The following is a 57,671-nucleotide window of genomic DNA, read 5'->3' on the forward strand; positions in this document are numbered from 1 at the left end:
AGCTGTCGGCTCGCGACAGGCTGATGTAATCCTCACCGGCAAAATCCTCCGGCATTAAGCAGGCTTTCGCCGCCAGCGGATGACCGTCCGGCAGCACGCACACCTCATTACCGGTAAACAGCTCGGTGCGCTCGGTTCCGGCCGGCGTCAGGCGGGTTTCCGTCAGCCCCAAATCGTAGCGCTGCGCGGAGAGCCACTCTTCAAGCAGCGGGGATTCCTGCGGAATAATGTTCAGGCTGACGTCCGGGTAGCGTTGCAAAAAGGGCCGACAAAACAGCGGCAGCAGCGACTGCGAAAACACCGGCAGGCAGGCAATTGACAGTTCACCCTGACGAAACTGGCGCAGGCCTTCGGCGGCGCTGACGATCCGGTCCAGGCCATACCAGGAACGCTGAACCTCTTCAAACAGCCGCAGGCCCTGCACCGTGGGCTGCAAACGGCCGCGCACGCGGTCGAACAGCTTCAGGCCGACCAGCTTTTCGAAACGCGCCAGTTCGCGGCTGACGGTGGGCTGCGAGGTATGCAGCAACGCAGCGGCTTCCGTCAGGTTGCCCGCGGTGACCACGGCGTGAAAAATTTCGATATGTCGCAGCGTAATGCCAGCCATACTTTTTTCCTGGAGACGATTGAAGCCATATCATGGATGAATAGACTTCGTTAAAACAGATATTTTTCATCCTGTTCAGGCTGTGGCGTAATAGCCTTATTATCTTCAGGAGAGTCCCGATGCCACGCTTACTTACCAACACCCAAACCGCTTTAACCCGTGACAACCTGCTGCCGCTGGTGCGCCAGTACGGTGGACCGGTTTGGGCCTATGACGCCAGCGTCATTGCCGAACGTATCTCGCAGCTGCAGCAGTTTGATGTGGTGCGCTTTGCGCAAAAAGCCTGTTCCAACATCCATATTCTGCGCCTGATGCGCGCCGCAGGCGTGAAGGTGGATTCGGTGTCGCTGGGCGAAATTGAGCGTGCGCTGGTGGCCGGCTTCACACCGGGCGGCGACGAGATTGTCTTCACCGCCGACGTGCTGGATGAGCCGACGCTGGCACGTCTGGCCGAGCTGAAAATCCCGGTCAACGCCGGTTCCGTCGATATGCTGCACCAGCTGGGCGAGGTGTCTGAAGGCCATCCGGTGTGGCTGCGCGTCAATCCCGGTTTTGGTCACGGCCACAGCCAGAAAACCAATACCGGCGGCGAAAACAGCAAGCACGGCATCTGGTATACCGATTTGGTGCTGGCGCTGGAAGCCATTCAGCAACACAAGCTGAAGCTGGTCGGCATCCATATGCATATCGGCTCCGGCGTGGATTATGCCCACCTGGAGCAGGTGTGTGATGCGATGGTTAATCAGGTGATTGGCTTAGGTCACGATCTGGAAGCCATCTCGGCGGGCGGCGGCTTGTCGATCCCCTATCGCTTCGGTGAAGAGGCGATCAATACCGAACACTATTTCGGTCTGTGGGATGCGGCCCGTCAGCGCGTGGCAAAACATCTCGGCCACCCGGTGAAGCTGGAAATTGAACCGGGTCGCTTCCTGGTGGCGGAATCTGGCGTGCTGGTGTCCAAAGTGCGTGCGGTGAAGGCGATGGGCAGCCGTCACTTTGTGCTGGTGGATGCCGGCTTTAACGATCTGATGCGTCCTGCGATGTACGGCAGCTATCACCATATTTCGGCCATCGCCGGCGATGACCGCCCGCTGGATGAGCAGAACACCGTCGACAGCGTGGTCGCCGGGCCGTTGTGCGAATCAGGCGATGTGTTTACTCAGCTGGAAGGCGGTAAGGTGGAAACCCGCGCGCTGCCGCAGGTTAAACCGGGTGATTACCTGGTCTTCCATGACACCGGCGCTTACGGCGCGTCGATGTCCTCTAACTACAACAGCCGCCCGCTGCTGCCGGAAGTGCTGTTTGAAGCGGGCCAGCCGCGTGAGATCCGCCGCCCGCAAACCATACAGGAACTGCTGGCGCTGGAGCTGTAAGCGGCATCCCTTGCGTTGTGAACCGGCCGCCTGGGTTTCAGGCGGCTAACCGCAGGCCGGGTTCAGGCCTCGGTCAGACGCTCTCCACCCAGTAACTCCTTCCGCAGCAACACAATTTCCTCCGCCAGATCGCGGCACAGCATCGCATTCATCAGATGGTCCTGCGCATGGACCAGAATCAGCGTCACCGGCACTTTGCCGCAGCCTTCATCAGCGCCAATCAGCTGGGTCTGGATATGGTGCGCGCCTTTCGATGCTTCCAGCGACGCGGCTAGCGCCTCATCCGCCTGCTGCCACTGCTTCTTGCGGGCGAACTGAATCGCGCTCATCGCGTGAGACCGCGCCTCGCCTGCACTGATCAACAGCTCCATCATGGTTTGCTCAAAATCCATTCCTGCCTCCGGTATTGGTATGCCAAATAATGAAAATACATCCTATCGGAATGCCAATATGCACTTCTGCGGGTTTTGTCACAGAAAATAAGTTCGGTTTCGCTATTTTTGGTATGCCACAAGAACGGACTTCCGCAGGGCGAAAAAATATCGGGACGCTTCACCACTTACTTCTGAGGGTATTACGCATGTCTCTACAGGATCGACTCATCGACTCTTTAGGCAGCTTCGCCACCAAATTCAACAGCTATCGCTACATCATGGCGATCAAGTCTTCGTTCATTACCCTGATGCCGGTCATCATCGTCGGCGCGTTCTCGGTGCTGATCTCCAATATGGTACTGGACGGGAAAAACGGCCTCGCCAGCATTCAGGCACTGGGCTTTCTCGCCGAGCTGAAACCGATTACCACCAGCATCAACTACGCCACCCTGAGCTTTCTCAATATCGGCGCGGTGTTCCTGATCGGTATTGAGCTGGGCAAAATCAACGGCATAAAAACGCTGTTTCCCGGCCTGCTGGCGATCATCTGTTTTATCGCCGTGACGCCAACCACGCTCACCATGCTGGTCGATGGGCAGATGCATCTGGTCACCGATGTGCTGGCGAAACAGTTCTCCGACACCAAAAGCCTGTTCCTCGGCATGTTTATCGCCATCCTCTCGGTGGAAATTTACTGCCGCCTGGAGAACGTCGAACGGCTGAAAATCAAAATGCCGGACACCGTGCCGCCTAACGTCGCCGCCTCGTTTTCGGCGCTGATCCCGGCCATCATCACCGTCTCGGCGATCGCCACCTTCGGCTTTATCTTCCATCGCTTCACCGGCATGTATCTCTACGATGCGGTGTACAAAGTGGTGCAGGAGCCGCTGGAGTCGGTGGTGCAGAGCCTGTGGGGCATTCTGCTGCTGATGTTTGTTGCTCAGCTGTTCTGGGTGATCGGCATTCACGGCAACCAGATGGTGAAACCGATCCGTGAGCCGCTGCTGCTGGGGGCGATTCTGGTCAACATGAACGCCTTTGAGCAGGGCAAAGAGGCGCCAAACATCATCACCATGCCGTTTTGGGATGTGTATATGAGCATCGGCGGTTCCGGGCTGACCATTGGCCTGCTCAGCGCGGTGATGCTGGCGACCAAACGCAAAGAGATGCGCGAAATTGCCAAGCTCTCCTTCGGTCCTGGCCTGTTCAATATCAATGAACCGGTGATTTTCGGCATGCCGATCATGCTGAATCCGATCCTCGCTATCCCGTTCATCATCACGCCGCTGATCACCGGTTCGATCGGCTACTTCGCCACGGTGATGGGCTTTGCCGGCAAAGCGGTGGTGATGGTGCCCTGGACCACGCCGCCCATCATCAATGCCTGGCTTTCCACCGCCGGATCGATGGGTGCGGTGGTGACACAAATCATCTGCATTCTGGTGTCCATTGTGATCTATGTGCCGTTTGTGAAAATTGCCGCGCGCCGTGCTGAAGCCGCTGAAGCGAAAGCCTTGCAACCTGAATTCGCGCAAAACTAAGGAGACGTAATGAGTAAGGTCACCATCAACATTCCTGACGATTTTATGCTGGGTGCGGCCGCATCAGCGTGGCAGACCGAAGGCTGGAGCGGGAAAAAAGACGGGCAGGACTCCTGGCTGGATGCCTGGTACAAGAACGACCGGCACGTCTGGCATAACGGCTATGGTCCGGCGGTCGCCACCGACTTTATCAACCGCTACAAGGAAGACGTGGCGCTGATGAAGGCGGCGGGACTGACCCACTACCGCACGTCGATTAACTGGTCGCGCTTCCTGACCGACTATGAAAACGGCGTGGTGGATGAGGAGTACGCCGGCTATTACGACGCGCTGATTGCCGAGATGCAGGCGCAGGGCATTGAGCTGATGCTGTGCCTGGAACATTACGAACTGCCGGCGGTATTACTGGAGCAGTACGGCGGCTGGGGCTCAAAAAGGGTCGTTGAGCTCTATCTGCTGTATGCGGAAAAAGTCTTTGAACGCTATGCCGGCAAGGTCACCCGCTGGTTTACCTTTAACGAGCCGATTGTGGTGCAAACCCGCGTCTATCTCGATGCGCTACGCTGGCCGTATGAGCAAAACACCTCGAAGTGGATGCAGTGGAATCACCACAAAAACCTGGCCACCGCCAAAGTGGTCAAGCTGTACCGCGAGAAGGGCTATCCCGGCACGGTGGGCACCATCCTTAATCCGGAAGTGACCTATCCGCGGTCGTCTGCGCCGCACGATGTGAAGGCCGCAGCCATGTACGATCTGTTCTACAACCGCGTTTTCCTCGACCCGGCGATCAAAGGCGAGTACCCGGCGGAGCTGGTGGCGCTGCTGGCGAAACATCAGGTCAGCTGGGATGTCAGCGCGGAAGAGCTGCAGCTGATTGCCGAGTATCGGGTGGATGAGGTGGGCATCAACCTCTATTACCCGCATCGGGTCAAAGCACCATCCCGTGCCTGGCATCCCGAGACGCCGTTCCATCCCGCTTACTATTACGAGCATTTTGAACTGCCGGGCCGGCGGATGAACAAATCCCGCGGCTGGGAAATTCAGCCGACCATCATCTACGACATGGCGATGCGCATCAAAAACGACTACGGCAACATTCCGTGGTTTGTCGCCGAAAGCGGAATGGGCATCGAAGATGAAGCGCAATTCAAAAACGCGGAAGGGCAGATCCAGGATGACTATCGCATCGCCTTTATCGCCGAGCATCTCTACCAGACGCTGCGGGCGCGTGAAGATGGCGCTAACTGCCAGGGCTATATGCTGTGGGCCTTTACCGACAACGTCTCGCCAATGAACGCCTTTAAGAACCGCTACGGGCTGGTGGAAATCGAGCTGGAGAACGACCGCCAGCGCCGCCTGAAAAAATCAGCGCACTGGTATCGCCAGCGCCGTGACAGCCGACAGCTCACCCTTTCCCTTGATGATGAAATGAAATAAGGAATGACCATGAAACGTATCGTATTAGCCTGCGCCGCAGGCATGTCCACCTCGATGGTGGTGACGCGGATGGAAAAAGAAGCGGTCGCGCGCGGTCTGGAATACCAGATTTATGCCATTCCTGAGCAGAATCTGCGCGACGAGCTGCAAAATTATGGCCCGGACGTGGTGGCCGTGCTGCTGGGGCCGCAGGTTCGCTTCAAGCTGGAAGAGAACCGCAAGCTGACCGACAGCTATCACATTCCTATCGCGGTGATTGATACCCTGGCTTATGGCACGCTTAATGGAGCAAAAGTACTCGATCAGGCGCTGGCTTTGGTAAACTAGGCAGATTACCTTGCCGACCGCAGCAGGAGAGTGCGCAATTATGGAAAGCACGGTCGGCAGGATGTTTAACGAGCTAAGGGTGAATACGTGGAAAAGGGCGCGGCGGGTCAAGAGAAGAAGCAGTATCAGGAAATCGGACAGCATCTGCGCCAGCAAATTCTCGACGGTCATTATCCCGTTGGTTCACGACTTCCGCCGGAACGAAACATTGCCGAAACCTGGGGCGTCAGCCGCACCATCGTGCGCGAGGCGTTGTTGATGCTTGAGCTGGAAGGGACGGTGGATATCCGTCAAAGCTCCGGCGTGTACGTGATGCGCATTCCTTCTGAGATCAGCAACGAAGAGGAAGCGTTCTTCCGCAGCGACGTCGGCCCGTTTGAAATGCTGCAGGCGCGGCAACTTCTGGAAAGCAATATCGCCGCCTTTGCCGCCAAAATGGCCACCAAAGCGGACATTGAGAACCTGAAGCGCATCCTTGAGCAGGAGCAGAAGGCGATTGCGGTCAACGATGCCAGCCAGGACAACGACAAGATGTTTCACCTGCTGTTGGCGGGCGCGACGCAAAATCAGATGCTGCTGGATACCGTTACCAGCATCTGGCGACATCATGAGAACAACCCGCTTTGGCAGCAGTTGCGCAGCCATATCGAAACCCGGAGCTACCGCCTGAAGTGGCTGGGCGATCACCAGACCATCCTTGCCGCGCTGCGCCGTCGCGATGTGATGGGCTCGTGGCAGGCGATGTGGCAGCACCTGGAAAACGTGAAGAAATCCCTGCTGGAACTGTCCGACGCGGATGCCCCTGATTTTGATGGCTATCTGTTTGAGTCGGTGCCGATTTTCCAGGGCAAGCTGGTATGAGCACGCTAAAAATTGTGCCGCTGGCGGAGGCGAAACAGCATATCGACACGGTCACCGACTGGTTATGGCAGGCCTTTGGCAGCGAAAACAGCCGGCCCTTCTTTGCCAGCATTCTGGCCAGCAGCCTGAGCGGCGCGGACCTGCCGATCACCTGGGTAGCGACAGACGGCGACCGGGTAGTGGGAACCGTAGGATTGTGGCGCTGTGACCTGATCAGCCGTCAGGATCTGTCTCCGTGGCTGGCCGCGTTATACGTGGACGAAAGCTATCGCGGGCGCGGATTGAGCGAGCAGTTGCAGCTTAAGGTAATGGCGGAAAGCCGCCTGCGCGGCGACGACCAGCTGTATCTGTATGCGGCTTTTGCGGATTATTACGAGCGCTTTGGCTGGCAGTATATCGGCGATGCGCTGGATTATCCGGACCGGTCTGTCCGGCTTTACCAGCGATCGCTTGCCGGTTAATCAGTCCGGCGTGCCTACCGAATGACGGCGAACCAGCGTCGGGCTGAACAAATTGGTCACTTCTGGCAGCGGCTGATTATTGGCTAACGCCAGCGCCAGCGCGGCGGCCTGTTGCGCCATGGTGACAATCGGATAACGCACCGTGGTCAGGCGCGGACGAACGTAGCGCGACACCAGCACGTCATCAAAACCAATCAACGACATCTCTTCCGGCACCCGCACGCCATTATCACTTAACACCGCCAGCGCGCCGGCGGCCATCGAATCGTTATAGCAGGCGACGGCGGTAAACTGCTTGCCGCGGCCCAGCAGCTCAGTCATCGCCTGTTCACCGCCGACTTCATCCGGCTCGCCCAGCGCCACCAGACGGTCGTTGCACGGCAGATTATGTTCCTTCAGCGCATCGTAATACCCCTGCAGGCGATCTTCGGTATCGGAAATCGGGTGCGTCGAACAGATGTAGGCAATGTTCTGATGGCCTTGCTGGATCAGATGGCGGGTGGCCAGCCAGGATCCGTAGCGATCGTCCAGGGCAATACAGCGCTGCTCGTAGCCGGGCAGGGCGCGGTTAATCAGCACCATGCCAGGGATCTGTTTCATCAGCGGGATCAGGTCGGCGTCGGGAATTTTTTTCGCGTGGACCACCAGCGCGCCGCAGCGGTGGCGGATCAATTGCTCGATGGCCTGACGCTCTTTTTGCTCATTATGGTAACCGTTACCAATCAGTAAAAAGTTGCCGGTCTCGTAAGCCACCTGCTCAACGGCTTTCACCAGCGCACCAAAAAACGGGTCGGAAACATCGCCCACCACCAGCCCCATGGTTTCGGTAGACTGCTGCGCCAGGGCGCGTGCGTTGGCGTTCGGGTGGTATTGCAGCTCATCCATTGCGCTGGTAACGGCCAGGCGTGACGCCTCACTCGCCTTCGGTGAGTTGTTAATAACGCGGGAAACCGTTTAACGGAAACGCCCGCGAGCCTGGCAACATCCTTTATCGTAGCCATCGGTAAGAGCCTTCCAGGGTAAGCGTTTACATAGCTGTTCAGTGTTGCGGAAAATCCCTGTTACTTCAAGCACACAGAATGCCAGCGGTGTCGCAAAGCTGGATATTTCAGTCCATTCTGGCGATGAGATTGGCGTGTTTATATTCAGCTTTCCAAAAAAAGGCTATTCTGGCCTTCCAAAAAGAATTGTTTGCCTGCCGGATCGCCATATGACCATTAAAAGAGTGCCGCACCTCGCCCACTGGGGCGCCTTCACCGCCGTTGTCGAAGACGGGAAACTGCTGCGTTGTGAGCCGTTTTTCGCCGATCAAGATCCGTCGCCGATGCTCAACAGCATCCCGGAACTGGTCTATTCGGATAAGCGGATCAGGAAGCCGATGGTGCGCCGCTCGTGGTTAGCCCTGCGCGAAAAAAGTGACCGCACGCTGCGCGGTCGTGAGGACTTTGTTGAGGTGGACTGGGAGACCGCGCTGGATCTGGTGGCGGAAGAGAACCGCCGGGTGCGCGATCGCTACGGCCCCTCGGCGATCTTCAACGGCTCCTACGGCTGGTCGTCGGCGGGCCGCGTAAACCATGCCCGCACGCTGATCCGCCGCTTCTACTTTACCGGTGGCGGCGGCATCGATCAGCTGGGTAACTACAGCTGGGGCGCGGCACAGTTCTTCCTGCCGTATGTGATTGGCACCTATATGCCGCTGACCGGCCGGGTCACCGACTGGCCAAACGTGGTGGAACACTGCGAAATCTTCGTTGCCTTTGGCGGGCTGGCACTGAAAAACAGCCAGGTTGCCTCGGGCGGTGCCGGCCAGCACAGCCTGAAGCCGGCGCTGCTGGAGCTGGCGGCCAAAGGCACCACGGTAATCAATATCAGCCCGATGCGTGATGACTGCCCGGAGTTTGTCAACGCCGAGTGGATCCCGATCCGGCCGAACACCGACGTCGCGCTGATGCTGGCGTTAGGCTTTGAAGTGGAACGGCTGAACGCGGTGGATACCGCCTTCCTCAGCTCCCATTGCGTGGGCTATCCGCAGCTGCGCAGCTATCTGCTGGGCGAAACCGACGGCACGCCAAAAACGCCGCAGTGGGCCAGCGACATCACCGGCATTCCGGCGCAGCGCATTGAGCAACTGGCGAAGCAGCTGATCGGCAAACGCAGCTTTATCACCTGTTCCTATTCCGTTCAGCGCGCGCACCGTGGCGAACAGCCTTACTGGATGATGATTGCGCTGTCGTCGATGCTCGGCCAACCGGGACTGCCGGGCGCGGGCTTCTCCTTCGGCCATGGCTCGATGAACAGCGTGGGTAACCCGCGCGTGGAGGGGCCGGCACCGATGATGTCGACCGGCGTCAATCCGATTGCCGATCTGGCGATCCCGGTGGCGCGCATCAGCGATATGCTGCTGAATCCCGGCGAGCCGTACCACTTCCAGGGACAGATGCACACCTATCCGGACATTCGTCTGATCCACTGGGCAGGCGGCAATCCGTTCCACCATCATCAGCAGATTAACCGGCTGGTGGAAGGCTGGCAGCGGCCGGATACGGTGATCGTGCAGGACATTGTCTGGACGCCTGCAGCGAAGATGGCCGACATCGTCTTGCCGGTGACCACCACCCTGGAACGTAACGATATTGGCGGCTCGTCCCGTGACCGCTTCGTGCTGGCAATGCATCAGGCGATTAAGCCACAGCATCAGGCGCGTAACGACTTCGATATTTTCGCTGACCTGGCGGATCGCCTCGGCTACCGTGAAACCTTCACCGAAAACCGCAATGAAGCGCAGTGGATCGAACATCTGTATCAGCAGTGCGCAGGGGCTCACCAGCGTAAGGGCATTGACTGGCCGGATTTCGACACCTTCTGGAAAGAAGGGCATGTGGAAGTGCCGCAGGGCGGCAAGCCGTTCGTGTTTATGGAGGATTTTCGCCAGGATCCGCTTGCCCATCCGATCAAAACCGCCAGTGGCAAAATTGAGCTGTTCAGCGAAACCATCGCCGGCTATCAGCTGCCCGACTTTGCGCCGCATCCGGAATGGCAGCCGCCACGAGAGTGGTTGGGGGCCGAGGTCAGCCAGCGCTTCCCGCTGCATATGATCTCGATTCAGCCGAGCGACCGTCTGCACAGCCAGATGGACGCCACGCCGTCGGTGCAGGCCAATAAAACCGCCGGGCATGAAACGCTGTGGATGCACCCGGACGATGCTGCCGCGCGCGGCATTGCCGATGGCGATGTGATTGACGTCAGTAACGATCGCGGGCGGATGCTGGCGGGCGTCAGGCTGTCGGATGGCATCAGCCCAAGCGTGGTACTGATTGCCACCGGTGCCTGGTTCGACCCTGGGTTTGGTAAAGCCTGGCAACCGTACGATCGCGCCGGCAACCCGAACGTGCTGACGCTGGATATCGGCACCTCGTCATTAACCCAGGGGCCGAACGCCATGAGCTGCCTGGTGGAGATCAAAAAGGCGAAAGATTGCAAAACTGCCTAAGAATCACATAGCTGGTTACAGTTTGCGGAGAACTGTTGCGAATGCTGGCTGGCGAGTGACGCGGCCAGATTGCTACAGTCTAGGTCCCAGAGGTATTGATGGGTGAACATCAAAAAGTTTTTATGCTTTGTTTCACCGACCTGCGCAGATGCGCAGGTTTTTTTTGCCTGTAAAACAGGGTTGGCTGGATAACCTGTTGAAAATGCGCATAATGCTCTGAAGCCCGCAACAGTTCACTCACGATCTGAAACACAGTTTCCCTGTCATCTCCCCGGCATTTTTTGTATAACTCCCAGTCAGTTATCCTGTCCTCATCAGTAGAAGATCCATGTCGCGCTTAAAGAAGATACTGGCAAAAGACCAGGCAAAATCACCGTTTCATCCTGTCCGTTTCCGTCTGATCTGCCTCGGGGTGTTCGGCTGTCTGGTTTTGCTGCTGATATGGGTCGGCAATTTACAGCTGTTAAACCATCCGATGCTGGAAAAGCAGGCGGATGAGCGTTCGCTGCGTACCGTCACGCTGCCCACCAACCGGGGAACGCTGCTGGACCGCAATGGCGAGGCGCTGGCGCTGAGCGTGCCGTCGCGCGATATCATTGCCGATCCGCAACGCGTGCTGGAAGCCCATCCGGATTTCACCAGCGACAAGTGGGAGTATCTGGCCCACGCGCTGGATCAACGCCCTGAGCAGATTGCCGCGCAAATCAACGCCAACCCGAAACGCCGCTTCCTGTATCTGGGACGCAAAATCGAGCTGGGCATCGCCAAAGATATTGCCACGCTGCACCTCGCCGGGATCAGTACCGTTTATGACGACAGCCGCTTCTATCCGATGAGCGATGCCACCGGGCCGCTGCTCGGCATTGTCGGCGCGGATAACACCGGGCTGACCGGGTTAGAAAAGGGCTTTGATAAGGTGTTGCAGGGCACTGCCGGGGTGGAAAAATACCGCCAGGATGCGCACGGTAATATCGTGGCGATGATCAATTATGAACCGCCGCGTCAGCCGCCAACCGTGCAGCTCAGCATCGATAAATTCGATCAGTACACCATGTACACCAAACTGCGTGACGGCGTGTTGCTGAACAAGGCCGATTCCGGTGCCGCGGTGCTGATCAAAATCGATACCGGCGAAATCCTCGGCATGGCGTCTTACCCGTCATTTAACCCGAATAACTTCGTCAACGTTTCCGCCAACCAGATGCGCAATACCGCCATTAACGACAGCTACGAGCCGGGTTCCACGGTGAAGCCGCTGGTGGTGATGGAAGGGCTGATCCGCAAACTGGTTCGCCCGGATTCGGTGCTGGATACCACGCCATACCGGGTTAACGGTCATCTGATCCGCGACGTTGGCCACTGGCCGCGCCTGACCATGACCGGCATCCTGCAGAAATCGAGCGATATCGGCGTGTCGCATATTGCGCTGGCGATGCCTGCCGAAGTGCTGGTCAACACCTTCAGCTCGTTCGGGCTGGGGAAACCGACCGGCCTCGGGCTGACCGGTGAGAGCGTCGGCTACTTCCCGCTGCACCGTGAGCGCTGGGCGGATATCGAACGTGCCACCTTCTCGTTTGGCTATGGCCTGCGCGTCACGCCGCTGCAGATTGCCCGTGAATACGCCACGCTCGGTTCCTTCGGCATTTATCGCCCGCTGTCGATCACCAAGGTGACGCCGCCGGTGATCGGCAACCGCGTGGCGGATGAAGAGACCGTGCGTTCGGTGGTGCATATGATGGAGAGCGATGCGCTGCCGGGCGGAAGCGGGGTGCGTGCGGCGGTGCCGGGCTATCGTCTGGCGATTAAAACCGGTACGGCAGAGAAGATGGGCGACAGCGGAAAATATGACGGCGGCTATATCAACTACACCGCCGGCGTCGCGCCCGCCAGTAATCCGCAGGTGGCGCTGGTGATTATGATTAACCACCCAACCGCAGGCGATCACTTCGGTGGCTCGGTTGCCGCGCCGGTGTTCGGTAACATCATTGGCCCGGTCCTGAAGCATATGAACGTGGCGCCGGACGCGTTGTACTCCGCCCACAGCGATTAATCCTCTCAGGCGATGCAGGGCAGCACTCTGCTCTGCATCGCACACTCACCGGTTAACAGCCTTCACATCCTCATCACTCTCAACACCTTCATCCCCCTCAACACCCTCAACACCTTCATAACCCTCAACAGTTGTAGCAGCCTCAATACCCTGAAATTCTCTCTCATGTCCCCCAGGCTTAACCTCACAGCGCGTAAAAATCGGGCGATTTGCCGAACTTGCTCACATCTCTTAACTGACTCTTTGCACTCCCTAAACAGCCATCTCAATGCTCGCACGGTAAGGTAAGCCATCACGATCCGACACCGCATTCCGTCGGCGCGTGCCAGCCCCTCTCACTGTTGGTAGCGCTGAAAGGGGCGCATTCAGCAGCAAAAAAAGCACAAAAGGAATCGTTTGCGCGCCCGTCAGCACGGGATTAAGCACGGAAAGCTTATTGGAAGCGTTTTGATAAATAACTTAGCGGAAACTTAACACTTCTCACCGGGTGACCTCCCTATAATTGCCCTCTTTTGTGAGAATAATCACTCTCATTATTATTTCCATTTCCTTTCACCTTGAGAATTCACCATGCGCTTAAAGATCCTCTCAGCCAGCCTGATTTTCGTGCTGGCGGCCTGCGACCAGAATGCCTCGCCCGGTGCTGCCAGCAATACGCCGACGCCGGTTGGCGTCACCACGCTGAAAAGCGAGCCGGTGACGCTGTTCACCCAGCTGCCGGGACGGACCACTGCCGTGCGGACGGCCGAAGTGCGTCCGCAAGTCAGCGGTATCATCCTTAAACGTCTGTATACCGAAGGCGCGGAAGTGAAAGCCGGGCAGCCGCTGTATCAGATCGATCCGGCCACTTATCAGGCGGCGTATGACAAAGCGCAGGCGACCTTAACCAATGCCAGCAAGCTGGCGCAGCGCTATAAACCGCTGGCGGCGGCGCATGCCATCAGCGGCCAGAGCTATGACGATGCGGTCGCTGCCGCGCGTGAAGCGCAGGCAGATCTGGAAACGGCGCGGGTGAATCTCAATTACACCGAGGTACGCGCGCCGATTAGCGGGCATATCGGCCGCTCGCTGTCGACGGAAGGCGCACTGGTGACCAACGGCCAAACCAGTTACCTGACCACCATTCAGCAACTGGACCCGATCTATGTCGATGTCAGCGAATCCTCGCAGGATCTGCTGCGTCAGCGCCGGGCGCTGGCCGACGGCAAGCTAAAGCAGGTTGGCGAGAATGCGGCAGCGGTGAAGCTGACTCTGGAAGACGGCTCGACCTATGCCGGGCAGGGCAAGCTGGAGTTCTCGGAAGTGACGGTGGATGAGGGAACCGGCAGCGTGACCATGCGCGCGTCATTCCCGAACCCGAAAAGGGTGCTGCTGCCGGGCATGTATGTCCACGCCAGCTTCCCGCAGGGCGTGGCCGATAGCGGCATCCTGGCACCGCAGCCGGCGATCATGCATGACACCAAGGGCAATCCTTACGTCTTTGTGGTCAACGCGGATAACACCGTGGCGCAGCAAACCATTACCACCGGCGAGATGATCAACGGCAAATGGCTGGTGACGTCCGGGCTGAAAGCGGGCGACCGGGTGATCGTCGATGGCTTACAGAACGTCCGCTCCGGCGCGAAGGTCAATGCCAGCGAAAGTCAGGACAAAGCCGCGCCTCAGGCCAATCTGTCCATCACCGATCCTTCAGCGCAGTAAGGAAATCTGATGTCTAAATTCTTCATTGAACGCCCCATCTTTGCCTGGGTGGTGGCGATCATTGTGATGCTGGTCGGTGGATTATCCATCCTCAAGCTGCCGATTAACCAGTATCCCAATATTGCGCCACCGGCGATCTCGGTGCAGGTCACCTATCCTGGCGCCAGCGCCGAAACCGCGCAGAACACCGTGGTGCAGGTTATCGAACAGCAGCTGAGCGGCATCGATAACATGCGCTATATCGAGTCGCAGAGTAACAGCGACGGCAGCGCCACCATCATCGTCACCTTCGATCAGGGCACCGATCCGGATATCGCCCAGGTACAGGTGCAGAACAAGGTGTCGCTGGCGGAATCTCAGTTGCCGACCGAAGTGACCCAGCAAGGGATCAACGTACGTAAGTACCAGGCCAACTTTATGTTGGTGGTCAGCCTGATCTCGACCAACGGCAAGATGAGCAACGGTGACCTGGCCGACCTGCTGGTGTCAAAGCTGGAAGATCCGATCTCCCGTACCAAAGGCGTGGGTGACTTTATGGTGATGGGCTCGGAATACGGCATGCGTATCTGGGTCGACCCGGCCAAACTGTATAAATATCAGCTGATCCCCAGCGATGTTTCTACCGCCATCACCCAGCAGAACGTGCAGATCTCCAGCGGTAAGCTGGCGGGCCTGCCGACCATTCCGGGGGCGAAATTCAGCGCCACCATCATCGGTAAAACCCGTCTGCAGTCGGTGAAAGAGTTCGAAAACATCCTGCTGAAGGTCAATCCGGACGGCTCTCAGGTGCGCCTGCGTGACGTGGCGAAAGTCGATTTGGGGCCACAGGATTACAGCATTTCCGCGACCTATAACGGCAAACCGTCTGCGGGTATGGCGCTGCGTCTGGCCAGTGGTGCCAACGTGCTGGATGCGATTAACGCGGTGCGCGCCACCGTTGACGGCATCAAAGGTTCGCTGCCGGACGGCGTGCAGGTGACCTTCCCGTACGACACCTCGCCGGTGGTCAGCTCGTCGATTGAAGAAGTGGTAAAAACGCTGTTCGAAGCCATCGCGCTGGTGTTTGTGGTGATGCTGGTGTTCCTGCAAAACCTGCGCGCCACGCTGATCACCACCATGGTGGTGCCGGTGGTGCTGCTCGGGACCTTCGGCATCCTGTCGGCCTGTGGCTACACCATCAACACCCTGACGATGTTCGGCATGGTGCTGGCCATCGGGCTACTGGTGGACGATGCGATCGTGGTGGTGGAAAACGTCGAGCGCGTGATGCACGACGAAGGGCTGGATCCCAAAGCCGCCACGCTGAAATCAATGGAGCAGATCCAGGGCGCGCTGTTTGGTATCGCGCTGGTGCTGTCGGCCGTGCTGCTGCCGATGGCCTTCTTTAGCGGATCGACCGGGGTTATTTACCGCCAGTTCTCGATCACCATCGTCTCGGCGATGGCCCTGTCGGTGCTGATGGCGCTGATCTTCACCCCGGCCTTGTGCGCCACCATCCTGAAACCAGGATCGGCAGATCACAAAACCACAGGGCTGGCGGGCTGGTTTAACCGCAAGTTTGACAGCGGCACGCTGCATTACAGCAACAGCGTCGGCCATGTGATCGCCAAGCGTAACCTGTTCCTGGTGATCTATCTGCTGCTGGTGGTGGCCACCGGCTATCTGTTCACCCGCGTGCCGACCTCCTTCCTGCCGGATGAAGATCAGGGCGTGATGATGATGCAGACCACGCTGCCCGCCAACGCCTCCAGCGAACGGACGCAGCAGGTGCTGGATGATATTCAGTCCTGGCTGCTGAAGAACGAGCCGGAAGTCAGCTCGGTGTTCTCGCCGAACGGCTTCAGCTTCTCCGGGCGCGGGGAAAACACCGCGATGTCCTTTGTGCTGCTGAAGCCCTGGGCGCAGCGTAACAGCGAACAGACCGTGCAGAAGCTGGCGCAGCGCACCATGGCGCACTTCGGCTCGCTGCAGGATGCCAAAGTTTTTGCCCTGGTGCCGCCTGCGGTCATGGAACTGGGCAACGCCACCGGCTTTGACTTCTTCCTGCAGGATACCGACAACAAAGGCCACGAAGCGCTGATGGCCGCCCGTAATCAGTTCCTCGGCATGGCCGCGCAGGACAAGCGCCTGATGGCGACCCGTCCGAACGGCATGGAAGATGAGCCGCAATACCATCTGATCATTGATGACGAGCGGGCGAGGGCGCTGGGCCTGAGTCTGGAAGACATCAACGACACGCTCTCCACCGCGTGGGGTTCAACCTACGTGAACCAGTTTATCTACCACGGCCGCGTGAAGAAGGTCTATCTGCAGGGCAACGCCGGTTCACGCGTGACGCCTGAAGATTTGAACAAGTGGTACTTCCGCAATACCAGCGGCGAAATGGTGCCGTTCTCGGCCTTTGGCAGCGGCAAGTGGGAATACGGTTCGCCACGTTACGAGCGCTTTAACGGCATCTCGGCGGTCGAAATCATGGGCTCACCGGCTGCGGGCTACAGCTCGGGCGATGCCACCAAAGCCGTGGAAGAGATTGCCGCCAAACTGCCGGCGGGCTTCAAGGTGCAGTGGCATGGCCTGTCGTATGAAGAGCAGAGTTCCGGCTCGCAGACGCCCGCGCTGTATACCCTCTCAATCCTGGTGGTGTTCCTCTGCCTGGCGGCGCTGTACGAGAGCTGGTCGATTCCATTCTCGGTGATCCTGGTGGTGCCACTGGGCGTGCTCGGCACCATTCTGGCGGTGCTGATGCGCGGGCTGGAAAACGACGTGTTCTTCCAGGTGGGGCTGTTGACCACCGTTGGGCTGGCGGCGAAAAACGCCATTCTGATTGTCGAGTTTGCCAAAGAGCTGCACGAGAAAGAGGGCAAAGGGCTGGTGGAAGCGGCGATGGAAGCGGCCAAACTGCGTATCCGTCCAATCATCATGACCTCGATGGCCTTTGTGCTTGGCGTACTGCCCCTGACTATCTCCAGCGGCGCGGGCGCAGGGAGCCAGCACTCGATCGGTACCGCTGTGGTCGGCGGGATGATCACTGCCACCTTCCTCGCCATCTTCTTCGTGCCGATGTTTTACGTCGTGGTGGCGCAACGCTTCTCAGGTAAGAAAAAAACGCATATTGAGGTGAAGAAATAATGCTACGCAAGACGTTAACCCTGGCCGCGCTGCCGATGGCGATGATGCTGGTGCTCAGCGGCTGTACTATGGAGCCGACGTACCAGCGCCCGGCGCTGCCGGTGGCGGCAGATTATGGCCAGCAGGGCAAGGATCGGGCCGGAAACGGCGCGGATATCAGCTGGCAGAACTTCTTCACCGATCCGGTGATGAACAAGCTGATTGCGCTGTCGCTGGAAAATAACCGCGACCTGCGCGTTGCCGCGCTGAATGTCGACGTGGCCCGTTCGCAGGTGCAGATTGACCGGGCCGCATTGCTGCCCTCGGTGGATCTGAGCGCGTCGCAGACCGCCGCGCATCTTCCGGGTAATCTGTATAACACCGCCTCAACCGGCCCGGTGACCTACCATGAGTTGAATACCAGCCTGGGAGTTACCGCCTGGGAGCTGGATTTCTTTGGCCGCCTGCGCAGCCTGCGTGACCAGGCGCTGGAAAGCTACCTGGCCACCGCTGCCACCCAGCGCGCCACGCAGATCAGCCTGATCTCCGAAGTGGCGTCCGGCTATCTGTCGCTGTGTGCGGATAACGAGCTGCTGAAGCTGGCGATGGACACGGTGAAAAGCCAGCAGGATTCGTACAACCTGACCAAACGCAGCGTGGATGGCGGCGTCAGTAGCGAGCAGGATCTGGTGCAGGCGGAAACCTCGGTGCGCACCGCTCAGGCGGACGTTGCGTCTTATACCCGTCAGGTGCATCAGGACGTCAACGCGCTGGCGCTGCTGGTCGGCACCAATCTGCCGTCCGACATGCTGGCCAATGCCCGCCTGAACAAAAACTGGCACTTCCCGGCGACGCCATCCGGTCTGCCTTCGGATCTGTTGACCCGTCGTCCGGATATCATCGCGGCGGAGCATGAGCTGAAAGCGGCGAATGCCAATATCGGCGCGGCGCGTGCGGCGTTCTTCCCAAGCATCAGCCTGACGGCCTCCGGCGGATCAACCTCCAGCAGTCTGGGACATCTGCTGGAAGGCGGCACGGCTGCCTGGTCCTTTGGGCCGAGCATCAACCTGCCGATCTTCGACGGCGGCGTGAATTCGGCCAACCTCGATATCGCGCATTTACAGAAGCGAATTGAAATTGCCGACTACGAGAAATCGATCCAGACGGCATTCAAGGAAGTGGGCGATGCGCTGGCCGGACAGGACACCTACAAAGATGAACTGACGGCCAGAGAGCAGGATGAGCAGGCGAATCAACGGAACTATGATTTCGCCCATATCCGCTATCAGCAGGGGGTGGATAACTACCTCAACGTGCTGGTGGCGCAGCGTTCACTGTATGCGGCGCAGCAATCGCTGATAACCACTCAGTTAGGACGGTTGAACCAGCAAATAACACTGTATAAAGCGCTCGGCGGTGGTTGGAAATCATGATTCCCTTGATTTCCTTACGAAATCCTTACGCTCTGAGGATGGAATTTAATCACCCCCCTCGCTCATAATAGCGTCAGGCCAGTTTTGCTGGCCTGACCTTTTTCAGGCGTGGGCAACGGCCCCCGTTGAACCCTTTGCCTCACTTGACTCCACAGAGCCTCATGACCCCAACGACTTCGAAAACCTCATCCTCCCGACGTAAAAAAATCATTTTACTGATCCTGGTCATCCTCGTTGCCCTGCTTGCCTGGCGTTTCTGGCCGCACGGGGGTGGAGAAGCGGGTGGTCCTGGTGGACCGGGGGGCCATGGCGGTATGCGTGGGCCTGGCGGTCCGGGGATGATGGCCGGTGCGGTGACGCCGGTGCACGCGGGTGAGGTCACGACGGCGGATGTTCCGGTCTATCTGACTGCGTTAGGCACCGTGGTGGCTAACTCGACGGTGACGGTCACCAGCCGGGTCGACGGACAGTTGATCAAGGTGCTGTTTACCGAAGGGCAAAAAGTGGAAGCAGGGCAGGTGCTGGCGCAGGTCGATCCGCGCAGCTATCAGGCCACGCTGGCGCAGTATCAGGGTGATTTAAGCCAGAATCAGGCGCTGCTGAAAAGTGCCGAACTGACGCTGGCGCGTTACCGCAAGCTGTTTGCCCAGGACTCGCTGGCTCGCCAGGATCTGGATACGCAGATTGCCACCGTTGGCCAGTATGCCGGCACCATCAAGGCCGATGAGGCACAGATTGCCGCCGCTAAGCTGAACCTTGAGTTCACCAAAATCACCTCACCGATTGCCGGTCGCGCCGGTTTACGCCTGGTCGACGCGGGCAATATGGTGCACACCACCGATACCACCGGCATCGTCACCATCACCCAGACCCAGCCTGCCGCCGTGACCTTTAGCGTGCCGCAGAACAACATTCCTGTTCTGCTGAAGTCGCTGCACAACGGCCAGAGCCTGCCCGCCACCGCCTTCGATCAGGATGGCAACGCCGAGCTGGCCAGCGGCAGCGTGCAGTTTATCAGCAACCAGATTGATACCAGCACCGGCTCGGTGAAGCTGAAAGCGCTGTTTGCCAACCAGGACGAAACGCTGTATCCCAACCAGTTTGTGAACCTGCGGCTGCAAACCGGCACGCTGAAACAGGCGACGGTGATCCCGGCCCAGGCCCTGCAGCTGAGCAGCGATGGCAGCTTTGTCTATGTGATCAATAAAGACCAAACCGTGACCCGCAAGGCGGTCAAAACCGGCCCAACGCTGGGGGACACGCAGCAGGCGATCCTCTCAGGCGTCAGCGCGGGTGAGCAGGTGGTTACCGAAGGGATCGATCGTCTGAGCAACGGCAGCAAGGTGAAAGTGGTGACCGCCGCAGAAACCAAAACCGCCAGCGGGAGCGCGAAAGCGCAATGAATCCCTCTCGCATCTTTATCGAACGTCCGGTTGCCACCATTCTGCTGATGGTGGCGGTGCTGCTCTCCGGCATCTTCGCCTACCGCTTCCTCTCCACCTCGGCGCTGCCGCAGGTGGATTATCCCACCATTCAGGTGACCACGCTCTATCCTGGCGCCAGCCCGGACGTGATGGCCTCGTCGGTGACCGCGCCGCTGGAACGCCAGCTTGGGCAGATGGCAGGCCTGAGCCAGATGGCGTCCAGCAGCTCCAGCGGATCCTCGGTGATCACCCTGAAGTTCTCGCTGGATCTGTCGCTGGACGTGGCCGAGCAGGAAGTGCAGGCGGCGATCAACGCCGCCGACAGCCTGTTGCCGTCCGATCTGCCGAACCCGCCGACCTACAAAAAGGTTAACCCGGCGGATACCGCAGTCATCACCCTGGCGGCGAGTTCGGACACGCTACCGCTGATCAAAGTGCAGGACCTGGTCAACACCCGCGTGGCGCTGAAGCTGTCACAGATTTCCGGCGTCGGTATGGTGACGCTGGCGGGCGGACATCAGCCGGCAATCCGCGTACAGATGGACCCGAAAGCGCTGGCGGCCCACGGGCTGACGCTGGAAGACGTCAATACGCTGATCGGCAACAGCAACGTTAACGGCTCGAAAGGCGGATTCGACGGTCAGTATCACTCGGTGACCATCGACGCCAACGATCAGCTGCGCACGGCGGAAGAGTACGGCAACCTGATCCTGACGTATCAGAACGGCGCGGCGCTGCGATTGCACGATATCGCCACCATTCAGGAAGCGGCGGAGAACACCTATCAGTCGGCGTGGGCCAATAATTCCCCGGCGATTGTGATCAGCGTGCAGCGCCAGCCCGGCGCGAACGTGATCTCGGTGGTGGATGCGATTAAAGCACAGCTGCCAACCCTTCAGGCCGCCTTGCCGGATGGCGTCAAGGTGCAGATCCTTTCCGACCGCACCCAGACCATTCGTGCCTCGATCAGCGACGTCCAGTTTGAGCTGATGCTGTCGATTGCACTGGTGGTGATGGTCACCTTCCTGTTCCTGCGCAACGTGGCTGCCACGCTGATCCCCAGCATTGCCGTGCCGCTTTCGCTGGTCGGCACCTTTGGCGTGATGTACCTCGCCGACTTCAGCCTGAATAACCTGTCGCTGATGGCGCTGACCATTGCCACCGGCTTCGTGATTGATGATGCCATCGTGGTGGTGGAGAACATCTCGCGCCGTCTGGAGCAGGGCGAAACCCCGATGCAGGCCGCGCTGAAAGGCTCGGCGCAGATCGGCTTCACCATTATCTCGCTGACCTTCTCGCTGATTGCGGTACTGATCCCGCTGCTGTTTATGGGCGATGTGGTCGGGCGCTTGTTCCGCGAGTTCGCCATCACGCTTGCGGTGTCGATTCTGGTGTCGATGGTGGTGTCATTAACGTTAACGCCGATGCTGTGCGCCTATCTGCTGCGCCATATTCCCGAAGAGCGGCAGAGCCGTTTCTACCGTAAAGGCGGCCAGTTCTTTGACAAGCTGATTGCCGGTTACGATCGTCTGCTGACCATCGTGCTTAATCATCAGCGGCTGACGCTGCTGGTGGCGCTGGCGACGCTGGTGCTTACCGGCCTGCTGTATCTGGTGATCCCCAAAGGTTTCTTCCCGTCGCAGGATACCGGGCTGATCCAGGGCGTCACCGTGGCCTCGCAGGATATCTCGTTCAGTGAAATGGCCAAACGTCAGCAGGCGCTGGCGGCTATCGTGCTGAAAAACCCGGCGGTGGAGAGCCTTTCATCCACCATCGGCATCGACGGTACCAACACCAGCCTGAACAGCGGACGGCTGCAAATTAACCTTAAGTCGTTTGACCAGCGCGATGAGCGCGCCGACCAGGTGATTGCCGAACTGAAGCAGGCCATGGAGAGCGTGCCGGGCATCCAGCTGTATATGCAGGCGTCGCAGGATCTGACGGTAAACGATCAGGTCACGCCGGATCAGTATCAGTTCTCGCTGGATGATGCTGACAGTGAAAATCTGGTGAGCTGGTCGCCAAAACTGGTGGCCGCGCTGAAAAAGCGGCCGGAGTTCAGTTCGGTGGTCAGCAATCTGCAGGATCAGGGGCAGGTGGCCTACGTCGAGCTGAACCGCGATGCGGCTGCCCGCTATGGCATCACCGCGGCGGACGTCGATACCGCGTTGTATAACGCCTTCGGCCAACGCCTGGTGTCGACCATCTTTACCCAGTCGAATCAGTACCGCGTGGTGCTGGAAGTGGCGCCGAAATATCAGCAGTCTCCGGCCTCGTTTGATGACATCTATCTGGCGGCGGCCAGCAGCACAACGACCAGCAGTTCGGATACGGATTCGACCAGCACCACCAGCACCACGTCAACCAGCGACAGCAGCACAAGCACCACGGCCAGCACCACCGGCATGGTTAAGCTGACGTCGATTGCCACCATCCATCAGCGTATCGGCTCGCTGACCCATATGCGGCTGAATCAGTTCCCGGCGGTGACCGTCTCCTTCAACCTGACGGACGGTTATTCGCTGGAAGATGCGCAGAAAGCGATAGCGGAAACCCAGCAAAGTCTGGCGCAGCCGTCGAGCATCACCCTGCGTTATCAGGGGGAAACGGCGGCATTCCAGAGCGCCACCAGCAATACGCTGTGGCTGATCCTCGCCGCGCTGCTGACCATGTATGTGGTGCTGGGCATTCTGTATGAAAGCTTTATCCATCCGGTGACCATTCTCTCGACGCTGCCGTCCGCGGCGGTCGGCGCGCTGCTGACGCTGCTGCTGTCGGGAACCGAATTCAGCCTGATTGCGCTGATCGGGGTGATCCTGCTGATCGGCATTGTGAAAAAGAACGCCATTATGATGATCGACTTCGCGCTGGACGCGGAAAAGCATCAGCATCTCAGCCCGCGTGAGGCGATCCATCAGGCCTGCCTGCTGCGTTTCCGGCCGATCCTGATGACCACCATGGCGGCACTGCTGGGTGCGCTGCCGCTGATGCTGGCATCCGGCTCTGGCGCGGAGCTTCGCCAGCCGCTGGGACTGGTGATCGTCGGCGGATTGATCTTCAGCCAGGTGCTGACGCTGTTCTCCACGCCGGTGATCTACCTGTGGTTCGACCGCATGGCAGAGCGTACCCGCCGCAGAATGCGTAAGGTTCGCGGATGAATATCACACGGCTGTTTATCTTCCGGCCGGTCGCCACGCTGCTGCTGACCATGGCGCTGCTGCTGTTGGGCGCGCTCGGTTACCGCCTGCTGCCGGTGGCCCCGCTGCCGCAGGTGGATTTCCCGACCATTATGGTGACGGCGAAGCTGGCGGGTGCCAGCCCGGAAACCATGGCTGCCACGGTGGCCACGCCGCTGGAGCGATCGCTCGGGCAGATTGCCGGCATCACCGAGATGACCTCCAGCAGTTCGGCGGGATCGAGCAATATCATTTTGCAGTTCGATTTGAGCCGGGACATCAACGGTGCCGCGCGTGACGTGCAGGCGGCGATCAATGCCGCCCGCAGCCTGCTGCCGAGCAGCATGGCGTCGCTGCCGACCTACCGTAAAGCCAACCCGTCCGACGCGCCAATTGTGATGCTGGCGCTGACCTCCACCACCCGCACCAACGGCGAGCTGTACGATATTGCCGACAGTAAAATCGACCAGAAGATTGCCCAGGTGCAGGGTGTCGGCGATGTGTCGCTGATGGGCAGTGCGCTGCCGGCGGTGAGAATCGATCTGCAACCGCAGATGCTGACGCACTTCGGCGTGTCGATGGATACGGTGCGCGAGGCGATAGCCAACAGCACCAGCAATCTGCCGAAGGGGATGTTGCAGGGCGAACATCAGTCGTGGGTGGTGGACAGCAACGGCCAGCTCGATAAGGCCAGCGAATACCGCAAGCTGGTGGTCAGTTATCAGGACGGCAGGGCGATCCACCTCAGCGATGTCGCCACGGTGTATGACTCGGTCGAAGACAAATACAACGTCGGTTACTACAACCAGACGCCATCGGTGATGATCGGCGTGACCCGTCAGGCGGGCGCCAATATGCTGGAAACCATCGATGCGATCAAAGCGCAGCTGCCGGCGCTGGAGAAGGATCTGCCGGCGGACGTGGCGCTGAAAATTGTCGTCGACCGCTCGCCGAACGTTCGCGCCTCGCTGTACGACACCGAAGAGACGCTGCTGATTGCCGTGCTGCTGGTGATCGGCGTGGTGTTCGTTTTCCTGCGCAACGTGCAGGCGGTGTTGATCCCGGCGCTGGCGTTGCCGGTGTCGCTGATTGGCACCTGTGCCGTGATGTATATGCTCGGCTACAGCCTTGATAACCTGTCGTTGATGGCGCTGATTATCGCCACCGGCTTTGTGGTCGACGATGCGATCGTGGTGCTGGAAAACATCACCCGTTATATCGAAGAAGGGATGAGCCCGGTTCGCGCTTCGCTAAAAGGCGCGCACGAGGTGAGCTTCACCGTGCTGTCGATGACGCTGTCGCTGGTGGCGGTGTTTATCCCCATCCTGTTGATGGGCAGCATTGTCGGGCGGCTGTTCCGCGAATTTGCGGTGACGCTGACGGTGTCGCTGATTATCTCAATGCTGGTTTCGCTGAGCCTGACGCCGATGCTCTGTTCACGGCTGCTAAAACGCCGACCGGCGGTCACCAGGCGTCCGCACCCGGTTTATCAGTGGATTGAAAACGGCCTGAACCGGCTGCTGGCAGCGTATTCCTCGGCGCTGGACTGGGTGATGCGTCACCAACGTCTGACGCTCTTCAGCCTGATCCTGACGGTGCTGCTGAATCTGCTCCTCTATTCGGTGGTGCAGAAAGGCTTCTTCCCCAATCAGGATACCGGCCTGTTGATGGGCATGTTGCGGGCCGACCAGAACGTCTCTTATCAGGCGATGAAGCCCAAGCTGCAGCAGTTCGCCAAAATGATTGAGCAGGATCCGGCGGTGGATGGCGTGATGGCGTCGATGGGCAGCGGGGCGTTCGGCTCGCGCAACACCGCCAACTTCTTTGTGCATCTGAAGGACTTCGACAAGCGCGATGCCACCGCCACCGAAGTCGCCAACCGGCTGAGCGGCAAATCGGCCAATATCCCCGGCGTGCAGCTGTTCCTGATGGCGGCGCAGGATATTCATATCGGTGGACGCAGCGCCAACGCCTCTTATCAGTACAGCCTGCAGGCTGACGATCTCGATACCTTGCGCATCTGGACGCCAAAGGTCAAAGCCGCGCTGGAAGCGATCCCGCAGCTGACCAGCGTCGACTCTGATGCCCAGACCGGCGGCCAGGAAGTGATGATCAATATCGATCGCGACCAGGCAAAACGGCTTGGCGTGGATGTGAATATGCTGGATACGCTGCTGAACAACGCCTTTTCGCAGCGGCAGGTGGCCACGCTGTATAAAACGCTAAACCAGTATCATGTGGTGATGTCGGTGCAGGATGCCTACACCCGCGATCCGCAGATGCTGGAGAACATGTTTGTGGTCAACGACGAGGGCGCGCAGGTGCCGATCTCAGCCTTTGCCAGCTTCAGCGGGGCGAATGCGCCGCTGTCGGTGGCGCATCAGGGCCAGTCAGCGACCAGCACCATTGCCTTTAACCTCGCCGATGGCGTCTCGCTGGAACAGGCCTCGACGCTGATCAAAACGGCGATGGCGCAGATCGCGCTACCGGACAGCATTCAGGCCGGCTTCCAGGGCACGGCGAAAGCCTTTGCCGACCTATCCGCTTCGATGCCGTGGCTGATCCTCGCCGCGCTGGCGGCGGTCTATATCGTGCTGGGGATGCTGTATGAAAGCTATATCCATCCGCTGACCATCCTGTCGACCTTGCCGTCGGCGGGCGTTGGCGCGCTGCTGCTGATGCTGCTGACCGGCACCCAGCTGACGGTGATCGCGCTGATCGGCATTCTGTTGTTGATCGGCATTGTGAAAAAGAACGCCATTATGATGATCGACTTTGCGCTGGCGGCCGAGCGTAAGCAGGGACTGTCACCGCAGCAGGCGATCACCCAGGCCTGCCTGATGCGTTTCCGCCCGATTATGATGACCACGCTGGCCGCCTTCTTTGGCGCGCTGCCGCTGGCGTTGGGCAGCGGTGGCGATGCCGATTTACGCAGTCCGCTGGGGCTGGCGATTGCCGGCGGCCTGGCCTTGAGCCAGCTGCTCACTTTATTCACCACTCCGGTGGTGTACCTCTATCTTGATCGCGCCAGCCGGGCCACGAAACGCCAGTGGGCCCGCCTGCGTCATGCTGAATAATGATAATGAAAATGACTAAACTGACTCCTGTTTTGCTGGCGCTGATCCTGAGCGGCTGTGCCGTTGGCCCTGATTACCATCGTCCAACCGCCAGCGTGCCCAGCCAGTACAAAGAAGCCAAAGGCTGGCAACAGGCCAAACCGCAGGATGCGGATAGTAAAGGCGCGTGGTGGGCGGTTTACCACGATGAATCGCTGGCCGGGCTGTTGCAGCAGGTGTCGATTTCCAACCAAAACGTCGCGCAATACGAAGCGCAATATCGTCAGGCGCAGGCACTGGTGTCGGGATCCCGCTCGGATCTGTTTCCCAGCGTGACCGGAACCGGCGCTTCCACCCGCAGCGGCAGCGCCAGTAACACCACCACCGGCTCGGGCCGCACGGTCAGCAACAGCCACTCGCTGGAAGCCAGCGCCAGCTGGGAGCTGGATATCTGGGGCAAACTGCGTCGCACGCTGGAAGAGAACAAGGCCAGCGCGCAGGCCAGCGCCGCCGAGTTAGCCAACATCACGCTGAGTGCGCAGTCCGAACTGGCGCAGGATTATTTCCAGCTGCGGATTATGGATCAGCAGATCGCCCTGTATCAGCAAAGTGTCGACGCCTATCAGCGCTATCTGAAGGTAATCGACAACAAATACCAGTCCGGCAGCGAATCCCGCGCCACGCTGGCGCAGGCGCAGGCCCAGCTGGAAAGCGCCCGGGCGTCCGCGCTGGATCTGACCTGGCAACGGGCGCAGACCGAACATGCCATCGCCATGCTGATCGGCAAAACCCCCGCTGAATTCAGCCTGCCTGCCGCACCGCTTACCGCCACGCTGCCGACCACCCCGAACGCGCTGCCGTCCGAGCTGTTGCAGCGCCGTCCGGATATCGCCTATGCCGAACGTACCGTGGCTTCGGCCAATGCTGCGGTGGGCGTGGCGATTGCCGGGTACTATCCAGACCTGACGCTTGGCGCCACCGGCGGCTTCTCCAGTTCCACCTTCAGCAATTTGCTCTCGCTGCCCAACCGCGTCTGGTCATTAGGGCCGGAGCTGAGCGGCACGCTGTTGGACTTTGGTGGCACCTCGGCGAAAGTCGATCAGGCCCGCGCCGCCTATGATGCGGACGTGGCAAGCTATCGCCAGGCGGTGCTGACCGGCTTCCAGGAAGTGGAAAACTATCTGGTTGAGCTGAACACTCTGCAGGACGAGATGCTGGCGCAGCAGCGGGCGACCGACGCGGCGAAAGAGTCTGCGCGCGTCACCTATAACCAGTATCAGGCCGGGATGATTGATTATCTGGATGTGGCGACCACCGAGAACACCAGCCTCAGCTCACAGCAGAGCCTGTTGTCGCTGCAAAGCACGCAGTGGGTTGCCAGCGTCCAGCTGATTGCCGCGCTGGGCGGCGGCTGGCAGGACCGGTGATGGCAGAGAGTGCGGAAGGCCTTTAAACCCGATGTGAAGCCGGTTCCATCCTGACCTGTTTGAGGACTATTTTGCCTGCAGAGCATTGAGTTGTGGCGCTGGATACTGCATCGTTAGAGCCAACTTTTTTATGCTAAGGAGTTGGCATGCTATTTAAAACTTTCCGCCTGCTGTTTCGCCTGTGCTTCGGCACCCGCCTGCAGGGCGATCTGTCTGGATTATATAAAGAAAAAGTGCTGATTGTGCCCAACCACATGTCGTTTCTCGACGGCGTGTTGCTGGCCGTTTTTCTGCCGGTAAAACCGGTGTTTGCCGTTTACTCGTCGGTCAGTCAGCACTGGACGATGCGCCTGGCCAGCAAAGTGGTCGATTTCGTGCCGATGGATCCGACTAAGCCGATGTCGATCAAGCATCTGGTGAAAATGATAGGCCAGGGCCGTCCGGTGGTGATCTTCCCGGAAGGCCGTATCACCGTGACCGGCTCGCTGATGAAAATCTACGACGGTGCCGGCTTCGTGGCCGCAAAATCCCAGGCTACCGTGGTGCCGCTGCGTATTGAAGGGGCGGAATATACCCCTTTTGGTCGCCTGGCCGGCGTGTTTAAGCGCCGTCTTTTCCCGCGCATCAGCCTGACCGTATTGCCGTCCACCATTATCCCGATGCCGGACGCGCCAAAAGCGCGCGATCGCCGCAAGCTGGCGGGCGAGCATCTGCATCACATCATGATGGAAGCCCGTATGGCGGTGCGTCCACGCGAAACCCTGTATCAGGCCTTTCTGTCTGCGCGTACCCGGTATGGCTACTTCAAACCGGCAATCGAAGACGTCAATTTCACGCCTGACAGCTACACCGGCCTGCTGAAAAAATCCCTCGGCGTCGGCCGTATTCTGGAGCGTTATACCGCGCCCGGTGAATATATCGGTCTGCTGTTGCCTAATGCGACGGTTACCGCGGCGGCGATCCTCGGTGCGTCGATGCGCGGACGTATCCCGGCGATGCTGAACTACACCGCTGGAGTAAAGGGCGTCAGCAGCGCGCTAAATGCTGCGGAAGTGAAAACGGTCTTCACCTCCCGCCAGTTCCTCGACAAAGGCAAGCTGTGGCATCTGCCGGAAGAGATTACCCAGGTGAATTGGATCTTCCTCGAAGATCTGAAAGACACCGTCACCACTCAGGACAAGCTGTGGATCCTGCGCCATCTGCTGATGCCGCGCCAGGCCGAAGTGAAGCAACAGCCGGAAGATGCCGCGATGGTGCTGTTTACCTCCGGATCGGAAGGCAACCCGAAAGGCGTGGTGCACTCCCATAAAAGCCTGTTGGCCAACGTTGAGCAGATCAGAACCGTGGCGGACTTCACGCCGCGCGACCGCTTTATGTCCGCGCTGCCGCTGTTCCATGCTTTCGGCCTGACGGTGGGACTCTTTACCCCGCTGATGACCGGCGCGCAGGTGTTCCTCTATCCCAGCCCGCTGCATTATCGCATCGTGCCGGAACTGGTCTATGACCGTAACTGCACCGTGCTGTTCGGCACCTCCACCTTCCTCGGCAACTATGCGCGCTTCGCCAACCCGTACGATTTTGGCCGGCTGCGTTATGTTGTCGCGGGTGCGGAAAAATTACAGGAAGGCACGCGCCAGACCTGGATGGACAAATTTGGTATCCGTATTCTGGAAGGCTATGGCGTGACCGAGTGCGCGCCGGTCGTGGCGATTAACGTGCCGATGGCGGCGAAAAACCATACCGTTGGCCGCATTCTGCCGGGCATGGATTCACGTCTGATTTCGGTGCCGGGCATTGAGCAGGGCGGTTTGCTGCAGCTGCGCGGCCCGAACATTATGAAAGGCTATCTGCGGGTGGAAAATCCTGGCGTGCTGGAAGCCCCACAGGCCGATAACGGTGAAGGGCAGATGGAAGCCGGCTGGTACGACACCGGTGATATCGTCAGCTTTGACGATCACGGCTTCTGCCAGATCCAGGGCCGCGTGAAGCGCTTTGCCAAAATCGCCGGTGAAATGGTCTCGCTGGAAACGGTTGAGCAACTGGCGCTGAAAGCCTCGCCAGAGAAGCAGCATGCCGCCTCAATGAAGCCGGACGGCAACCGTGGCGAAGCCCTGGTGCTGTTCACCACCGACAGCGAACTGAGCCGCGATGGGCTGCAGAAAGCCGCGCGTGAGTTGGGCAGCCCGGAGCTGGCGGTGCCGCGAGACATCCGCTTCCTCAAGCAGCTGCCGTTACTGGGCAGCGGTAAACCTGATTTCGTCACCCTGCGCAGCATGGCCGAAAATCCAGAGAACGCGGAGAACGCCAATGACTAACCCCGCCAACCCTCAGGGGCTGATGTCGAAAGGGATGATGGCGGTGATTGCCGCCCAGTTCCTCTCCGCGTTTGGTGATAATGCGCTGCTGTTTGCTACCCTCGCGGTGCTGAAGCAGCAGGTCTATCCCGACTGGAGCCAGCCGGTGTTGCAGATGGTGTTTGTTGCCACCTACATCATTCTGGCGCCGTTTGTCGGCCAGATGGCGGACAGCTTCGCCAAAGGTCGGGTGATGATGTTCTCTAACGGCCTCAAGCTGCTGGGCGCGCTGACCATCTGCTTCGGTTTTAATCCGTTTCTCGGCTACAGCCTGGTCGGCGTCGGCGCGGCGGCCTATTCACCGGCCAAATACGGCATTCTCGGTGAGATCTCCGGTGGCGATACGCTGGTGAAAGCCAACGGCCTGATGGAGTCGTCGACCATTGCCGCCATTCTGCTGGGATCGATTGCCGGTGGCGTGCTGGCTGACTGGAACCTGACCGGCGCACTGGTGGCCTGCGTCGCGGCCTATGGTCTGGCGGTTGCCGCCAATACCCTGATCCCGACGCTGACGGCGGCCAGACCTGGCCAGTCGTGGCATCCGGCAAAAATGTCGGCCAGCTTCTTCAGCGCCTGCCGCATTTTGTGGCGTGATGGCGAAACCCGCTTCTCGCTGGTCGGCACCAGCCTGTTCTGGGGCGCAGGCGTCACGCTGCGCTTCCTGCTGGTGCTGTGGGTGCCGGTGGCGCTGGGGATTACCGATAACAAAACCCCGACCTTGCTGAATGCCATGGTCGCCATCGGTATCGTCTTTGGCGCGGGTGCCGCAGCGAAACTGGTGACGCTGAAAAACGTCGGCCGCTGTATGCCTGCTGGCGTGCTGATTGGTGTGGCGGTGGTCTTTTTCTCGCTGCAACACACCACCACCGGCGCTTACGGCCTGCTGATCGTGCTGGGTATGTTGGGCGGATTCTTTGTGGTGCCGCTGAACGCGCTGCTGCAAATGCGCGGTAGAGAGAGCGTTGGCGCAGGCAATGCAATCGCCGTGCAGAACCTCGGTGAGAACAGCGCAATGCTGCTGATGCTGGGGCTTTACTCGCTGGCGATCAAACTTGGCGCGCCGCCGGTGGCGACAGGGGTGGGATTTGGGGCGCTGTTTGCGCTGGCGATTGCCGTGCTGTGGGGATGGCAGCTGGCGCAGAAACGTCACAAGCGCAGCGTATAGCTAAAGGAAGGCAGTGTCGTCGCGGCTTATAAGGCGTGAATAACCGAGGCGGGAGCGATCCCGCCTCGGTTTTTTTATGGTGAAGGGAAAGTATAACGACGATGAATCGCTTCCAGTTCCTGCAACACGTCTTCGGTCAGCGTCAGATTGTAGCTGTCGATATTAATCTGCAGCTGCTCAAGCGTGGTGGCACCCAACAGGGTACTGGCAACAAACGGCTGCTGACGGACAAAGGCCAGCGCCATCTGCGACGGATCCAGACCGTGTTTTTTCGCCAGCGCCACGTACTCGGCGATAGCCAGCTGAGCCTGCTCACCGCTGTAACGGGTGAAGCGGCTGAACAGCGTATTACGCGCACCTTCCGGTTTGGCACCGTTCAGGTATTTACCACTTAAGGTCCCAAACGCCAGGCTCGAATAGGCCAGCAGCTCAACGCCTTCAAGGTGGCTGATTTCCGACAAACCGACTTCAAAGCTGCGGTTCAGCAGGCTGTACGGGTTTTGGATGCTGACAATGCGCGGCAGCTCGTGCTTTTCCGCCAGCTGCAGGTAACGCATCACGCCATAAGGGGTTTCGTTGGAAACGCCGATATAGCGGATCTTACCGGCACGCACCTGTTCGTTCAGCGCTTCCAGCGTTTCCAGCAGGGTGACGGTGGCCGTGGTGTCGTTGTACTCGTAGCTCAGCTTGCCGAAATAGTTGGTCTGACGCTGTGGCCAGTGCAGCTGATACAAATCCAGATAATCGGTCTTCAGACGCTTCAGGCTGGCATCCAGCGCTTCACGAATATTTTTGCGATCCAGCGCCTGATTCGGGCGAATTGACGCATCGGCGCCACGCACCGGGCCGGCCACTTTGGACGCAAGGATGATTTTGTCACGATTGCCGCGGGCCTGAAGCCAGCTGCCAATGTATTTTTCGGTTAAACCCTGGGTTTCCGGACGCGGAGGCACCGGATACATTTCTGCGGTATCAATAAGGTTAATACCGGAACGGAGAGCTAAATCTAACTGCGCATGGGCGTCGGCTTCGCTGTTCTGCTCACCAAACGTCATGGTTCCCAACCCCAGGCTACTGACTTCCAGGGTGCTGTGGGGGATACGGTGATAGTGCATGTGCCGGCTTCCTTTTTACATTATTAAAAGGTTCTGGAACCTGAAGAACGGCCTGCAATGAGGTGCATAGCCCCGCGGTACGTGCTCAGGTCCGGCATTTGACTATAACCGCCGTTCGCTGCAGGGGGAAGAGGGGATTTATCGGGAAATGCGGACAGAGCCACCAACGGATTGCCAAAGGTGGCTTAATTTGACTTAGCGCTCAACGATGGAGGAAACATCATCACCGTTGATTTGTAACTCATGGCCAGAGCGGTCGGTATATTTCACCAGGCCGGTCTCTTTATCAATCTCAGGTTTGCCCTGGGTCATGATCATGTTGCCTTCCTTAGTCGCCATCACGTAATCGCTGCTACACCCGCTGACCAGCACGGCCAACATAAGCGCTGCTGCGCCAAACATATACTTCATACTTCGCTCCCTTAAGGCCCGCTACTGAATACTGGTACGTCCATTAATAACGCATTTTGGCGACAGACGCAGTAGTAGATGTCCGAAAATGTGCTGCGAGCACGTCGGGCCATTGACATTAATCGTAAGATGATACTACAGAGCGAGGTACTGGCCGGCGTGACCGGCCAGTAAAGGATCAGGCGAGGTTCTTTTTAGAGCGCATCAGGTTCAGGCATTCCACGGCCATTGAGAAGAACATGGCGAAATAGATATAGCCTTTAGGAACATGCACATTGAAGCTTTCCAGTATCAGCGTAAAGCCGACTAAAATAAGGAAAGCCAGCGCCAACATTTTCACCGAAGGATGACGGTCAACGAAGTCGCCAATGGTTTTAGCAGCGAACATCATCACACCCACCGCAATCACCACGGCGGCCATCATAATAATCAGATGATCCGACAGGCCGACGGCGGTGATCACCGAGTCGAGGCTGAAAATAATATCCAGCAGCATAATCTGCACGATGGCACCGACAAACGAGTGCACATTGGTTTTATGCTCGGCATCGCCGCCTTCAATGGTTTCGTGGATCTCCGCGCTGGATTTCCACAGCAGGAACAGGCCACCGAACAGCAGGATCAAATCGCGGGCGGAGAAGCTGTGATCCATCAGGGTAAACAGCGGCGTGGTCAGGCGGATCACCCAGGCAATGGACGCTAACAGACCCAGACGCATTAACATCGCACCGGCTAAACCTACACGGCGAGCGGTATTCTGTTGATGTTTAGGGAGTTTGGCGACTACCAGGGAGAGGAAAATAATATTATCGATACCGAGGACGATCTCCAGAATCGTCAGCGTGCCCAGGGCCAGCCAGGCATTGGGATCTGCAATCCAATCAAACATGCTAACTTTGCTTCCTAAACGAAAAGTAAACGAGGAGTATACGCAACCCGTGGTCGCGCCGCTATCCTGCTTTCCTTTTATCTGGGGCGGTCAGCCCGTCGGATTACAATAAAAAATGGCGGGCCAGCAGGGGACCGGTGAAGCTTTTCTTCAGATAAAAACCGCGCGGTAAGGTCATAATCGGCTGGCCGTTAGTGCCAATCCCTTCGGTCAGCGCTTTGCTGTTGGCGGCTTTGGGGCGGATTTGCAGCACTTCACCGTGGCGGGCGGTGATCTTTTCGACCTGCCCTAACACAATCATATCCATCAGCTCTTCCCAGTCGCGCTGCAACAGCGCTTCCTCTTCCTCACTGGCACTCCACAACAGCGGCGCACCCACCCGACGCTCAGCCAGCGGGATCGCCCGGTCACCCTCAACGGGAACCCATAAAACTCTGGCCAGTTTGTGTCGCACATGACTGGTCTGCCAGGTGACGCCGCTGTTGCCGGTCAGTGGCGCGACGCAGACGAAGGTGGTTTCCAGTGGGCGACCCAGCGCGTCTATCGGGATGGTTTTCAACTCCACACCAATCTCGGCAAAATCCTGCTCGGGCTTGCTGCCGGCACTGGCTCCCAGGTAGCGTTCCAGTAACATTCCGACCCAGCCTTTATCCCGACGCAGATCCTGCGGGATCTTCAGACCGGCTCTTGCCGCCAGTTCACCCAGCGTAAAGCCTGCCAGCTGTTGGGCACGATCCAGCAGCACGGTTTCGTTTTCTGGCGGCGTTAGCGGAATAAATTCAGAACTCATGGATAACTCTCTGTTGCCGTTCAAAAAATCACCACTCTTTTGCACAGGGAAAATTAAGGCAAAGCGGATTGTGCAAAACAGGAATAATAGCATGATAAATCATGATTTTTTACCCCGCCATCCCCGGTAAAAAAGGGAAGGGCAAAAGGTTATGCCCGACTTGTCACCGACAATGAACAGGATCACCCCCCCTGTTATCCACAGAAAAATGGGATAACTCGTCTTTTACGCGAACACTGTTTCGATTTACAGCCTTGACTGTGGCTGTTTTGCCACTTTTTGCACGATTTATGCTTAAGTGAGCGGCATATCCTGTGGATAAAAACGCGGGTGTTCGATCTTTCACCAGTCACTGAATATCCCTCTGTGACAGCAGGATGACGTGAGGCATTTTTCGGTGGAAATCAGGATAATTCCGAGGTTTTAGAATCAGTTAATCAGCCGGTAAAATCGGGAGCCGATTGGGCGTCAAAAAGTTTTCCCCAACCGTTAAGGGAGTTCTGCACAAAGCTATCCACAGAAAACGTGAATAAGATCGCGCTTTCTGGCCGGTCTCTGTTTATAACTTGGTGCAAAACTGTGAGTTATCCCGCGTCAGCCACGTGCTGAGGGCGTAAAGCAGTGGTTTACCACCTGTAAGGAGTATGAAACAATCAGAACATCCAAGTTTTAGTTTGAGGTAGTCCAGTGATCGATGATGATGGCTACCGCCCGAATGTTGGTATCGTAATTTGTAACAGGCAGGGACAAGTGTTGTGGGCCAGACGTTTTGGCCAGCACTCCTGGCAGTTTCCCCAGGGTGGGATCAATGCGGGTGAAACTGCGGAGCAGGCGATGTACCGGGAACTGTTCGAGGAAGTCGGTTTGCACCGCAAAGATGTGCGCATCCTTGCCTCTACCCGAAACTGGTTACGCTACAAGTTGCCAAAACGTTTGGTGCGTTGGGACACAAAGCCGGTTTGTATCGGCCAGAAACAAAAATGGTTTCTTTTGCAGTTAATGTGCAATGACGCAGATATCAATATGCAGACCAGCAGCACGCCGGAATTTGACGGCTGGCGTTGGGTCAGTTTCTGGTATCCGGTTCGTCAGGTGGTCTCGTTTAAACGCGACGTTTATCGCCGCGTGATGAAAGAGTTCGCCAGCGTGGTCATGCCACTGCAGGAGACGACCGTACAGCGAAATATGCCCGCTTATCGACGGAAGAGAGGTTAAGCCACGTAGATTATGCTCACACAGCTGCGCGAAATAGTTGAAAAAGTGGCAGGTGCGCCCCGGTTAACCGAGGCGCTTGATATCCTGGTCAATGAGATCTGCCTGGCAATGGATACCGAAGTCTGTTCGGTGTATCTGGCCGATCACGACCGCCGCTGCTATTACCTGATGGCGACCCGTGGCTTAAAAAAGCCGCGTGGTCGTACCGTCGCACTGGCCTTTGACGAAGGGATCGTCGGGCTGGTGGGCCGGCTGGCTGAGCCAATCAACCTGGCTGACGCGCAAAGTCATCCCAGCTTCAAATATGTTCCTTCCGTAAAAGAAGAGCGTTTCCGCTCGTTCCTCGGCGTGCCGATCATCAGCCGACGCCAGCTGTTAGGCGTTTTGGTGGTTCAGCAGCGCGAACACCGTCAGTTTGACGAGAGCGAAGAGTCTTTCCTCGTCACGCTGGCCACGCAGATGGCGACCATTCTGTCGCAGTCACAGCTCAACGCCCTGTTTGGTCAGTACCGCCAGACCCGCATTCGTGCGCTGGCCGCATCCCCAGGCGTGGCGGTGGCGGAAGGGTGGGTGGACACCACGCAGCCTTCGCTGGACCTGGTGTTTGCCGCGTCCACGCTGGATACGCACCGCGAACGTGAGCGCCTCTCTCTGGCGATGGATGAAGCCTCCAGCGAATTCCGTCGCTACAGCAAACGCTTTACCGCCAGCGTGCACAAAGAAAGCGCGGCAATCTTCGACCTCTATTCCCACTTACTCAGCGACAACCGGCTGAAGAAAGATCTCTATGCGGAGATCGACGCCGGTTCAGTGGCTGAGTGGGCCGTTAAAAAAGTCATTGAGAAGTTTGCCGCACAGTTTGCCAGCCTGCAGGACAGCTATCTGCGTGAGCGTTCGGGCGATCTGCGGGTGCTGGGACAGCGCTTGCTGTTCCACCTCGATGACAGCGTGCAGAGCACCAGTACCTGGCCAGAAAAGTTTGTGCTGGTGGCCGATGAACTCACCGCCACCACGCTGGCCGAGCTGCCGCACGACCGTTTAGCGGGTGTGGTGGTCAGGGACGGTGCCGCCAACTCACACGCCGCTATTATGGTGCGCGCGATGGGCATTCCAACGGTGATGGGCGCGGATATTCAGCCCGAGTTGATGAATGGCAGGCTGCTGATCGTTGACGGCTATCGCGGTGAGCTGCTGGTGGATCCTGAACCGGTACTGGTACAGGAATACCAGAAGCTGATCAGCGAAGAAAATGAACTCAGCAAGCTGGCCGAAAATGTCGTTGAACAGCCCGCCACGCTGAAAAGCGGTCAGCCGGTGAAGGTGATGCTGAATGCCGGTCTGAGCGCTGAACATGAAAAAGCGCTGGGAAGCTGGGTGGATGGCGTCGGTCTGTACCGCACTGAAATTCCTTTTATGCTGCAAAACGGCTTCCCTTCAGAAGAGGAGCAGGTCGCGCAGTATCAGGGCATGCTGCAGCTGTTCCTCGACAAGCCGGTGACGCTGCGCACCCTGGATATCGGCGCAGATAAACAGCTGCCGTATATGCCGATCAGTGAGGAAAACCCGTGCCTTGGCTGGCGCGGCATTCGCCTGACGCTGGATCAGCCGGAAATTTTCCTCGTGCAGGTTCGCGCCATGCTGCGCGCCAACGTCGCCAGCGATAACCTCAGTATTCTGCTGCCGATGATCACCAGCATCGATGAAATTGATGAAGCCAAACGGCTGATCGATCGTGCCGGGCGCGAAGTCGAAGAGATGCTGGGTTACACCATCCCGAAACCGCGCATCGGGGTAATGATCGAAGTGCCATCGATGATCTTTATGATCGGGCATCTGACCGGCCGCGTCGATTTTGTCTCGGTCGGCACCAACGATCTTACCCAGTACTTGCTGGCGGTCGACCGCAACAATACGCGGGTCGCCAATCTGTACGACAGCCTGCATCCGGCGGTGCTGCGCGGTTTGAAAACCATTGCGCTGGAAGCCGAAAAGGCGGGCGTTGAGCTCTGCCTGTGCGGCGAGATGGCGGGAGATCCGATCTGCGTGGCGGTGCTGATTGGCCTGGGTTATCACCACCTGAGCATGAACGGCCGTAACGTGGCGAGGGTAAAATACCTGCTGCAACACATTGATTACGAAGAAGCCCACGCGCTGGCCAACCGCGCGCTTGACGCGATGCTGGCCAGCGACGTCCGCCACCTGGTTGCCGCCTTTATGGAGCGACGTGGCCTTGGCGGGCTGATCCGCGGCGGGCGCTGAATCTCTTAACAAAGTTTACAGTTCCGCGAGATCGCAACAATTCGGGCTGTGCTATTATGCGCGCCTTAATGCAGCGCCCCGCGCGCACTGGTTTACTTATTCCGTCGCCTGCAGGTCAGGACAGACTTTAACAATGGTGAAAGATGAATAACGGCTATCTGGCTTTCCCTCAATTTGACCCGATAATATTCTCCATCGGGCCAATTTCCCTGCACTGGTACGGTTTGATGTACCTTGTTGGCTTTGTATTTGCCATGTGGCTGGCCGTGCGTCGCGCCAACAAGCCTGGCAGTGGCTGGAAAAAAGAAGAAGTTGAAAACCTGCTGTATGCAGGCTTCCTCGGCGTGTTCCTCGGTGGGCGTATCGGCTACGTGTTGTTCTACAACATGCCGTTGTTCCTCGACAATCCGCTGTACCTGTTCAAAGTCTGGGATGGCGGCATGTCATTCCACGGCGGCCTAATTGGCGTGATCTGCGTGATGCTGTGGTTCGCGCGTCGCACCAAACGTAACTTCTTCCAGGTGGCTGATTTTATTGCCCCTCTGATCCCGTTTGGTCTGGGTGCCGGGCGCTTAGGCAACTTTATCAACGGTGAGCTGTGGGGCCGTGTGGCACCGGACTTGCCGTGGGCAATGCTGTTCCCAGGCTCGCGCAGCGAAGACGTTGCGCTGGCGGCCACCCACCCGGAATGGCAGTCACTGCTGGCGACGTACGGCGTGCTGCCGCGTCACCCATCGCAGGTTTACGAACTGCTGCTGGAAGGTGTGGTGCTGTTTATCATTCTTAACGTCTTTATCCGTAAAAACCGTCCGATGGGCGCGGTGTCCGGCCTGTTCCTGATCGGTTACGGCGCGTTCCGGATCATCGTTGAGTTCTTCCGCCAGCCGGATGCGCAGCTGGGCCTGTTCGATAACGCCATCAGCATGGGGCAGATCCTGTCTATTCCGATGATTCTGGCCGGCGTGATCATGATGGTCTGGGCCTACCGCCGTCAGGGCGCGCAGCAAGTACGTGGGGCAAAATGAAACAGTATCTGGATTTAATGCGAAAAGTGCTGGAAGAGGGCACGCCGAAGGATGACCGTACCGGAACCGGCACGCTGTCGATTTTTGGCCATCAGATGCGCTTCAATCTGCAGGATGGTTTCCCGCTGGTCACCACCAAGAAATGTCATTTGCGTTCAATCGTGCATGAGCTGCTGTGGTTCCTCAATGGGGATACCAACACCGCCTATCTGCAAGAGAACAAAGTCACCATCTGGGACGAGTGGGCCGATGAAAACGGCGACCTGGGCCCGGTGTATGGCAAACAGTGGCGTAGCTGGGGGGCTGCCGACGGTCGTGAGATCGATCAGCTGACCAACGTGTTGCAACAGTTAAAAAGCGACCCGGATTCCCGCCGCATCATCGTGTCAGCCTGGAACGTCGGCGAGCTGGATAAGATGGCGCTGGCACCTTGCCATGCGTTCTTCCAGTTCTATGTGGCGAATGGCAAGCTCTCCTGCCAGCTGTATCAACGCTCCTGCGATATCTTCCTTGGCCTCCCGTTTAATATCGCCAGCTATGCGTTGCTGGTGCATATGGTTGCGCAGCAGTGTGACTTAGAGGTCGGGGATTTTGTCTGGACCGGCGGCGACACGCACCTGTACAGCAACCACCTCGAGCAGACCCATCTGCAGCTGACGCGTGAACCTCGTCCGTTGCCAAAACTGGTGATTAAGCGCAAGCCGGCTTCGCTGTTTGATTACCGTTTTGAAGATTTCGAGATTGAAGGCTACGACCCGCATCCGCCTATCAAGGCGCCGGTCGCTATCTGAGTTAAGCAGGAGCGGATCCCTCCGCTCCTGTCCTTCCTTTTATTCTCTCCTCAGGTTTAAGCCACAGGAAAACAGGCAAAACGGTCTTCGAGCAGAGGATAGCCGTTGGAGCCAGGCAATCCCTGTTGTATTCGCTTCGCCGTCCAGCAAATCATTTTACGAGAGCCCCCGCAAATACTTTGTCCTTATGCTGCAACGCCAAATTCTTGTTGGAAAACGCCGCGTGCTTTGCCGGATTGCCGCTGGATTGATGTGGGGTAAAAAGCACAATACAGCGATGAAAACGATGAGCGGATTTACCTTAGCCGAGCTGTTAATCGTCATGGTGATTGCCAGTATCCTGACGCTCGGTGCCATGAGCAGCTGGCAAAGCTGGCAGCAATTGCAACGGCTGAATGACAGCGCGCGCCAGCTCCAGCATTTCCTGTTGCGGTTGCGCAGCGAGGCGAATGAGCACAACGCCGCACGGATACTTTGGCGACGCACTGGGGCAGCCTGGTGCGTGGGCAGCGGCCCGCTGCAACCCTGCGGCAAAGCCTCACGCAGCCTGTTTCCCGCACCCTGGCCGGAGGTCGGCTTGCGTTCACTGACCGAGGAAATGGGCTTTTATGGCCGCAATAATGTTGCCCGTCCCGGCCGCATTGTCCTCGCCGGGGAAGCCGGTGAACGGCATGTGGTGGTGTCGTCACGAGGACGGGTGCGGATATGTGAGGATAACTGCCTGTGAAGCAGACGGGATTCAGCCTGGCAGAAATGCTGGTTGCGCTGGCCATCAGTAGCGTGCTGTTGCTTAGCGCCGCCAGGCTGCTTCCGGTGCTGCAACGCAACAATCTGCAAACCCTGATGCGCTTTCAATTGCAGGAAGAATTGCAGTTGATGATGTTCACCCTGGAAAAATCGGTGCTCCGGGCTGGATATTGCCGGGGAGAATGTCGCGGACAGGGGCTGACTCTCGGCGCTGATGGCCACTGCCTGTTGGTGCGTTGGGATGAAAACAGTAACGGCAAATGGGAAGGCGTGGAAAGCAGCGACAGCGATTTCTATGGCTACCGTTGGCGTGACGGCAGTCTGGAAACGCAGCGGGGCGTCGATCGGTGTGACGGTGGCGGTTGGGAAAGGCTAAACGACCCCCGCACCGTGACCATCGAGTCGTTCCGGGCAACCCAGGTCGATCGCCAGATCCGTCTGGCGATCACCGCCTTCGCCAAAGCCTTTCCCTCCGTTCGGCTGACGGTGGAGCGTTGGTTGACCCCGGCCAATCTATGACTGATTTACCAAAGCAGCAGGGCGGCGGCGCGTTGATTATGGTGATTATCCTGCTGGCGTTATCGGCGGCCTTGCTCAATGCCACGCGCAAGCAGTTGGATGGCGGGCTGAGCCGGGTCAATGATGAACGGCAGTTCCTGCAACAAAGGGTGCAGGCAAGCTCGGCGTTGAGTTGGGGAGCCCGACAACGGTGGCCGGTCTCGCCGGAATGGCAATGTCAGCGGGAAAACGCCAGCGGCTGGCGAAGCTGCCTGCTGACTGTTAATGACCAGCGCGAGCTGTTAATGGGCGACAGCGGGCCAGGCACTATTGCCCAGTTTCAGTGGGTGGCACGACCGGAGGCGATGAGCCTCAAAACGCTGCCCCACGGCTGGCTTGATTACTGCCCGCTGGCAGAGGAAGTAGGATGCTATCCCGATGAAAAATCAGCTGGGCTTTAGCCTGCCGGAAACCCTGGTTGCACTGCTGCTGTTTGCCTGCAGCTTAACGGCCTTACTGCAGTATCAGCTGGCGCTGGCCAAAGGGTTCCAGCAGCAGGCACAACAACGTGAGGCCTGGCGCTATGCCTTACAGCGTTTCGAGGGCTATCAGCCAGCCAACTGGCAGAGCGCGGTGGTGCAGCAGATGGGGCCAGCCAACTGTCCGCTATTAACTGCGACGGTGGTCAGCCCGCTCGGACGTCAGGCGCAGTTAACCTTGTTGCGTTGCCCCGATATCACCGAGTGACGGGACTGGCGATTTGCAACCTGCCCCTGACAGGTTACAGTGTTGGCGCAAAGCAACATCCCGGAAAAGGAGCAGACATGTTTACCGTTTACCACTCAAATCAGCTGGACTTGCTGAAATCGCTGGCGGCTTTTCAGATTGAAAACCAGCCCCTGCGCGATCCCTTTCAGTCTGAAGTGGTGCTGGTACAAAGCCCTGGCATGGCGCAGTGGCTACAAATGTCGCTGGCTGAGCAGTTTGGTATTGCGGCCAACATCGCCTTCCCGTTACCGGCGACCTTTATCTGGGACATGTTTGTTCGCGTTTTACCGGGCATTCCTAAAGAGAGTGCCTTTAATAAAGCCAGCATGAGCTGGAAGCTGATGGCTATTTTGCCAGCGATGCTGACACGCCCCGAATTCACGCTGTTACAGCACTATCTGACCGAAGACCAGGACAAGCGCAAACTCTTCCAGCTGGCTTCCCGCGTGGCGGATTTATTTGACCAGTATCTGGTCTATCGCCCGGAATGGCTCAACAGCTGGGAGAAAGGCCAGATCATTGACGGGCTGGGCGAGGCGCAGCAGTGGCAGGCGCCGTTATGGGCCGCGCTGGTGGAATACACCGCCGAACTGGGCCAACCCGAATGGCACCGCGCCAATCTCTATGCACGCTTTATCAGTAAGCTTGAGAGCAGCAATGAGCGGCCGCCCAATCTGCCTGACAGGGTGTTTATCTGCGGTATTTCCGCCCTGCCACCGGTCTATCTGCAGGCGCTGCAAGCGCTGGGCAGGCACATTGATATCCATCTGCTGTTTACCAATCCCTGCCGCCATTATTGGGGCGACATTCAGGATTATGCTTTCCTCGCCAAACTCCAGAGCCGCCGCCGTCAGCATTTTCAGCGGCAGAGTGAAAGCCCGCTGTTCCGCCAGGCCGATGCCTCCACGCTGTTTAATGACGCGGGTGAGCAGCAGCTCAGCAATCCATTGCTGGCCTCCTGGGGTAAGTTGGGCAGGGATAACCTCTTTCTGCTGGCCCAGATGGAGTGCCAGGAAATAGACGCCTTTGTCGATATTGAGCCCACTACCTTGCTGCAAACGGTACAGCGCGACCTGTTAGAGCTGGAAGACAACGCGGTGATTGGCCTGCAACAAAATGAGTGGGAAACCAGCACGGCGAAACGGCGGCTGGATCCTGCTGATCGATCGATCAGCCTTCACCTTTGCCATAGCCCGCAGCGGGAAGTGGAGGTGCTGCAGGATCGCCTGTTGCAAATGATGGCTGACGATCCTGCGCTGTCTCCGCGTGAAGTGATTGTGATGGTGGCCGACATTGATGCTTATACCCCGTTTATTCAGGCGGTATTTGGTAATGCGCCCGCCGGGCGTTATCTGCCGTTTGCCATTTCTGACCGCCGCGCCAGTCAGGCCCATCCCGCCTTGCAGGCCTTTATCTCGCTGTTGAGTTTGCCCGACAGCCGTTTCACCTCAGAGGAGGTGCTGGCGCTGCTGGACGTTCCGGCACTGGCAAACCGCTTTGCCATTGATGAAGAAGGGCTGAAGCGCCTGCGCCGCTGGGTGGAAGAGTCCGGGATCCGCTGGGGGCTGGATGACGATACCGTCCGCGATCTGGAACTGCCGCCGACCGGGCAGCATACCTGGCAATTTGGCCTGACCAGGATGTTGCTGGGCTATGCAATGAACAGTGAAAGCGGTCACTGGCAGGGCGTGCTGCCTTATGATGAGTCCAGTGGCTTGATTGCAGAACTGGCCGGCAACCTGGCCGAGCTGCTGACGCGTTTGCGCCACTGGCGAACCCTGCTGAATACCACGCGACCACTGGAAGAGTGGCTGCCGCTGTGCCGGACGCTGCTGCAGGATTTCTTTGCCGGTGATGCCGATACCGAAGCGGCGCTGGCGCTGATTGAAGAGCAGTGGCAGCAGGCGATTAATTACGGCATCCAGGCGCAGTATCAACAGGCTGTTCCGCTCTCCCTGCTGCGGGATGAACTGGCTTCCCGCCTCGATCAGGAAAGGATCAGCCAGCGCTTCCTCGCCGGTCCCATCAACTTCTGTACGCTGATGCCAATGCGCTCCATCCCGTTTAAGGTGGTTTGCCTGCTGGGAATGAACGACGGAGTTTATCCGCGCACGCTGCCGCCATTGGGCTTTGACCTGATGAGCCAGCAGCCGAAAAAGGGCGACCGTAGCCGTCGCGATGACGACCGTTATCTGTTCCTGGAAGCGATTAACTCGGCGCAGCAGCAGCTGTATATCAGCTATATCGGGCGCACTATTCAGGACAACTCAGAGCGCTTCCCGTCGGTGTTGGTTAGCGAACTGGTCGAGTACATCAGCCAGAGCTTCTGCCTGCCGGAGGACCAGTCGCTCGACGTCGACAAAAGCGCCGAGGCGGTGATACGACATCTGCATCATCTGCACAGCCGGATGCCTTTTGCCGCGGAAAATTTCTCGCCGCAGGCCGAATTCAAAAGCTTTGCCGCCGAATGGTTGCCTGCCGCCAATGCCAGCGGCGTGCCGCATCCCGCCTTTATGCAGCCGCTGCCAGTGCTGGAGATCGCGGAACTTAATTTCGAGCAGCTGGTGCGTTTCTGGCGGCATCCGGTGCGGGCCTTTTTCAGCCAGCGGCTGGGGGTAAGTTTTATCGCCGAAGAAGCCGGTTTACCCGATGCGGAGCCGTTCACCCTCGATAATCTCAGTCGTTATCAGGTCAACACCCAACTGCTTAATACCCTGATTGATGAACAGCCGAGCGAGCCGCTTTACGCCCGGCAGCGTGCCTCAGGGAATCTTCCCTATGGGGCATATGGCGAGCTGTTCTGGCTGGAGCAACAGGAAGAGATGGCCGAGCTGGCGAGTCGCGTGCGCGAACAGCGCGCCGGGGCGGTCAGTTGGGAAATAGCCTTGCCGATCGGCGGGATACAGCTGAACGGCTGGCTGCCACAGGTTCAGGATGATGGCTTACTGCGCTGGCGGCCGGGCCACCTCAACTTTACCGACGGGCTTTCGCTGTGGCTGGAACACCTGGTTTACTGCACGCTTGGCGGCCAGGGCGAAAGCCGGATGGTTGGCCGTAAAGAGAGTCAGTGGCGCTTTCCCGCACTGCCTGCTGAACAGGCCAGAGAATGGCTGGGTCGTTATGTCGAAGGCTACCAGCAGGGGATGTGCTCACCGCTACTGTTATTACCGCGAACCGGCGGTGCCTGGCTGGAAGCCTGTTATGACGAAAAGGCCGGACAGCTGCTGACGGATGATGGCACGCAGGCCAAAGCCCGTATCAAGCTGTTGCAGGCCTGGCAGGGGAATATGCAGATTGAAGGTGAGGGCAGCGATCCCTATCTGGCCCGTCTGTTCCGCACGCTGGATGATGAAATAGTGCAGCAGATCTCGCACAACGCGGAAATTTGGCTGCTGCCGCTGCTGCAGATGAATGACATGCAGTAAGACATCCTGTAGTGTTACTTTATAACCATTTGTCGTTTTTTACTTTCTTGTTTCTTTTTCGTCCACAGCCGTCAAAGAAAATATCCAGGTTAAATGTCTGCTACCGCTCTGCCCGCACCGGGGCGGTAAACCAGAAGATTAGATCGTCGAGGAGTTTGAATGCGTCGTTATGCAGTCTGGTTTTCCACGCTTTTCCTGCTGTTTACGTTGAGCCCTTTGGTACAGGCACAACCTGGTTGGCAGCCGATCCCTGAAACGATCCGCAAGAGTGAAAAAGACCCTCGTCAGTATCAGGCCATCAAGCTGGATAATGGCATGACGGTGCTGCTGGTTTCCGACCCGCAGGCGACAAAATCGCTTTCCGCGCTGACCATCCCCGTAGGCTCCTTAGAAAACCCGCGCAACCAACAAGGGCTGGCTCATTACCTTGAGCATATGCTGTTGATGGGCTCAAAACGCTATCCTCAACCTGACAATCTGGCCGAATTCCTTAAAAAGCATGGCGGCAGCCACAATGCCAGCACCGCGTCTTATCGCACCGCGTTCTATCTTGAAGTGGAAAACGACGCGCTGGAACCGGCGGTCGATCGCCTGGCGGATGCCATTGCCGAACCGCTGTTGGATCCGGTCAATGCCGATCGTGAGCGTCATGCGGTCAATGCGGAACTGACCATGGCTCGCTCACGCGACGGCCTGCGTATGGCGCAAGTGGGTGCCGAAACGCTGAATCCCGATCACCCAAGCTCGCTGTTCTCCGGCGGAAATCTGGACACTTTGAAGGACAAGCCGGACAGCAAATTGCACGATGCGTTAACCGCCTTCTATCAGCGTTATTACTCTGCCAATTTGATGAAGGCGGTGATTTACAGTAATAAGCCGATGGATGAGCTGCAGACCATTGCGGCCAAAACCTTTGGCCGGGTGGCAAACCGTAATGCGACGGTGCCGGCTATCACCGTGCCGGTGGTCACCGACAAGCAGAAAGGCATCATCATTCATTACGTTCCTGCTCAACCGCGCAAGCAGCTGAAAATTGAATTCCGTATTGAAAATAACAGCGACAAATTCCGCAGTAAGACCGACACGCTGATTGCCTATCTGATTGGCAACCGCAGTAAGAACACCCTTTCTGACTGGCTGCAAAATCAGGGGCTGGCGGATTCCATTGATGCCGGCGCCGACCCGGTGGTTGACCGCAACGGCGGCGTGTTCTCTATTTCCGTTTCGCTGACCGATAAGGGCCAGGCTGACCGCGATCGGGTGGTTGCGGCGGTGTTCAGCTATCTGAATACGCTGCGCACTGGCGGCATCGATAAGCGCTATTTCGATGAAGTCGCCAACGTATTGAATCTCGATTTCCGTTACCCATCCATTACCCGTGATATGGATTATATCGAATGGCTGGCTGACACCATGCTGCGGGTTCCGGTTGCCGATACCCTGGACGCCCCCTATATCGCCGACCAGTACGATCCGCAGGCGATCAAGGCCCGTCTTGACGGCATGACGCCACAGAATGCCCGCATCTGGTACATCAGCCCGGACGAACCTCACAACAAAGTGGCGTATTTCGTTAACGCGCCTTATCAGGTCGATACCATCACCCCTGAGCATTTCGCGCAGTGGCAGGCGGCCAGTGAAAAAATCGACCTGTCTTTGCCGGTGCTTAACCCGTATATCCCGAACGATTTCAGCCTGATTAAGCCGGATCATAAATACGATCATCCGGCCGAAGTGGTGAATCAGCCAGGTCTGCGGGTGTTTTATATGCCAAGCCAGTATTACGCCGATGACCCCAAGGCCAGTATTACCCTTTCGCTGCGTAATAAAGAGGCGATGAGCACGGCTAAAAATCAGGTGATGTACGGGCTGAATGATTATATGGCCGGGCTGGCGCTGGACGAGCTGAATTCTCAGGCCTCGGTGGCGGGGATCAGTTTCTCCACCGGTGAAGACGATGGCGTGACCTTTAGCGCCAGTGGGTTCACCCAGCATCTGCCAGAACTGATGAAAGAGCTGCTGAAAAGCTACGCCACCTACCAGCCCGATCAGCAGATGTTGGATCAGGCGAAGTCCTGGTATCTCGAGCGGCTGGCCTCCGCAGCGAAGGGCAAAGCCTTTGAGCTGGCCATTCAGCCTGCCCAGATGGTTTCGCAACTGCCTTACACCCAACGCAGCGAACGCCGTGCGCTGGTGGCGGGCATCACGCTGGATGACGTAAAAGCCTACCGCAATATGCTGCTGGAGAAGGCGACGCCGGAGCTGATGGTGGTGGGTAACATGACCGAAGACGCCACTAAGACCCTGGCCACGGACGTGAAGAGCCAGCTGAACTGCTCAGGAGAAAGTTGGTGGCACAGTCAGTATCTGTACATCGACAAGAAAACCTCCGCCAACTTGCAGGATGAAGGCAGCAGTACGGATTCTGCGCTGGCCGCGCTGTATGTCCCGCTGGGCTATCCGGAATATGAGAGCGTTGCCAGTAGCGCGCTGTTAAGCCAGATCATCCAGCCGTGGTTCTACAACCAGCTGCGTACCGAAGAGCAGTTGGGCTATGCGGTATTCTCCTTCCAGATGCCGGTTGGCCGTCAGTGGGGCATTGGCTTCCTGCTACAGAGTAACGTGAAGCAGCCAGCCTACCTGCTGACCCGCTTCCAGGCGTTCTATCCAACCGCGGAAAAACGCCTGCGTGAGATGAACAAAGACGATTTTGCACAGTATCAGGTGTCGATGATCAACGAGCTGAAGCAACGACCGCAAACCCTGGATGAAGAAGCCGGGCGCTTCAGCAAAGACTTCAACCGTGAAAACTACCAGTTTGATACGCGCGAGAAGGTGATTGCGCAGATCCAGGCGCTGACGCCGGAAAAAATGGCCACCTTCTTCCACAAGGCGGTGATTGAACCGCAGGGCCTGACGCTGTTATCACAAATTTCAGGCAGTCAGCACGATAAGGCGGATTATGCCAAACCAGAAGGCTTTACCAACTGGAAAGAAGTGTCCAAACTGCAGCAATCTTTCCCGGTGAAAAGCGATAAACCATGACTCAACTTGCCCAGCGCCTTGATCCCTTAACGCTGCCATTGCAGGGAGAAAGGCTTATCGAGGCCTCGGCAGGCACTGGCAAGACCTTTACTATCGGATTACTCTATCTCCGTTTATTGTTAGGGCTGGGCGGCGAAGCGGCTTATAGCCGCCCTCTGCCGGTAGAGGAAATTCTGGTGGTGACCTTCACCGAGGCGGCCACCGCTGAACTGCGTGGACGCATCCGGGAAAACATCCATAAGCTGCGCATCGCCTGCGTGCGGGGGCAGTCTTCAGATGTGATGTTGGCCCAACTCCTTGAGCAAATCCCCGATTTACAGCAGGCCGCTGCCCAGTTACTGGCCGCCGAGCGCCAGATGGATGACGCCGGGATCTTCACCATTCACGGCTTCTGCCAGCGTATGCTCAACCTCAACGCCTTTGAATCCGGCATGCTGTTTGAACAACAGCTGATTGAAGACGAGTATCCGTTACGCCGACAGGCCACGGCTGATTTCTGGCGTCGCTACTGTTATCCGTTGCCATTGCCGATTGCCCGGGTGATGACCCAGATGTGGCAGGGGCCGGAGCAGTTGCTCAGCACGCTATCGCCCTGGTTGAACGGTGAAGCACCGTCACTCAAACACCCGCCCAATCTGCAGGAAACCTTTACCGAGCGGCATGAAAAAATCATTGCTGAGATTGACCGGCTGAAGGCCGCCTGGCTGGCCGCGGGAAATCTGCATGATGTGATTGCTAACTCTGGCGTGGATAAGCGCAGTTACAGTAGTAAGCACTTACCTAATTGGCTGGAGAAGCTTAATCAGTGGGCGACGGAAGAGACGCAGGATTACAGCTTCCCCAAAGATCTCGAGCGTTTTAGTCAGCGGGTTTTGCTGGAGAAAACCAAAAAGGGTGAAGCACCTCAGCATCCGCTGTTTGACGAGATAGACCGCTTCCTGGCGGAGCCTCTCTCTCTGCGCGAGTTGGTGATCGCACGCGCCCTAAGTGAAATCCGTTTTGCCACGCAAAAAGAGAAGCAGCTCAACGCGTTACTGGGCTTTGACGATCTGCTGGGCAGGCTGGACAGTGCGCTTCAGCAACCGGCCGGAGGCGCATTAGCTGAGGCTATCCGTGGACGCTATCCGGTGGCGCTGATAGATGAATTCCAGGATACCGATCCGCAGCAGTACCGCATCTTCCGTACCCTGTATGGCAAGCAGCCCGAGAATGCGCTGTTGCTGATAGGTGACCCGAAGCAGGCGATCTACGCTTTCCGGGGTGCAGACATCTTCACCTATATGAAAGCGCGTAATGAAGTTAGTGCCCACTATACGCTGGAGACCAACTGGCGCTCTTCTCCGGGCATGGTTAACAGCGTTAACCGTCTGTTTTCTCAGCAACAACATCCGTTTTTATTCAGCGATATCCCGTTTATTGCGGTGCAACCTGCCGGACCGAATGCCGCCCTGAGTTTTACTCTGGATGGCACTGAGCAACCGGCGTTGCGCTTCTGGCTGCAGCCTGGCGATGGCGTGGGAGTAAGTGATTACCAACAGTTTATGGCTCGTCAGTGCGCGGCGGAAATTTGCCACTGGCTGACCGCGGGTCAGCAAGGTACTGCGCTGATTGGCAAAGGCGAAAAACGTCGCCCGGTTCAGGCCTCTGATATCACCATTCTGGTTCGCAGCCGCGGTGAAGCCTCGGTGATGCGTGAAGCCCTGAATGGCCTGAATATTCCCTCAGTGTATCTTTCAAACCGCGACAGCGTTTTCACCACACCGGAAGCGCGTGAAATGCTCTGGCTGCTGCAGGCGGTTCTGGCCCCGGAGCAGGAACGCGTGCTGCGCAGCGCGCTGGCCACCAGCATTTTTGGTCTGGATGCGGTCACGCTGGATGCGCTAAACCAGAATGAGCGTGCCTGGGATGCGCTGGTGGATGAGTTCGACGGCTACCGTCAACGCTGGCTAAAACGCGGCGTGCTGCCGATGCTGCGTGAGCTGATGAATAACCGCAATATTGCCGAAGATTTACTGGCTTCAGAGAGCGGGGAACGGCGGCTGACCGACCTGCTGCATCTCGGTGAACTGCTGCAGGAAGCTTCGGCCCAGCTGGACAGTGAACATGCGCTGGTTCGCTGGCTGGCGCAGGAAGTGGCTCAGCCCAACGGGCAGTCATCCAGCCAGCAGCTGCGGCTGGAGAGCGATCGTCATCTGGTGCAGATCGTCACCATCCATAAATCCAAAGGATTGCAGTATCCGCTGGTCTGGCTGCCATTTGTCGCCAACTATCGCGAAGCGGGACAGGGCATTTATCACGACCGTGAGAGCTATCAGGCCTTGCTGGATTTGCGTGACGATGAAGAGAGTGTTGAGCTGGCCGAGCAGGAACGGCTGGCCGAAGATCTGCGGCTGCTGTATGTGGCGCTGACCCGTTCGGTCTGGCATTGCAGCGTAGGCATTGCGCCTCTGGTTAAAGGCAACCGCAAGAAAGAGGGCAACAGTGACCTGCATCGCAGCGCGTTGGGCTATCTGGTTCAGCATGGCGAAGCTGCCGATGCCAGCCAGCTGCTCAGCCATCTCCAGTCACTGGAAAATGATTCTATTGAGGTGATTGCCGCCGCAGCGCCAGATGCCACGCCGTGGCAGCCGGTGCAGGATGAAGAGCAGGTATTAAGCAGCCAGCAGATCGGCCGAACGCTGCGCGATGAGTGGCGAGTTACCAGCTACTCCGGCCTTCAGCAACACGGACAGTCGGTCACTTTCGACCTGCTACCCAAGCTGGACGTCGATGCCGCAGGCGAAGGTCAGAACCCGCTGATGAGCCAGCTGACGCCGCACAGTTTTCCGCGCGGCGCCGCGCCGGGGACCTTCCTGCACGGGCTTTTTGAAAACCTGGACTTCACCCAACCCGTTGAGGATGAGTGGCTCAGCGAGCAGCTGCTGGCGCAGGGACATGACCTTGCCTGGCTGCCGGTGATGAAGGCCTGGCTGGAGCGGATTCTGCAAACGCCGCTGGATGATTCCGGCGTCAGCCTCAGCCAGCTTCCTGCCGATAAACGCCAGGTCGAGCTGCAGTTCTATCTGCCGATCCAGCAAATGCTGACCGCTTCCGGACTGGATAAGCTTATTCGCCAACACGATCCGCTTTCTGCCGAATGTCCTCCACTGAACTTCCAGCAGGTTCAGGGGATGCTGAAGGGCTTTATCGACCTGGTCTTTTGCTGGCAGGGGAAATATTACCTGCTCGATTACAAATCCAACTGGCTCGGTGCTTCAGCAGAAGACTACACGCCTGAGGCGATGGCGCTGGCAATGCAGTCGCACCGCTATGATTTGCAGTATCAACTTTACAGCCTGGCGCTGCACCGCTATCTGCGCCATCGTCTGGCGGATTATGACTATCAGCAGCATTTTGGTGGCGTATTCTATCTGTTTTTACGCGGCGTGGACGGCACCGCCAGCGAGAACGGTATTTACCGAACGCGGCCGGATGTTGGGTTTATCACCGCGCTGGACGCGCTGTTTGCCGCTACCGCGCAGGAGGACGTATGTCAGGGATAGCCGCGCTGTTGCAACAGGCCGGTGAACTGCGGCTGTTCCGCTCGCTGGATATACAGTTTGCCCGCATGATTGCGTCTGAAGATCATCCTGCTTTAATGCTGGCCGCGGCCTGCGTCAGCGCGGAAGCGGGAGAAGGGCATGTTTGCCTGCCTTTGGCCCAGTTTACCGAACAGGCGTTGTTTGACGGACGACAGCCTGAACTTGCCCGTCAGCTGTGGCTGGCAGCGGGTGAACCAGACTGGCTGGACCTGCTGCAAAATTCGGAGGCCGTCGGTGACGGTTCCACGGCCACACCGCTGGTTTTGCATCAGCAGCGTCTTTACCTGCACCGCATGTGGCAGTCTGAAGGAGAGGTGGCGCGATTTATTGGACGGGAAGCCGCTGTAACCGCATTCGACCCGCAGCAGCTGCGCGCAGCACTCGATCGGCAGTTTGGTCAGCAGCCGGATGACTGGCAAAAGATTGCGGCTGCGGTCGCGATCACCCGTCAGATCTCGGTGATTTCCGGCGGACCGGGCACCGGTAAAACCACCACCGTGGCTAAACTGCTGGCCACCTTGCTCTCGCTGTCGGCAGAGACGGTACGCATCCGTCTGGCCGCGCCAACCGGTAAAGCCGCGGCCCGATTGACCGAATCGCTGGGCAAAGCCCTGCAGCGGCTGGAGGTCAGTGACGAGGAGAAACAGCGGTTCCCGGCTGAGGCGACCACGCTGCACCGCCTGCTCGGTGCGGTGCCCGGCAGCCAGAGAATGCGTTATCACGCCGGTAACCCATTGCACCTCGATCTGCTGGTGGTGGATGAAGCGTCGATGGTCGATCTGCCGATGATGGCTAACCTGATTGCCGCGTTACCTTCGCAGGCGCGGGTGATCTTCCTCGGTGACCGCGATCAGCTGGCCTCGGTTGAAGCGGGCGCGGTGCTGGGCGATATCTGCCGCTGCGCTGAAACAGGATACAGTCTTGCGCGTGCAGAAGAGCTGAGCGCCTTAACGGGCTGCGTTATCGCAGGCCGGGAAGACCCGCAGGCGCCGCCGGTGCGTGACAGCATTTGCCTGCTGCGCAAGAGCTACCGCTTCGATGCCTCTTCAGGAATTGGTCAGCTGGCGCTGGCCGTCAATGCGGGCGATACGCGCCAGGTCGATGCAGTCTTTGCCGCTGATTACGCCGATATTGAGCGCTTCACCTTGGGGAGTAGCGAAGCATATCAGCATCTGCTTAATGGCTGTGTTGCCGGTTACCGCGACTATCTGAGCCGCCTTGCAGCCGGTGCACAGCCTGCTGATGTGCTGGATGCGTTTAGCCGTTTCCAGCTGCTTTGCGCGCTGCGCGAAGGGCCGTTTGGGGTGATGGGGCTGAATGAACGCATTGAGGTCTCGCTGCAAAAAGCGGGCTTGATCCGTCGTTCACCGGGCGCGGCGAATAAATGGTATCCCGGCCGGCCGGTGATGATTGCCCGCAACGACAGTGCGTTGGGGCTGTTTAACGGCGACATTGGTATTGCGATGCTGGATGAGGAACAGGCGCTGAAGGTGTTCTTCCCACTGCCTGACGGCAGCATCAAAGCCGTACAGCCCAGCCGACTGCCGCCGCACGATACTGCCTATGCGATGACGGTGCATAAATCGCAGGGATCCGAATTCGATCACACCGTGCTGGTGCTGCCTAATCAGTTCACGCCGGTGCTGACCCGCGAGCTGGTTTACACCGCCATCACCCGCGCGAAATTACGATTAACGCTGTATGCCGAACAAAACGTGTTAAACAGCGCGGTAAAAATGCGCACCTTGAGGCGCAGCGGGCTGGTCGAACGGCTGACCGAATAATCGGGCTGAGATGGGACGTTAAAAAGGGGCGATAAATCGCCCCTTTTAGGTCTTCAGGAGAAGAGACGCGCGTGGCGCAGATCGGCCATCAGCACTTTTGAGCGACGCTGATAGTTGTACATCAGCTTTTTGCTTTCCGGCAGCAGTTCGATATCGACCGGCGTAAAGCCGCGTTCCTGGAACCAGTGAATGCTGCGGGTAGTCAGCACGAAGAGTTTCTTCAGCCCCATCTGACGCGCCTGCAGTGCCACGCGTTCCAGCAAGGCTTCACCGCGCGAGGAACTGCGGTAATCAGGATGCACCGCCACGCACGCCATCTCGCCAATCGCTTCTTCCGGGAACGGATAGAGCGCGGCGCAGCCGATCGTCAGGTTATCGCGCTCAATGATGGTGAACTTATCAATTTCCATCTCCAGCTGCTCGCGAGAGCGACGAACCAGAATTCCCTGCTGCTCCAGCGGACGGATCAACTCCAGAATGCCGCCGATATCATTAATGGTGGCACGGCGGATCTGCTCGGCACTTTCCATTACGATCTGCGTACCGATACCATCACGCGAGAACAGTTCCTGTAACAGCGCGCCGTCTTCCTGGTAGCTGATCAAATGGCTACGACGCACGCCGCTGCGGCAGGCTTTAACCGCACCACGCAGAAAACGCACGGTGCCGGACAGGTAGTCATCGCGCGTTTCCAGCTCTTCAATACGTTGCTGGGCATCATTCGGGAACAGCTCGGAGATGATATTGCCTTCATCATTGGTCACGCCCTGTTCGGAGCAGAAACCAATCATCTTCTCGGCTTTCAGCTTGATGGCTAACTGCGTCGCCACTTCTTCAGAGGTCAGGTTGAAGCTCTCGCCGGTGACGGAAACCGCAACCGGCCCCATCAGCACGATTGCGCCGCTGTCCAGCTGACGGTGGATCGCTTCTTCATCGATACGACGAATACGGCCGCTGTGGCAGTAATCCACGCCATCATCCACGCCTAACGGCTGGGCAATAATAAAGTTGCCGCTGACCACATTAATATGCGCACCCTGCAACGGGGTATTGTTCAGGCTCATCGACAGGCGGGCGGTAATATCCAGCTGTAAACGGCCTGCGGCCTGCTTAACCAGCTCAAGGGATTGCGCATCGGTAACACGGGTATGCTTGTGATAAATCGGCTCCAGCTGGTGTTCAGCCAGGTTGGCGTCTATCTGCGGCCGGGCGCCATACACCACCACCAGGCGAATGCCCAGGCTGTGCAGCAGGCCAATATCATTGACGATGCTTGAGAAGTTCTCATGCTCGATGGCTTCACCACCCAACATAATGACAAACGTCTTACCACGGTGGGCATTGATATAGGGCACGGTATGACGAAAACCCTGAACCAGCTCGGTACTCCGTTCCTTCACGGCAAACCCTCTATGAATTATTATTCGCTAAAAGTGTATTTTTATTCTTTTATTGGCCGGGCGCAAGGGGCAATTTCTCAGTATTTTCTGGTTTCTTCCCCTGGCGGCAACGCTAATACGCTGCATTTTATCGCTTTTTCTGGGTGACACCGCCGGAGGGATTCGCTAAAGTTTTTGCACTTGGTAGTCATTTGGCTTTTTTTTAGACACAGTTCAGCAAACACCTCTGGAGTAGCATGTCCGATTTACCCTCACCTGGCCGTCGCCGGTGGTTAAAAAGCGCCGGCGCCGTCGTGCTGCTAAGCGTCAGCAAAGTAGGCCTGGCCGCCAGCAGCCATGTGGTGGCGATCCGCATCTGGCCGTCTTCAACCTATTCACGGCTGACGCTGGAATCCAACCGCCCGCTGAAATATAAGCATTTTGCGCTCAGTCATCCCGAACGCGTGGTGATCGATATTGCCAATATCCAGCTTAACCATGCGCTGAAAGGCGTCGGGAACCTGGTGCGCAGCGACGATCCCTACATTAAAAATGCCCGAGTGGGGCAGTTCGATGCCAATACCGTCCGACTGGTGCTTGAGCTGAAGCAAAATGTGTCGCCAAAGATTTTCACCCTCGCGCCCGTCGCCGGGATCCGCGATCGCCTGGTGCTGGATCTCTATCCGGCAAAAGGCAGCAGCTACGATCATGCTGACGATCCGCTTCTGGCGTTACTGGAAGATTACAATAAAGGCGATCTGGAAAAGAGCCAGCCTGCAGCGGCGGCTTTGCCGGGCAAGGCGGGGCGGGATCGGCCGATTGTGATCATGCTCGATCCGGGGCACGGCGGCGAAGACTCGGGGGCCATCGGTAAACATAAAACCCGCGAAAAAGACATTGTGCTGAAGATCGCCAGACGACTGAAGGTCTTGATTGACAAGCAGCCCAATATGCGTGCCTATATGACGCGCAACGAAGATGTCTTTATTCCGCTAAAAGTCAGGGTGGCCAAAGCGCGCAAACAGCGTGCCGATCTGTTTATCTCCATCCATGCCGATGCCTTCACCAGCCGTGCGGCACGCGGCTCGTCGGTATTTGCGCTCTCGACCAAAGGCGCGACCAGCACTGCGGCACGTTTTCTGGCGCAGACGCAGAATGAATCAGACCTGATTGGCGGCGTCAGCATGAGCGGCGATCGCTATCTCGATCACACCATGTTCGATATGGTGCAGAGTCTGACCATCAACGACAGCCTGAAATTTGGTAAAGAGGTGCTGTCCCGCATCGGTAAGGTGAACCATTTACATAAGCGAACCGTCGACCAGGCCGGTTTTGCCGTGTTGAAAGCACCCGACATTCCGTCGATTCTGGTGGAAACGGCGTTTATCAGTAATTTAGAAGAAGAGCGAAAGCTGCGGACGACGCGTTATCAGCATCAGGTAGCGGAATCTATTCTGGCGGGGATCAAAGCGTACTTCGCCAGTGGCGCAAGCCTGGCACCCAGAAAATAGTGCCGATTGTGGGGCGGGGTGCTGCTCGCCCGGCATAAAGCGGACAGGCAAATCCATTGCGGGGAATTTGGCGGAGGCCAGAAACAAAAAAACACCCGTTAAGGTGTTAAGTTGGTTGCGGGAGCCGGATTTGAACCGACGACCTTCGGGTTATGAGCCCGACGAGCTACCAGGCTGCTCCATCCCGCGTCCGTAGTGTACTACTGTTGCTTCCGTCACAACAGGTCTTTCTTTTACTGCTTTCTCCGAAGAGAAATGGTTGCGGGAGCCAGATTTGAACTGACGACCTTCGGGTTATGAGCCCGACGAGCTACCAGGCTGCTCCATCCCGCGTCCGATATACTGTTGCTTCCATCACAACAGGTCTTGCTGTTCACAGAACCTTCTCCGAAGAGAAATGGTTGCGGGAGCCAGATTTGAACTGACGACCTTCGGGTTATGAGCCCGACGAGCTACCAGGCTGCTCCATCCCGCGTCTGTGGAAGCGCACTATACGCTGTAGGAGTTTTGATGCAACCCCTTTCTGCAATAAAGTCATCAAAATAGCGCTTACTGCTCACTTCTTCTGCATTTGCCTTATTCTCGTACAGCAACCAATGAACTTTACCGTTGAGCCGTTTAATTCTCCCGGTGCCTTTGCTATCTTCGGCGAGGAATTCCGCATAGAGGGCAGTGAAATAATGAAAGGATGTTGGGCGAAGTTTGCAGTAACAGGGGCGTTGCTTGCCCTGCTGGCGGGATGTTCCTCAAAACCGACCGATCGTGGCCAGCAGTATAAAGACGGAAAGCTGGACGAGCCGCTCGGACTGGTCAATCAGCCGAATGCGAAAGGGCGTCCGGTGAATGGCAAAGACTTCAGCGATCAGGTCAGCGAAATCCAGTACGCGTCGCCGGCGATGTATTCCCGCCAGACCGGCACCTACGGTTCGATTAAAGCCTGGCTGATGGCGGGCGGCGACACGCGCCAGCTGCGTCAGTTTGGTCTGGATGCCTATCAGATGGAAGGCACCGATAACTATGGCAACGTGCAGTTCACCGGTTACTACACGCCGGTGCTGCAGGCCCGTTACACG

38 protein-coding genes, 3 tRNA genes and 1 pseudogene (2 of these 42 only partly in view) are annotated in these 57,671 nt (G+C 57.9%); 31 read left to right on the top strand and 11 right to left on the bottom strand.

The features are described 5' to 3' along the window. Window positions 1-607: the 5' portion of a LysR family transcriptional regulator gene (locus tag AC0IXH_RS22630; protein ID WP_471721050.1), read on the bottom strand. Its footprint begins 314 nt before the window's first position; 607 of the gene's 921 nt are visible here — the first part of the coding sequence; it begins with the start codon at window positions 605-607; its stop codon lies off the left edge, out of view. Window positions 608-726: 119 nt separating this feature from the next. On the opposite strand from AC0IXH_RS22630, the gene lysA reads away from it, so the two are divergent. After that, window positions 727-1,980, top strand: coding sequence for a diaminopimelate decarboxylase (gene lysA, locus AC0IXH_RS22635; protein ID WP_471721051.1), 1,254 nt, complete (start codon window positions 727-729; stop codon window positions 1,978-1,980). Between the two features lie 62 nt (window positions 1,981-2,042). Here the strand turns inward: lysA and AC0IXH_RS22640 are convergent, their stop codons facing one another. After that, window positions 2,043-2,372, bottom strand: a complete 330-nt coding sequence (locus AC0IXH_RS22640) for a PTS lactose/cellobiose transporter subunit IIA (protein WP_013203625.1) — start codon at window positions 2,370-2,372, stop codon at window positions 2,043-2,045. 188 nt (window positions 2,373-2,560) lie between these two features. Between AC0IXH_RS22640 and AC0IXH_RS22645 the strand changes: the two genes are divergently transcribed. From AC0IXH_RS22645 to AC0IXH_RS22665, 5 genes are all read left to right on the top strand, one after another. Beyond that, window positions 2,561-3,895: a PTS sugar transporter subunit IIC gene (locus AC0IXH_RS22645; protein ID WP_053143743.1), complete on the top strand. Its 1,335-nt coding sequence runs from the start codon at window positions 2,561-2,563 to the stop codon at window positions 3,893-3,895. A gap of 9 nt (window positions 3,896-3,904) precedes the next feature. Then, window positions 3,905-5,332 carry a glycoside hydrolase family 1 protein gene (locus tag AC0IXH_RS22650; RefSeq protein WP_346595730.1) on the top strand — a complete coding sequence of 476 codons (1,428 nt, stop codon included), beginning with the start codon at window positions 3,905-3,907 and terminating at the stop codon, window positions 5,330-5,332. A 9-nt stretch (window positions 5,333-5,341) separates the two neighbouring features. Continuing rightward, window positions 5,342-5,659, top strand: a complete 318-nt coding sequence (locus AC0IXH_RS22655) for a PTS sugar transporter subunit IIB (protein ID WP_013203622.1) — start codon at window positions 5,342-5,344, stop codon at window positions 5,657-5,659. 87 nt (window positions 5,660-5,746) lie between these two features. Continuing rightward, window positions 5,747-6,520 carry an FCD domain-containing protein gene (locus AC0IXH_RS22660; protein WP_013203621.1) on the top strand — a complete coding sequence of 258 codons (774 nt, stop codon included), beginning with the start codon at window positions 5,747-5,749 and terminating at the stop codon, window positions 6,518-6,520. Then, window positions 6,517-6,981, top strand: coding sequence for a GNAT family N-acetyltransferase (locus AC0IXH_RS22665; RefSeq protein ID WP_471721052.1), 465 nt, complete (start codon window positions 6,517-6,519; stop codon window positions 6,979-6,981). Before AC0IXH_RS22660 ends, AC0IXH_RS22665 begins: the two co-directional genes overlap by 4 nt. Here the strand turns inward: AC0IXH_RS22665 and galR are convergent. Next, window positions 6,982-7,982, bottom strand: a pseudogene (gene galR / locus AC0IXH_RS22670) (HTH-type transcriptional regulator GalR). It abuts the gene before it with no gap. A gap of 209 nt (window positions 7,983-8,191) precedes the next feature. On the opposite strand from galR, the gene AC0IXH_RS22675 reads away from it, so the two are divergent. The 11 genes from AC0IXH_RS22675 (at window position 8,192) to lplT (ending at window position 31,365) form a co-directional block, all read left to right on the top strand. Next, on the top strand, window positions 8,192-10,471 hold the full coding sequence (locus AC0IXH_RS22675; protein ID WP_471721053.1) for a molybdopterin guanine dinucleotide-containing S/N-oxide reductase: 2,280 nt from the start codon (window positions 8,192-8,194) through the stop codon (window positions 10,469-10,471). 328 nt (window positions 10,472-10,799) lie between these two features. Next, window positions 10,800-12,521, top strand: a complete 1,722-nt coding sequence (locus AC0IXH_RS22680) for a penicillin-binding transpeptidase domain-containing protein (RefSeq protein ID WP_053143751.1) — start codon at window positions 10,800-10,802, stop codon at window positions 12,519-12,521. Window positions 12,522-13,091: 570 nt separating this feature from the next. Continuing rightward, on the top strand, window positions 13,092-14,222 hold the full coding sequence (locus AC0IXH_RS22685; protein WP_346567074.1) for an efflux RND transporter periplasmic adaptor subunit: 1,131 nt from the start codon (window positions 13,092-13,094) through the stop codon (window positions 14,220-14,222). A gap of 9 nt (window positions 14,223-14,231) precedes the next feature. Further along, window positions 14,232-17,351 carry an efflux RND transporter permease subunit gene (locus tag AC0IXH_RS22690; RefSeq protein WP_471721054.1) on the top strand — a complete coding sequence of 1,040 codons (3,120 nt, stop codon included), beginning with the start codon at window positions 14,232-14,234 and terminating at the stop codon, window positions 17,349-17,351. Then, window positions 17,351-18,763 carry an efflux transporter outer membrane subunit gene (locus AC0IXH_RS22695; RefSeq protein WP_471721055.1) on the top strand — a complete coding sequence of 471 codons (1,413 nt, stop codon included), beginning with the start codon at window positions 17,351-17,353 and terminating at the stop codon, window positions 18,761-18,763. Before AC0IXH_RS22690 ends, AC0IXH_RS22695 begins: the two co-directional genes overlap by 1 nt. A 161-nt stretch (window positions 18,764-18,924) precedes the next feature. Further along, window positions 18,925-20,166, top strand: a complete 1,242-nt coding sequence (locus tag AC0IXH_RS22700) for an MdtA/MuxA family multidrug efflux RND transporter periplasmic adaptor subunit (RefSeq protein WP_013203611.1) — start codon at window positions 18,925-18,927, stop codon at window positions 20,164-20,166. Beyond that, window positions 20,163-23,345 carry an efflux RND transporter permease subunit gene (locus AC0IXH_RS22705; protein WP_471721056.1) on the top strand — a complete coding sequence of 1,061 codons (3,183 nt, stop codon included), beginning with the start codon at window positions 20,163-20,165 and terminating at the stop codon, window positions 23,343-23,345. Before AC0IXH_RS22700 ends, AC0IXH_RS22705 begins: the two co-directional genes overlap by 4 nt. After that, window positions 23,342-26,440: a multidrug efflux RND transporter permease subunit gene (locus tag AC0IXH_RS22710; RefSeq protein WP_471721057.1), complete on the top strand. Its 3,099-nt coding sequence runs from the start codon at window positions 23,342-23,344 to the stop codon at window positions 26,438-26,440. The genes AC0IXH_RS22705 and AC0IXH_RS22710 overlap by 4 nt, the downstream gene beginning before the upstream one ends. 5 nt (window positions 26,441-26,445) lie before the next feature. Then, the gene (locus AC0IXH_RS22715) at window positions 26,446-27,846 is read left to right on the top strand and encodes an efflux transporter outer membrane subunit (RefSeq protein ID WP_013203608.1); all 1,401 of its coding nucleotides are present in this window, start codon (window positions 26,446-26,448) and stop codon (window positions 27,844-27,846) included. A 146-nt stretch (window positions 27,847-27,992) separates the two neighbouring features. Beyond that, the gene (aas, locus tag AC0IXH_RS22720) at window positions 27,993-30,161 is read left to right on the top strand and encodes a bifunctional acyl-ACP--phospholipid O-acyltransferase/long-chain-fatty-acid--ACP ligase (RefSeq protein ID WP_471721058.1); all 2,169 of its coding nucleotides are present in this window, start codon (window positions 27,993-27,995) and stop codon (window positions 30,159-30,161) included. After that, window positions 30,154-31,365 carry a lysophospholipid transporter LplT gene (lplT, locus tag AC0IXH_RS22725; protein ID WP_041692111.1) on the top strand — a complete coding sequence of 404 codons (1,212 nt, stop codon included), beginning with the start codon at window positions 30,154-30,156 and terminating at the stop codon, window positions 31,363-31,365. Before aas ends, lplT begins: the two co-directional genes overlap by 8 nt. 74 nt (window positions 31,366-31,439) lie before the next feature. On the opposite strand, the gene AC0IXH_RS22730 is transcribed toward lplT, so the two are convergent. The 4 genes from AC0IXH_RS22730 to mutH all read right to left on the bottom strand — a co-directional run bounded on the left by AC0IXH_RS22730 (window position 31,440) and on the right by mutH (window position 34,570). Further along, window positions 31,440-32,480, bottom strand: coding sequence for an NADP(H)-dependent aldo-keto reductase (locus AC0IXH_RS22730; protein WP_013203605.1), 1,041 nt, complete (start codon window positions 32,478-32,480; stop codon window positions 31,440-31,442). Window positions 32,481-32,675: 195 nt separating this feature from the next. Next, entirely contained in the window at window positions 32,676-32,891 is a 216-nt protein-coding gene (locus AC0IXH_RS22735) for a YgdI/YgdR family lipoprotein (protein ID WP_013203604.1), read from the bottom strand. 178 nt (window positions 32,892-33,069) lie between these two features. Then, entirely contained in the window at window positions 33,070-33,780 is a 711-nt protein-coding gene (locus tag AC0IXH_RS22740) for a TerC family protein (RefSeq protein WP_013203603.1), read from the bottom strand. Between the two features lie 103 nt (window positions 33,781-33,883). Then, on the bottom strand, window positions 33,884-34,570 hold the full coding sequence (gene mutH / locus AC0IXH_RS22745) for a DNA mismatch repair endonuclease MutH (RefSeq protein ID WP_013203602.1): 687 nt from the start codon (window positions 34,568-34,570) through the stop codon (window positions 33,884-33,886). A 687-nt stretch (window positions 34,571-35,257) separates the two neighbouring features. On the opposite strand from mutH, the gene rppH reads away from it, so the two are divergent. From rppH to recD, 12 genes are all read left to right on the top strand, one after another. Then, window positions 35,258-35,785 carry an RNA pyrophosphohydrolase gene (gene rppH, locus AC0IXH_RS22750; protein ID WP_013203601.1) on the top strand — a complete coding sequence of 176 codons (528 nt, stop codon included), beginning with the start codon at window positions 35,258-35,260 and terminating at the stop codon, window positions 35,783-35,785. Between the two features lie 12 nt (window positions 35,786-35,797). Then, complete coding sequence (gene ptsP / locus AC0IXH_RS22755; RefSeq protein ID WP_013203600.1) at window positions 35,798-38,044, top strand: phosphoenolpyruvate--protein phosphotransferase; 2,247 nt, start codon at window positions 35,798-35,800, stop codon at window positions 38,042-38,044. A gap of 143 nt (window positions 38,045-38,187) precedes the next feature. Beyond that, window positions 38,188-39,069, top strand: a complete 882-nt coding sequence (lgt, locus tag AC0IXH_RS22760; protein WP_013203599.1) for a prolipoprotein diacylglyceryl transferase — start codon at window positions 38,188-38,190, stop codon at window positions 39,067-39,069. Continuing rightward, a complete protein-coding gene (gene thyA, locus AC0IXH_RS22765; protein WP_013203598.1) occupies window positions 39,066-39,860 on the top strand; it encodes a thymidylate synthase in 795 nt (264 codons plus the stop codon). Before lgt ends, thyA begins: the two co-directional genes overlap by 4 nt. Window positions 39,861-40,146: 286 nt before the next feature. Then, window positions 40,147-40,587 (top strand): prepilin-type N-terminal cleavage/methylation domain-containing protein, encoded by a 441-nt coding sequence (locus AC0IXH_RS22770; RefSeq protein WP_331426426.1) that lies wholly within the window; start codon window positions 40,147-40,149, stop codon window positions 40,585-40,587. Beyond that, a complete protein-coding gene (locus AC0IXH_RS22775) occupies window positions 40,578-41,126 on the top strand; it encodes a prepilin peptidase-dependent protein (protein ID WP_041692110.1) in 549 nt (182 codons plus the stop codon). The genes AC0IXH_RS22770 and AC0IXH_RS22775 overlap by 10 nt, the downstream gene beginning before the upstream one ends. Next, window positions 41,123-41,566 (top strand): DUF2509 family protein, encoded by a 444-nt coding sequence (locus AC0IXH_RS22780; protein ID WP_471721059.1) that lies wholly within the window; start codon window positions 41,123-41,125, stop codon window positions 41,564-41,566. Before AC0IXH_RS22775 ends, AC0IXH_RS22780 begins: the two co-directional genes overlap by 4 nt. Then, window positions 41,544-41,852: a prepilin-type N-terminal cleavage/methylation domain-containing protein gene (locus tag AC0IXH_RS22785; protein WP_471721060.1), complete on the top strand. Its 309-nt coding sequence runs from the start codon at window positions 41,544-41,546 to the stop codon at window positions 41,850-41,852. Before AC0IXH_RS22780 ends, AC0IXH_RS22785 begins: the two co-directional genes overlap by 23 nt. A gap of 77 nt (window positions 41,853-41,929) precedes the next feature. Continuing rightward, window positions 41,930-45,298, top strand: a complete 3,369-nt coding sequence (gene recC, locus AC0IXH_RS22790; RefSeq protein WP_471721061.1) for an exodeoxyribonuclease V subunit gamma — start codon at window positions 41,930-41,932, stop codon at window positions 45,296-45,298. A gap of 159 nt (window positions 45,299-45,457) precedes the next feature. Continuing rightward, a complete protein-coding gene (ptrA, locus tag AC0IXH_RS22795) occupies window positions 45,458-48,343 on the top strand; it encodes a pitrilysin (protein WP_471721062.1) in 2,886 nt (961 codons plus the stop codon). After that, window positions 48,340-51,885 carry an exodeoxyribonuclease V subunit beta gene (recB, locus tag AC0IXH_RS22800; protein ID WP_471721063.1) on the top strand — a complete coding sequence of 1,182 codons (3,546 nt, stop codon included), beginning with the start codon at window positions 48,340-48,342 and terminating at the stop codon, window positions 51,883-51,885. Before ptrA ends, recB begins: the two co-directional genes overlap by 4 nt. Next, window positions 51,873-53,708, top strand: coding sequence for an exodeoxyribonuclease V subunit alpha (gene recD, locus AC0IXH_RS22805; protein WP_471721064.1), 1,836 nt, complete (start codon window positions 51,873-51,875; stop codon window positions 53,706-53,708). The genes recB and recD overlap by 13 nt, the downstream gene beginning before the upstream one ends. Before the next feature lie 53 nt (window positions 53,709-53,761). Here recD and argA read toward each other — a convergent pair whose 3' ends face one another. Continuing rightward, window positions 53,762-55,108, bottom strand: a complete 1,347-nt coding sequence (argA, locus tag AC0IXH_RS22810) for an amino-acid N-acetyltransferase (RefSeq protein WP_013203590.1) — start codon at window positions 55,106-55,108, stop codon at window positions 53,762-53,764. Window positions 55,109-55,344: 236 nt separating this feature from the next. Between argA and amiC the strand changes: the two genes are divergently transcribed. Further along, window positions 55,345-56,598 (top strand): N-acetylmuramoyl-L-alanine amidase AmiC, encoded by a 1,254-nt coding sequence (gene amiC, locus AC0IXH_RS22815; protein WP_471721065.1) that lies wholly within the window; start codon window positions 55,345-55,347, stop codon window positions 56,596-56,598. Between the two features lie 112 nt (window positions 56,599-56,710). Here the strand turns inward: amiC and AC0IXH_RS22820 are convergent. From AC0IXH_RS22820 to AC0IXH_RS22830, 3 genes are all read right to left on the bottom strand, one after another. Continuing rightward, a tRNA-Met gene (locus AC0IXH_RS22820) sits at window positions 56,711-56,787 on the bottom strand. Window positions 56,788-56,854: 67 nt separating this feature from the next. Continuing rightward, a tRNA-Met gene (locus tag AC0IXH_RS22825) sits at window positions 56,855-56,931 on the bottom strand. 65 nt (window positions 56,932-56,996) lie between these two features. Beyond that, window positions 56,997-57,073 (bottom strand) — tRNA-Met (locus tag AC0IXH_RS22830). Between the two features lie 205 nt (window positions 57,074-57,278). Between AC0IXH_RS22830 and mltA the strand changes: the two genes are divergently transcribed. Next, window positions 57,279-57,671, top strand: partial view of a murein transglycosylase A gene (gene mltA, locus AC0IXH_RS22835; RefSeq protein WP_013203587.1) — the start only. It continues 753 nt past the right edge of the window; 393 of the gene's 1,146 nt are visible here — the first part of the coding sequence; the start codon lies at window positions 57,279-57,281; its stop codon lies beyond the right edge, outside the window.

This window comes from Erwinia sp. AC075 (genome assembly GCF_979253995.1).

Coding starts and splice junctions, on each gene's coding strand:
- AC0IXH_RS22710 (WP_471721057.1), top strand. CDS start 23,342: ATGAATATCACACGGCTGTTTATCTTCCGGCCGGTCGCCACGCTGCTG.
- lysA (WP_471721051.1), top strand. CDS start 727: ATGCCACGCTTACTTACCAACACCCAAACCGCTTTAACCCGTGACAAC.
- AC0IXH_RS22685 (WP_346567074.1), top strand. CDS start 13,092: ATGCGCTTAAAGATCCTCTCAGCCAGCCTGATTTTCGTGCTGGCGGCC.
- amiC (WP_471721065.1), top strand. CDS start 55,345: ATGTCCGATTTACCCTCACCTGGCCGTCGCCGGTGGTTAAAAAGCGCC.
- AC0IXH_RS22785 (WP_471721060.1), top strand. CDS start 41,544: ATGAAAAATCAGCTGGGCTTTAGCCTGCCGGAAACCCTGGTTGCACTG.
- AC0IXH_RS22695 (WP_471721055.1), top strand. CDS start 17,351: ATGCTACGCAAGACGTTAACCCTGGCCGCGCTGCCGATGGCGATGATG.
- ptrA (WP_471721062.1), top strand. CDS start 45,458: ATGCGTCGTTATGCAGTCTGGTTTTCCACGCTTTTCCTGCTGTTTACG.
- AC0IXH_RS22740 (WP_013203603.1), bottom strand. CDS start 33,780: ATGTTTGATTGGATTGCAGATCCCAATGCCTGGCTGGCCCTGGGCACG.
- AC0IXH_RS22690 (WP_471721054.1), top strand. CDS start 14,232: ATGTCTAAATTCTTCATTGAACGCCCCATCTTTGCCTGGGTGGTGGCG.
- aas (WP_471721058.1), top strand. CDS start 27,993: ATGCTATTTAAAACTTTCCGCCTGCTGTTTCGCCTGTGCTTCGGCACC.
- AC0IXH_RS22715 (WP_013203608.1), top strand. CDS start 26,446: ATGAAAATGACTAAACTGACTCCTGTTTTGCTGGCGCTGATCCTGAGC.
- AC0IXH_RS22735 (WP_013203604.1), bottom strand. CDS start 32,891: ATGAAGTATATGTTTGGCGCAGCAGCGCTTATGTTGGCCGTGCTGGTC.
- ptsP (WP_013203600.1), top strand. CDS start 35,798: ATGCTCACACAGCTGCGCGAAATAGTTGAAAAAGTGGCAGGTGCGCCC.
- recB (WP_471721063.1), top strand. CDS start 48,340: ATGACTCAACTTGCCCAGCGCCTTGATCCCTTAACGCTGCCATTGCAG.
- AC0IXH_RS22700 (WP_013203611.1), top strand. CDS start 18,925: ATGACCCCAACGACTTCGAAAACCTCATCCTCCCGACGTAAAAAAATC.
- AC0IXH_RS22655 (WP_013203622.1), top strand. CDS start 5,342: ATGAAACGTATCGTATTAGCCTGCGCCGCAGGCATGTCCACCTCGATG.
- AC0IXH_RS22780 (WP_471721059.1), top strand. CDS start 41,123: ATGACTGATTTACCAAAGCAGCAGGGCGGCGGCGCGTTGATTATGGTG.
- mutH (WP_013203602.1), bottom strand. CDS start 34,570: ATGAGTTCTGAATTTATTCCGCTAACGCCGCCAGAAAACGAAACCGTG.
- thyA (WP_013203598.1), top strand. CDS start 39,066: ATGAAACAGTATCTGGATTTAATGCGAAAAGTGCTGGAAGAGGGCACG.
- AC0IXH_RS22770 (WP_331426426.1), top strand. CDS start 40,147: ATGAGCGGATTTACCTTAGCCGAGCTGTTAATCGTCATGGTGATTGCC.
- lgt (WP_013203599.1), top strand. CDS start 38,188: ATGAATAACGGCTATCTGGCTTTCCCTCAATTTGACCCGATAATATTC.
- AC0IXH_RS22675 (WP_471721053.1), top strand. CDS start 8,192: ATGACCATTAAAAGAGTGCCGCACCTCGCCCACTGGGGCGCCTTCACC.
- AC0IXH_RS22650 (WP_346595730.1), top strand. CDS start 3,905: ATGAGTAAGGTCACCATCAACATTCCTGACGATTTTATGCTGGGTGCG.
- AC0IXH_RS22705 (WP_471721056.1), top strand. CDS start 20,163: ATGAATCCCTCTCGCATCTTTATCGAACGTCCGGTTGCCACCATTCTG.
- lplT (WP_041692111.1), top strand. CDS start 30,154: ATGACTAACCCCGCCAACCCTCAGGGGCTGATGTCGAAAGGGATGATG.
- AC0IXH_RS22665 (WP_471721052.1), top strand. CDS start 6,517: ATGAGCACGCTAAAAATTGTGCCGCTGGCGGAGGCGAAACAGCATATC.
- AC0IXH_RS22645 (WP_053143743.1), top strand. CDS start 2,561: ATGTCTCTACAGGATCGACTCATCGACTCTTTAGGCAGCTTCGCCACC.
- AC0IXH_RS22730 (WP_013203605.1), bottom strand. CDS start 32,480: ATGCACTATCACCGTATCCCCCACAGCACCCTGGAAGTCAGTAGCCTG.
- AC0IXH_RS22680 (WP_053143751.1), top strand. CDS start 10,800: ATGTCGCGCTTAAAGAAGATACTGGCAAAAGACCAGGCAAAATCACCG.
- AC0IXH_RS22640 (WP_013203625.1), bottom strand. CDS start 2,372: ATGGATTTTGAGCAAACCATGATGGAGCTGTTGATCAGTGCAGGCGAG.
- recD (WP_471721064.1), top strand. CDS start 51,873: ATGTCAGGGATAGCCGCGCTGTTGCAACAGGCCGGTGAACTGCGGCTG.
- recC (WP_471721061.1), top strand. CDS start 41,930: ATGTTTACCGTTTACCACTCAAATCAGCTGGACTTGCTGAAATCGCTG.